Origin of the sequence: Candidatus Bartonella washoeensis Sb944nv, from assembly GCF_000278135.1 — a bacterium.
GTDB classification, from domain to species: Bacteria; Pseudomonadota; Alphaproteobacteria; order Rhizobiales; family Rhizobiaceae; genus Bartonella; species Bartonella washoeensis.
Map to the genome: position 1 here is coordinate 1,012 of NZ_JH725026.1, position 57,671 is coordinate 58,682.

41 protein-coding genes, 2 tRNA genes and 2 pseudogenes (1 of these 45 running past the window's edge) are annotated in these 57,671 nt (G+C 38.4%); 26 read left to right on the forward strand and 19 right to left on the reverse strand.

All coding sequences use genetic code 11. The features are described 5' to 3' along the window. From MCQ_RS07685 to MCQ_RS07700, 4 genes are all read right to left on the reverse strand, one after another. Window positions 1-350: SMI1/KNR4 family protein (locus tag MCQ_RS07685; RefSeq protein WP_006924607.1), on the reverse strand; the 350-nt coding region annotated here is incomplete at its 3' end. Between the two features lie 20 nt (window positions 351-370). After that, on the reverse strand, window positions 371-8,116 hold the full coding sequence (locus tag MCQ_RS07690) for a two-partner secretion domain-containing protein (protein WP_006924608.1): 7,746 nt from the start codon (window positions 8,114-8,116) through the stop codon (window positions 371-373). A 91-nt stretch (window positions 8,117-8,207) separates the two neighbouring features. Continuing rightward, on the reverse strand, window positions 8,208-9,971 hold the full coding sequence (locus MCQ_RS07695; protein ID WP_006924609.1) for a ShlB/FhaC/HecB family hemolysin secretion/activation protein: 1,764 nt from the start codon (window positions 9,969-9,971) through the stop codon (window positions 8,208-8,210). Then, a complete protein-coding gene (locus tag MCQ_RS07700) occupies window positions 9,971-10,153 on the reverse strand; it encodes a hypothetical protein (RefSeq protein WP_006924610.1) in 183 nt (60 codons plus the stop codon). Before MCQ_RS07700 ends, MCQ_RS07695 begins: the two co-directional genes overlap by 1 nt. A gap of 234 nt (window positions 10,154-10,387) precedes the next feature. Between MCQ_RS07700 and MCQ_RS09240 the strand changes: the two are divergent. From MCQ_RS09240 to MCQ_RS07720, 5 genes and pseudogenes are all read left to right on the forward strand, one after another. Beyond that, window positions 10,388-11,063, forward strand: a pseudogene (locus tag MCQ_RS09240) (type ISP restriction/modification enzyme); the annotation flags it as partial. 1,003 nt (window positions 11,064-12,066) lie between these two features. Continuing rightward, entirely contained in the window at window positions 12,067-12,702 is a 636-nt protein-coding gene (locus tag MCQ_RS07710) for an LbetaH domain-containing protein (protein WP_006924612.1), read from the forward strand. A gap of 81 nt (window positions 12,703-12,783) precedes the next feature. Next, entirely contained in the window at window positions 12,784-12,960 is a 177-nt protein-coding gene (locus tag MCQ_RS09245) for a hypothetical protein (RefSeq protein ID WP_006924613.1), read from the forward strand. A gap of 609 nt (window positions 12,961-13,569) precedes the next feature. Next, window positions 13,570-13,881, forward strand: coding sequence for a type II toxin-antitoxin system RelE/ParE family toxin (locus MCQ_RS07715; protein ID WP_006924614.1), 312 nt, complete (start codon window positions 13,570-13,572; stop codon window positions 13,879-13,881). After that, window positions 13,862-14,143, forward strand: coding sequence for an addiction module antidote protein (locus MCQ_RS07720; RefSeq protein WP_006924615.1), 282 nt, complete (start codon window positions 13,862-13,864; stop codon window positions 14,141-14,143). Before MCQ_RS07715 ends, MCQ_RS07720 begins: the two co-directional genes overlap by 20 nt. Here MCQ_RS07720 and MCQ_RS07725 read toward each other — a convergent pair whose 3' ends face one another. Beyond that, the gene (locus MCQ_RS07725; protein WP_181461094.1) at window positions 14,144-14,482 is read right to left on the reverse strand and encodes a hypothetical protein; all 339 of its coding nucleotides are present in this window, start codon (window positions 14,480-14,482) and stop codon (window positions 14,144-14,146) included. Window positions 14,483-14,601: 119 nt separating this feature from the next. Here MCQ_RS07725 and MCQ_RS07730 point away from each other — a divergent pair, with 119 nt between their 5' ends. The 4 genes and pseudogenes from MCQ_RS07730 (at window position 14,602) to MCQ_RS07750 (ending at window position 17,413) form a co-directional block, all read left to right on the forward strand. Then, a complete protein-coding gene (locus MCQ_RS07730) occupies window positions 14,602-14,985 on the forward strand; it encodes an LbetaH domain-containing protein (RefSeq protein ID WP_006924617.1) in 384 nt (127 codons plus the stop codon). A gap of 120 nt (window positions 14,986-15,105) precedes the next feature. After that, a pseudogene (gene bet / locus MCQ_RS07735) lies at window positions 15,106-15,863 on the forward strand (phage recombination protein Bet); the annotation flags it as partial. Window positions 15,864-16,143: 280 nt separating this feature from the next. Beyond that, complete coding sequence (locus MCQ_RS07745) at window positions 16,144-16,362, forward strand: hypothetical protein (protein ID WP_006924621.1); 219 nt, start codon at window positions 16,144-16,146, stop codon at window positions 16,360-16,362. A 7-nt stretch (window positions 16,363-16,369) separates the two neighbouring features. Next, entirely contained in the window at window positions 16,370-17,413 is a 1,044-nt protein-coding gene (locus tag MCQ_RS07750; protein ID WP_035008283.1) for a tyrosine-type recombinase/integrase, read from the forward strand. A gap of 76 nt (window positions 17,414-17,489) precedes the next feature. Here MCQ_RS07750 and MCQ_RS07755 read toward each other — a convergent pair. The 5 genes from MCQ_RS07755 to MCQ_RS07775 all read right to left on the reverse strand — a co-directional run bounded on the left by MCQ_RS07755 (window position 17,490) and on the right by MCQ_RS07775 (window position 20,805). Continuing rightward, a tRNA-Arg gene (locus MCQ_RS07755) sits at window positions 17,490-17,566 on the reverse strand. Window positions 17,567-17,603: 37 nt separating this feature from the next. Next, window positions 17,604-17,909: an ETC complex I subunit gene (locus MCQ_RS07760; protein ID WP_006924623.1), complete on the reverse strand. Its 306-nt coding sequence runs from the start codon at window positions 17,907-17,909 to the stop codon at window positions 17,604-17,606. A gap of 89 nt (window positions 17,910-17,998) precedes the next feature. Continuing rightward, a tRNA-Pro gene (locus tag MCQ_RS07765) sits at window positions 17,999-18,075 on the reverse strand. 829 nt (window positions 18,076-18,904) lie between these two features. After that, complete coding sequence (gene hdaA, locus MCQ_RS07770; protein WP_006924625.1) at window positions 18,905-19,594, reverse strand: DnaA regulatory inactivator HdaA; 690 nt, start codon at window positions 19,592-19,594, stop codon at window positions 18,905-18,907. Beyond that, the gene (locus MCQ_RS07775; protein WP_006924626.1) at window positions 19,591-20,805 is read right to left on the reverse strand and encodes an AI-2E family transporter; all 1,215 of its coding nucleotides are present in this window, start codon (window positions 20,803-20,805) and stop codon (window positions 19,591-19,593) included. Before MCQ_RS07775 ends, hdaA begins: the two co-directional genes overlap by 4 nt. Before the next feature lie 163 nt (window positions 20,806-20,968). On the opposite strand from MCQ_RS07775, the gene purM reads away from it, so the two are divergent. Both purM and purN read left to right on the forward strand, forming a co-directional pair. Further along, window positions 20,969-22,060 (forward strand): phosphoribosylformylglycinamidine cyclo-ligase, encoded by a 1,092-nt coding sequence (purM, locus tag MCQ_RS07780; protein WP_006924627.1) that lies wholly within the window; start codon window positions 20,969-20,971, stop codon window positions 22,058-22,060. Next, a complete protein-coding gene (purN, locus tag MCQ_RS07785) occupies window positions 22,057-22,668 on the forward strand; it encodes a phosphoribosylglycinamide formyltransferase (protein WP_006924628.1) in 612 nt (203 codons plus the stop codon). Before purM ends, purN begins: the two co-directional genes overlap by 4 nt. Before the next feature lie 255 nt (window positions 22,669-22,923). Here the strand turns inward: purN and MCQ_RS07790 are convergent, their stop codons facing one another. After that, entirely contained in the window at window positions 22,924-25,467 is a 2,544-nt protein-coding gene (locus MCQ_RS07790; protein ID WP_006924629.1) for an ATP-binding protein, read from the reverse strand. Window positions 25,468-25,677: 210 nt separating this feature from the next. On the opposite strand from MCQ_RS07790, the gene MCQ_RS07795 reads away from it, so the two are divergent. Continuing rightward, entirely contained in the window at window positions 25,678-26,220 is a 543-nt protein-coding gene (locus tag MCQ_RS07795; RefSeq protein ID WP_006924630.1) for a flagellar biosynthetic protein FliO, read from the forward strand. 48 nt (window positions 26,221-26,268) lie between these two features. Here MCQ_RS07795 and dksA read toward each other — a convergent pair whose 3' ends face one another. Next, window positions 26,269-26,685 carry an RNA polymerase-binding protein DksA gene (gene dksA / locus MCQ_RS07800; protein WP_006924631.1) on the reverse strand — a complete coding sequence of 139 codons (417 nt, stop codon included), beginning with the start codon at window positions 26,683-26,685 and terminating at the stop codon, window positions 26,269-26,271. 330 nt (window positions 26,686-27,015) lie between these two features. Continuing rightward, window positions 27,016-27,549: a flavin reductase gene (locus MCQ_RS07805; RefSeq protein WP_006924632.1), complete on the reverse strand. Its 534-nt coding sequence runs from the start codon at window positions 27,547-27,549 to the stop codon at window positions 27,016-27,018. A gap of 145 nt (window positions 27,550-27,694) precedes the next feature. Between MCQ_RS07805 and rpe the strand changes: the two genes are divergently transcribed. From rpe to MCQ_RS07855, 10 genes are all read left to right on the forward strand, one after another. Then, window positions 27,695-28,369, forward strand: a complete 675-nt coding sequence (rpe, locus tag MCQ_RS07810) for a ribulose-phosphate 3-epimerase (protein WP_006924633.1) — start codon at window positions 27,695-27,697, stop codon at window positions 28,367-28,369. 9 nt (window positions 28,370-28,378) lie between these two features. Further along, window positions 28,379-29,680: an adenylosuccinate lyase gene (gene purB, locus MCQ_RS07815; RefSeq protein WP_006924634.1), complete on the forward strand. Its 1,302-nt coding sequence runs from the start codon at window positions 28,379-28,381 to the stop codon at window positions 29,678-29,680. Window positions 29,681-29,760: 80 nt separating this feature from the next. Further along, window positions 29,761-30,309: an RBBP9/YdeN family alpha/beta hydrolase gene (locus tag MCQ_RS07820; RefSeq protein WP_006924635.1), complete on the forward strand. Its 549-nt coding sequence runs from the start codon at window positions 29,761-29,763 to the stop codon at window positions 30,307-30,309. Between the two features lie 170 nt (window positions 30,310-30,479). Next, complete coding sequence (gene purC / locus MCQ_RS07825; RefSeq protein WP_006924636.1) at window positions 30,480-31,244, forward strand: phosphoribosylaminoimidazolesuccinocarboxamide synthase; 765 nt, start codon at window positions 30,480-30,482, stop codon at window positions 31,242-31,244. A gap of 87 nt (window positions 31,245-31,331) precedes the next feature. Further along, window positions 31,332-31,571: a phosphoribosylformylglycinamidine synthase subunit PurS gene (purS, locus tag MCQ_RS07830; protein ID WP_006924637.1), complete on the forward strand. Its 240-nt coding sequence runs from the start codon at window positions 31,332-31,334 to the stop codon at window positions 31,569-31,571. Between the two features lie 12 nt (window positions 31,572-31,583). Next, window positions 31,584-32,252: a phosphoribosylformylglycinamidine synthase subunit PurQ gene (purQ, locus tag MCQ_RS07835; RefSeq protein ID WP_006924638.1), complete on the forward strand. Its 669-nt coding sequence runs from the start codon at window positions 31,584-31,586 to the stop codon at window positions 32,250-32,252. A gap of 289 nt (window positions 32,253-32,541) precedes the next feature. Beyond that, entirely contained in the window at window positions 32,542-34,752 is a 2,211-nt protein-coding gene (purL, locus tag MCQ_RS07840; protein ID WP_006924639.1) for a phosphoribosylformylglycinamidine synthase subunit PurL, read from the forward strand. Between the two features lie 68 nt (window positions 34,753-34,820). After that, on the forward strand, window positions 34,821-35,060 hold the full coding sequence (locus tag MCQ_RS07845) for a BolA/IbaG family iron-sulfur metabolism protein (protein ID WP_006924640.1): 240 nt from the start codon (window positions 34,821-34,823) through the stop codon (window positions 35,058-35,060). 94 nt (window positions 35,061-35,154) lie between these two features. Then, on the forward strand, window positions 35,155-35,487 hold the full coding sequence (grxD, locus tag MCQ_RS07850) for a Grx4 family monothiol glutaredoxin (protein ID WP_006924641.1): 333 nt from the start codon (window positions 35,155-35,157) through the stop codon (window positions 35,485-35,487). 68 nt (window positions 35,488-35,555) lie between these two features. Beyond that, window positions 35,556-36,809: a multidrug effflux MFS transporter gene (locus tag MCQ_RS07855; RefSeq protein WP_006924642.1), complete on the forward strand. Its 1,254-nt coding sequence runs from the start codon at window positions 35,556-35,558 to the stop codon at window positions 36,807-36,809. A gap of 967 nt (window positions 36,810-37,776) precedes the next feature. On the opposite strand, the gene parC is transcribed toward MCQ_RS07855, so the two are convergent. Both parC and aspS read right to left on the reverse strand, forming a co-directional pair. Next, on the reverse strand, window positions 37,777-40,026 hold the full coding sequence (parC, locus tag MCQ_RS07860) for a DNA topoisomerase IV subunit A (protein WP_006924643.1): 2,250 nt from the start codon (window positions 40,024-40,026) through the stop codon (window positions 37,777-37,779). 746 nt (window positions 40,027-40,772) lie between these two features. Then, window positions 40,773-42,566, reverse strand: a complete 1,794-nt coding sequence (gene aspS / locus MCQ_RS07865; protein WP_006924644.1) for an aspartate--tRNA ligase — start codon at window positions 42,564-42,566, stop codon at window positions 40,773-40,775. Window positions 42,567-42,704: 138 nt separating this feature from the next. Here aspS and rnd point away from each other — a divergent pair, with 138 nt between their 5' ends. Then, entirely contained in the window at window positions 42,705-43,859 is a 1,155-nt protein-coding gene (gene rnd / locus MCQ_RS07870) for a ribonuclease D (protein ID WP_006924645.1), read from the forward strand. A 643-nt stretch (window positions 43,860-44,502) separates the two neighbouring features. On the opposite strand, the gene ppx is transcribed toward rnd, so the two are convergent. Both ppx and MCQ_RS07880 read right to left on the reverse strand, forming a co-directional pair. Further along, on the reverse strand, window positions 44,503-46,014 hold the full coding sequence (ppx, locus tag MCQ_RS07875) for an exopolyphosphatase (protein WP_006924646.1): 1,512 nt from the start codon (window positions 46,012-46,014) through the stop codon (window positions 44,503-44,505). A gap of 6 nt (window positions 46,015-46,020) precedes the next feature. After that, window positions 46,021-48,198 carry an RNA degradosome polyphosphate kinase gene (locus tag MCQ_RS07880; protein ID WP_035008247.1) on the reverse strand — a complete coding sequence of 726 codons (2,178 nt, stop codon included), beginning with the start codon at window positions 48,196-48,198 and terminating at the stop codon, window positions 46,021-46,023. Between the two features lie 277 nt (window positions 48,199-48,475). Here MCQ_RS07880 and MCQ_RS07885 point away from each other — a divergent pair, with 277 nt between their 5' ends. Both MCQ_RS07885 and MCQ_RS07890 read left to right on the forward strand, forming a co-directional pair. Beyond that, complete coding sequence (locus MCQ_RS07885; protein ID WP_006924648.1) at window positions 48,476-48,721, forward strand: zinc-finger domain-containing protein; 246 nt, start codon at window positions 48,476-48,478, stop codon at window positions 48,719-48,721. 25 nt (window positions 48,722-48,746) lie between these two features. Next, the gene (locus tag MCQ_RS07890; protein ID WP_006924649.1) at window positions 48,747-50,024 is read left to right on the forward strand and encodes an FAD-binding protein; all 1,278 of its coding nucleotides are present in this window, start codon (window positions 48,747-48,749) and stop codon (window positions 50,022-50,024) included. A gap of 193 nt (window positions 50,025-50,217) precedes the next feature. Here the strand turns inward: MCQ_RS07890 and dnaE are convergent, their stop codons facing one another. Beyond that, the gene (gene dnaE / locus MCQ_RS07895) at window positions 50,218-53,706 is read right to left on the reverse strand and encodes a DNA polymerase III subunit alpha (RefSeq protein WP_006924650.1); all 3,489 of its coding nucleotides are present in this window, start codon (window positions 53,704-53,706) and stop codon (window positions 50,218-50,220) included. Window positions 53,707-54,121: 415 nt separating this feature from the next. Between dnaE and recG the strand changes: the two genes are divergently transcribed. Continuing rightward, the gene (gene recG, locus MCQ_RS07900) at window positions 54,122-56,230 is read left to right on the forward strand and encodes an ATP-dependent DNA helicase RecG (RefSeq protein ID WP_006924651.1); all 2,109 of its coding nucleotides are present in this window, start codon (window positions 54,122-54,124) and stop codon (window positions 56,228-56,230) included. Between the two features lie 105 nt (window positions 56,231-56,335). On the opposite strand, the gene glmS is transcribed toward recG, so the two are convergent. Next, window positions 56,336-57,671, reverse strand: partial view of a glutamine--fructose-6-phosphate transaminase (isomerizing) gene (gene glmS / locus MCQ_RS07905; protein ID WP_006924652.1) — the 3' portion only. It continues 488 nt past the right edge of the window; only the last 1,336 of its 1,824 coding nucleotides appear in the window; its start codon lies off the right edge, out of view; its stop codon occupies window positions 56,336-56,338.

Consider the following 57,671-nt stretch of genomic DNA (forward strand, 5'->3'; position numbering starts at 1 on the left):
TGCGTATAATCAAAGTAAAAGGTTTCACCAAAATCAGTTCTGCTAACAACAAGTTGCTGTGGTTTTGCTAAACCATTTTTTATATCTGTTAAGTGATAATAAACAATATCACCAGCAGGATTATCTTCAAAACTTGCCTTATAAATGCTAAAAATTTCCTCATAACCAATTTCTCCTCCTTTATAATTTTTTAAAAAACCTTTATAAGAAATTGTAAACTGCAAGCCGAGAATTTCTTCAGCCTCTTTAATCCGTACATCGCTAACTGCATCCTCTGCAGTACCGAAATTTATGATATCACTATATTTATCCACTAATTGTGCAACATCAGTTAAAGTATAAGTCTTCATAATTTGTTCTCCATAAATTGTTATTTTTTAGCTTCTATATTTTTCTTTTCATAACCTTTAGCACGTTCTTTCCAGTACTCCATCCTCCATCTATCGAAAATATCTCTATCAATAGCTGATCCCATTGTATTAGGATTAATATGAATAGCAGCAGTATTTTTTTTATGAAACTTATTGGTAACCTCTGCTATGGGACCATCATGTGTTTGCAGCATATGATGCAATTCAATGGGTCTATTATCAGCATCAAGAGGAGCTCTTCCTGTTTTCATCCTCTCAATATTTGTACCTTTTACTTCTTTGCCGTTTACTGTCCAAGTAACAATTTTGTTAGGATCGAACAGATCTTCTCTCTGATAGACTTTGTTTTTCTGAGTAATTTTTTCTCCCTTGTTCGTTATTTCAAACTCAACCTCAATGGGATCTGTTGACCAGAATTTTCTTTCCTGCCCAAAATATTGAGTTGCAACAACTTCATCGCTCATCTTTCCTAGCGATTGAGCAACTTCCTTTCCTGCTTTTGCAATGTTTTTTTCAGCCTTAACAGAAAGTTTAGCAAGAGTTTTTTCGGTAAGCTTGCCAATAAGCTTCGCACCACCCTTAGCTACACCAGCACCTCCCGCCACTAGGGATGCTGCATCGGTTAATAATTTTCCAAGTTCAAGTCCAGCATGAAACGATCCGCTAATTCCCGCTCTTTGATATTCCTCCTCTAGATAATTAATACGCTCTAGATAAGACTGCTTTATTGTTTCTGTAACATTTCCACTCGTCACTAACTCTTTAAGCGCTTCCAATGTCTCTATGGGATGGCGCACCATTTGCCAAAAATCTTTACCCGTATCGTATAATGCAGCTGGTATACCAGCGATCACACCTATCGAAAAAAACGTATCTTGTTGATCACCAATCTCGAGCCATTTTTCGTTAACATCTCTTCGACACCACTTATCAGAACATTCCTCTAACTCTTTCTTCTTCTGAGCTTGTTGAGCGCTGCTGAGGTAGTTGTTTTCCGCAGCATTTCCAGCGGCATCCGCGCCAGCATTGACATCACCCCCAGCAAGGGCAGTGGCAAGGCCGCCAGCAGCCCGTGCAACATTAATGGTGTGTTCTCTAAAGTCCGCAAACTGAGCATCAATTCTTGCCGTGATGCGGGCTTGCTCTTCCGGAGTGGGTGTGCGACCGTTTAGATCCCCCATTTCCTCTTTCACAATGCCTTGCACCCACAATTGAAACTGGAGCATAGCTGTGGCTTCGCCCACAGCCCCGCCGATAGCACCGGCAGAACAAGCGCCGCTCGCAACAGCACCTTTTAAGCAGCCAAGACCAGCATGGGCAACGATTTGTGTGACCGTGTCTATTTTGCCTTCAGCCTTGGCGGTACCGATTTCTTCCGCCAATGATTTGCCAACCGTATCAGACAGGGCGATGCGCAGATTGGTAATAAAGTTTTTATCAAGAGAGCCGCCCTCAAGAGCCGTTTGCACGCCTGTGCTAATGGCGGCTTTGATCAGGTTCTTTTCCGCTTCACGGGCGATACGATCAACAAAAGGAGCGGTTTTTGGCAAAGATTGTCCAACACCAGCCATTTCTGTTATTTGACTGGTCAGACCTGCTGTTAACATCGACGAAACAATGCTGAGAACAGTCTTGGAAGAGCCAAGCTCATGCAATGCCGCAGCAATATCACCACGATTATTGATAAGCGCCACAGCGCTTTTGTTAATCAGTGCTTGGACACCTGCCTGTATCGCCGCATTCATGGCTGTGCTCGAGCCAACCCCTAAAGCACCGGTAATAGCACCGGCAGCTGTGGAAGCTGCTCCGCCCGTGGCGGCTGTGACAGCCAATGCCACGAGAGCCGCACCGGCTTCTGTTAATCCTTGGGCTTTATAATTCCAGTCTTTAAACTCAGCTCGAACTGCTTGCCAATCCACTTGCTTGGATAGTTCTGGATCATCACGCAATTGCTTAATCCATGACAATCCTGGAGAGTGTGACAATTGCTCAAGAGATTGGTCTAAATCACCGGTTGCCTCATATTCAACAACAATGCCATTGCCCGCATCAATTTTCATGCCACCCTTAGCATCTATGGTCACATGCTCGATGGTCTCCTTAAGGTAACCTTTGTCGCTCTCACTCCACCACACAAGGTTTTCGTTACGCTGATAAGTGTCCTTAAAATCTTGATCCTTGTTGGTGAAGAGCTGGACCTTCCCCTCATCTGACGCAAGATGCATCTGACCACCACTTGAGAGCCCTGCCGCACCAAGGATGAGATCCCCTTTTTGCGCATGCATGGAGAGATCTTTGCTAAAATCCACCGTGCTTTTGTTTGTGGTGACTTCATTTGATTGTTGACGAAACTTATTCTTTTGCTTCGATTTGTCGCCTTCTTTGCCCCTAAGATCCAAATCAGAACTGCTAAAGCTTTGCACCGAAGTCAGCGTGAGAGCACCACCACTGATGAGATTCCCATCGCCCTTTCCTTTAACCTTAGCCCCATCCATGGTGAGAGTGCCATTCGTAACAATGTTAAGATCATCCCCACTGTTAACTTCACTCAAACGGTGCTCACGGCTTTGGGCGTTATAATGCCCTTTTTCCAATGTCTGCGCATGTTCACTCTCTAGCTCTAACGCGCTAAAGTTAGCAGAACCATCGACAATCATCGTCATTGGACCGTCGCTGGTGAATTCCCCACCCTCTGCACCAAGATCACCAAGGGAGTGAATGTTTAATTCATGATCAGAGAGAATTTGTCCCTTCTGCACAGCCCGATCAGCAAAACCATATTCATTTGTCTCACGGATTTTTGCCGTGCTATTGACAATAGTATTACCCGTCATGGTAACCGTATCACCATGAATAACACCGGAAGAATTGGCTAAAAGACCCCCACTGGTGAGCTCTACAGCTCCGGTAGCATCCAAAAAACCACCGTTATTGAACAAAGTTTGTGTGGTCGTCACCTGCAGTGCAACCTCACTCAACACAGCACCGCTATTGGTCAGACGGTCCGCATTTAAGCTGATCCCATTCCCTTTCAAACGCGCACTGGCTAAATCCCCTTGCGATCCTTGTGCATTGTTTATCCCTTGTTCTGAAGAGGACGTTTGCGCTAAATAAACGTGGGGTACCAAGACCTCTTGTCCGTCGACAAGGTGTATCTCAAGCCAGATCATATCCTTTTTGATCCCAGCAATCTGCTGAGGCGTTAAGGGCTTGCCTAGCTCTAATCCCAAAGGACCTTGCTGCTCCACAGCATTGTCGTAGAGCCTTTGCATTTGAGCGTTAGGATCTTCACCATCAAGAAGAGTGCGATTGCCCGTCAGTTCAAAGATTTGCTCCCCGACCAGACGATATTCAAAATAAGCATCCCCCAACCTTTTGAACACTTGCTCAGGCTTATAATTGCCAATCTTTTTTAAGTAATAGTCCGAACCTAAAAATTTACTTGGATTGATAAAATCTGGACGCGTCTCAATGAAAAACGGCACATCCGGTGATTGTGTACCTGCCAATTCTGTCTTAACAGAGCCAAGCCCATCTTGCGTTGGCAGCTGTATAGATTCTGGTGTTGGTGTTTTTGTGCTTGGTGCAAAAAGTGCTTTGTGCTCCGTCAAACCATTGATAATGCCGTCTAATCGATCATTGCTGATCAACGGTTTAAAGCCATCAACGTCGGTATTTTTAACGCCAGTCAAGCTTTTATTGCCAGAGCTTAAGCCAATTTGACCGGCTCCCTCACGCACCGCATGATTGTCTAGAATTTCTGTAACCTTGACATCAAGAGTGCCACCCGCTTCAATCGTGCCATAAACCGCATCATAGGTACGTGTGATTTTATCGAAAAAGGTAGGACCATCCCATTCTGCATCTGCACCGTTTATACATGCTGGATTTGTGAGACTACATTGCTTATGTCTGTAGCGTGTTTCAGTTACAATCTTGGTTGTTTCGATTAAATCGCGCCCCTCATTGAGCAGCGTATCGCACTGCATCTCAATATTGCCATTGGCAGCAATCAAGCTATAGCTGTTACGGATATCGCCAGCATGAACCGTGAGATGGCGCCCTGCCAAAATCTGTGCTGCGTTATTGGTAAAATGAGGCTGCTGACGAATGATCGCGGTGTCGATATTTTTCTTTATCTTTTGGTGATCAACGTTGGTTTTTTCCCAATCCCCTCGCACGTAACTGTGACCAACCACCTTATCAGTCACTTCAACCCCACCTTCACGCATATTGGTGAGTGAAGAGACATCGAAGATCATATCACCGGAGACAGCTTCTAAAAGACCCGAACTGTTGATGACATGACCAGCCCGCTCTCCACTAAACCCGTGAATGGTTAAATTGTCTTCAGCAATGACATCGCCATGCTGATTAAGAAAAGAGCCATCTAAGGAGAGTGTTGCGGATTTCTGAGCATAAATCAGTCCGCTATTGCTCATATCCCCCGTTACATTGAGTGCAACCCCATCATCACTCGAACCAATACTACCGGCATTGTCCAAAACATCCGCGGTTAAAACAAAAGCGCCACCACTTTTGATAACCCCACCTTGTGCATTGAAAACCAAAGCAACTTGCTCCAGCAACGGATCATGATTTGCTGCTACAAGTGTAAAACTGTCACTGGCTAAAAGCTGTCCAAAATTTGCTAAAGAACCAAGATCCGCATCAACAACACTGCCCACTATGGTGCCGTGATTGCTTAAAACACCATGGCTATTGAGAGTAAGTTCTCCGCCTTGTGCTTCTATAAGCCCAGCTTGGTTAAGAGTGCCTGCCTTCAATGCCACATCATAAGCAGCAACCTCGCTTGTCTCACCCAGCGTCAAGGTACCATCGGTTGAAAGCTCTATCCGCTTTTGCGAAACAATACGCCCTGTTTGGTTCAAAGTGTTTTGCGCACGCAAAGCAATAGTGCCATTGCTTGCTATCGTACCGCTATTGGTTATATCACCGTGGCTTTCGAGAGTAAGTTCCTCACCTTGCGCTTCTATAAGCCCAGCTTGGTTAAGAGTACCTGCCTTCAATGCCACATCATAGCCGCCAACTTGGCTTGTCTCACCCAGCGTCAAGGTACCATCGGTTGAAAGCTCTATCCGCTTTTGCGAAACAATACGCCCTGTTTGGTTTAGAGTGTTTTGTGCACTTACAGTGATTGCACTATTGCTTGCAAGCATACCGCTATTGGTTAAATCACCATGGCTGGTCAGTTGAAGATCACCACTGTCGCTCTCAATATATCCAGCCTGATGAATACTGTCCGCAACAACATTGACTACTCCTTGCGTAGAGAGCAAACTGTCGATATTCTCAAAAGCGCCAACATCTATCAGCAAGCCACCACGTGCTAAAATGTAAGCTGTCCCCTCATGGAGTGTGGCATCCTGTTGTTCCTGCAACGATGTGTCTTGTTGTCCTGTATCTGTTGTCTCTGCGCCTTTATTGGTTAAAGACGCTGCTACAAGCTTCATCTCGCCGGTAAGACTCTTCAAAACACCCGCTTCATTGAGCACATGCCCAGCACGTTCCCTCTTCAGCCCACCTATAGTCAAATTCTCTTCGGCAATAATCTCGCCATGTTTATTGCTCAGAGCACCATCTAAGGACAATGCCATAGATTTTTTGGCGTAAATCAGCCCGCTATTGTTGACATCTCCTGCCACATTGAGAGCAACGCTCTCACCACTAGAACCAAGGGCACCGGCATTGTCTAATTGTCCTACTGACAAGACAAAAATGCCGCCACTTTGAAGTACCCCTTCGGATGTATTCTCAAGAAAGGCTTGTTGTGGATCGGCGCCTTTTTGTGCACTTACCATCAGATGCAAATCACCGGTTGCAATAAACATACCTTGATTTGTAAATGCACCAGCATGAGCATTGATGCTTTCACCACGCATTGTGCCGCTATTTATGACCCCATTACGCACCTGAAAGGTTAATGCTCCTTCTTGTGCTTCCACAGTCCCCGCTTGGGTTAAAGCATCAGCACTCAAAACTAAGTCATGACCTAAAAGCATACTGTCTGTGCTGGTTATAAGCATGCCCCCGGCTGTCAACGCAGCCTTCTGCACACTGACAATCTCACCTTTGTGACTCAATGCACCATGAGCATTCAGTGTGATCTCTCCATTGGAAAAAACACTGCCTTCTTGAACAAGATCACCGCTATGAGCATAAAGGTCAATTTTTTGCTCTGCCACTAAGTCGGCACGCGATGATACCTCTGCTGCTTCCACCAAAAGAAAGCCGCCGGCGCTATAATGGCCTGCACCTACAGTAAGCGCATCATCGGCTTTTAGAACAATATTCCCCTTGGCACCAATATGGTTGTTTAAAGCGCTGATTTGGTTGGTGTCAATTATCAAATCGCCAAGAGAAGAGACCCCTGTTTGATCATTGTCTTGCATACGGCTTAGAACAATTTTTGCTGCTTGGATCTCTAAAAGATCACCAGCTGCTATCCGCCCATCCCCCGCCTCAAGCTTCGCTACCTGTAAATGCAAAGAACCCGTCGCTGACTGTTGACCATCACTCCCAATACCGCTTGCTAAAAGAGCATGAGACTGGAGCTTGATCACATCGGCGCGCACATTAACAGTACCGCTTGCCGCAACGCGAGCATGCTCAGCCAATTCAACATGCTTCAAAGCCTTCAGTTCAACCGCTTCTTCTGAAAAAAGCAGATCTTTCACATGCACACTGTCGTGATGAGAATGAGCCTTCACTACTCCTTTGGCACGTGCTTTGGCAAGCACCAGCTTGCCATCACTTGTCAACCTCATGGCGCCTGCATTGGCAACCATGTTGCCAAGCATCTTAACGCCAGCGCCTTTATCATTGGCAAGCACGCGGATCTGCCCTGCATACATTCCACCAAACTCACTGGAATCAATCGCCAATTCCGGCTCTTTGCCATCAGAACCAAGAGAAGTTGCTTCCCGCTTGTGATAATTAAAATGATTATGACCAGCAACAACAGCCAATTCCCCTTTGACTTGAATGGGACCTGCCACACTGATCTTGCGCGAAATAAGATCAAAAATATCCACTGTGCGCCCATCAGCCCCACGAACACCTATGGTGATGTTGCCGCCTTCAACGCGTAAACCACTCAAAGCACCATCGGATCCAATGATCGGCTGTCCGGTTGATAAAGTCACCCGTGGTGTATTGATAAAACCACAACCGTTACACGTGATCCCATTGGGATTGGCGATAATAACATCAGCCATATGCCCATGTACTTCGCTCACGCCTTCAAGACGCGAGCGATTGGCACTCACCACTTCATTAAGAATAACCTTTGCTGCACCGGTATTACGTAAATTGCCATTTCCAGGCACCAATCCCCCAAGCTGTGAACGCGAAACCTCCTGGGTCGAATTGTTCAAAATCACACCATGGATATCAACATTGAAATTGTCATATTTGTTATGAGAAAGACCTTGTCCATTGGGGCGAACAATATCAATCAGCGGCACACCATTGCCTACTGCTCCCACCGTTGGACGGAAAACAGAGCCAACCCCATCAGCTGCTTTAATCCCTTGAGACACTTGTGTAACAGGACTTTGCGCTCCAAGCGCTTGCGCTTGCAATAACAAAGGCTGAAAGGCCAAGCAAAAACTTAAAACTAGCGAAAGCCCCTTCTGTGCCCCTCGCTGCAAAAGTCCCATGGCGCGCCATCCTGATTTGCGTCCATATCCCAATTTATGCTTTTGATCTCTCAATCCCCGCATCTTTTACTCCTCAAAAATCTTCTATCTCTTTGTAAAAAATGACCCTCAATGGGTATAAACAGCGAAGCGATATTTTTACCGCCTCTTTACCCTAAAACCTTAACAGAGCCCGCATTTGAAAAACCCCTGTTGCGTTGTCCTTCTCTCTTGGTGTCGATTGGATCAAAATATTTGAATAGGACAGATCCATATCCAAAATCTCTCCAGTTGCATGAAAACCTAGAGTTGCCCCAACGAGGCTACCGCCAAAACTGTTTTTACTTGCATCATTGGCGGCGCTGCCTAAATCAAGCGCTACATAAGGGGCAAATTGTCTCATAAATTTACGTCCCCTTTGCGAAGAAAAACCCGGCAATAACAGCGACAATTCATTGCGCCAAAACATGGCATTATTGCCATAATAAATCGCCTCACGCACCCCGCGCACAGATGAACTACCACCAAGCGACATTTGCTCTGAACTAAACAACGTATCGGGTGATAATTGTCCTGAAAACAGCGTGTTATAGCGGAAATTAAACTGATGTAGAGAAAAGGGACGCACATAGCCTAGGGAAAAAGACAATTTAGAAAATTGCCCTTTGGGTGCATTTTTTGTTGAAGTTTCTTGAGCTTTATCATCATAAGCACCCAAAATTGCCAATCCCTTATGAAACCCTATATGAGCACTTAATTCTCCTCCCAGCCACTTGCGCGAATGATCAAGCTCAAAGGTGGCAATAGCAAGTTTACGACTGGTGACATCAACCTTGCTGCCCATAATAAAATTATCAGAATATTTCCATGTTAACCGTCCTGTAAGCCATGTCTTCCCCTCTTGATCACGGTCGATAACCCGTGAAATCCATGGTGTAAGCGATAAAGACTTGCCCGATGTTAAAATGTCAGAAAATATTCCCTTAATACTCGAATGATATTGGCTCCATGTGCCATCAAAACCCGTTGTCCAAGTGCCATAGGGAAGAGAAAAAGAGCCCGTTACCGTACCACTATTGGGACGATTTTGGGAGAAGTGATATGGTCCACCATCCATGGAACGCTGATAGCTGAAGGACCATTGATCATTGGAACCTAACAGATCATCAAAAGAAAGGCTCACGCGCGTTTGGTAAAGTCCTGTCGCTTTAGCGCCAAGATTATCACTGGAAAAACTGAGAAGCCAAGGTTTTTGTTTTTCAATATGAACATCGAGTATGGAACCACCCGAATTGCCACCAGCACCAAGATTTATGGTGGCTTGGCGTGAAAAAAGCCGATTGATTTGATCAAGACCTTGCTCTATCGAGCGTAGATTGACCGGTTTCCCAATAAGATTTGGAAAAGCCGTGATGATTTCTTCTTGAAATCTCCTCTCAACTTTATGCCCATCAAGGATAATATCTTCTATCACACCTTCAACGACAACAATCTTGAGATGACCGCCGCTTAAATCTTGCTCGGGTAAATAAGCCCGCACCGCAATATAGCCACGCTTCATATAAAGCTTAGTCACTGCTTTGAGCACTTTGTTGATTTCGGCAATACCAAGACACCGCCCTTCCCAAAGAGAAATGGCATCATGAAGGTCAGCGTGAGAAATTAACTGAGCGCCAACAAATTCAATGCTTTTGATCAGCAAACAGGTTTTTCCTGTTGAAGTACCATAGAGAGCTGTGGAGTCATCATCCGGCAAAGATATCCCAGGCATTTCTTTCCTACGGTGTAATTGCTGAAAACGTTGTTGTTGTGTTTGTTGTCGTTGGATGCTCTCTGATTGATTAATTGCTTTCTCACGAATGTTTTGTGCAAAAAGCGGTAAAGAAAAAAAGCACAAAAAAGCCGTGACAAGCACAAAAGAAAATGAAGAACAACGCATTAATTTCTGCTCTCAAAATGAGAAGCAAAACAAAACGCCTTATCATCTCCAAAAGGAAAATAACGAACCGCGTAACAATCTTTTAATTTTTTGATGAGAGCATTGTTTTTAGAACCGACGTAAAGAGCATAAAACGCATTGACCGCACCATATATACCCGCTTTATTGGTTGCGTAAGTCATAATATCCCCCCCCACTTCTGAAGATGCTCATTCACCTGTTAAAGTGTAATCTTATACACTGCGCACTCTTTATCCGAGGCGCAGCATATAAAGCTATTTTGAGAATAAAGAAAGACTTTAATGCACAGAATATACCAAATTTATTGGAACTGTTACATATTAGAAACAATAAGAAGCTATCCATTTTTACTATAATCTGATAAGAAAAACCATCACAACTATCGTCTATTTACGACAGAAGCAAAAAAGCAAGTTCGTGATGGTATTACTGATGCGGAGTTAAATAAATTACAGTCTGCTTATCTTGATAAGAACATAATTAAAGAAGATATCTTTTATTATGTTTACGGGCTTTTGCATTTGGAAGATTATCGTGCGCGTTATGCTGATAAACTCTCTAAAGAGCTCCCTCGCATCCCTTGCGTAAAGAGTGCTGAGAATTTTTGGATATTTGTTACTGCGGAACGTGAATTGGGCAATTTGCACGTCAATTATGAAACTGTAGAGCCTTATCCTGTTACCTTTAAAAAAGGTAATCCTAAACTTACAGATATCTCTAATCCTGAGAAATTCTATTATGTTACAGAAATGAAATTTGCTGGGAATAGTAAGAAAAAAGATAAATCTACTGTTATTTACAACCGTAATATCACAATGACAGATATACCTAAGGAAGCTTATAACTATATCGTCAATGGTAAACCCGCTCTTGAATGGGTTATGGGGCGTCAATGTGTAAAGACTGATAAAAAGAGTGGCATTGTTAATGATGCCAATTGCTATGCTGTTGAAACTATTGGCAACCCTGCTTATCCATTGGAATTGTTTCAAAGGGTTTATTACCGTAAGTTTAGAAATAATGAAGATTGTTAAGAACCTCCCAAAATTGGAAATAAGAGAAACTGAATAGACTTAAGAAAGCATGCTCACATTTCACATGATGGATATGCACATCTTACAAGGGGTATAGACATATAACTGTAATCTATACCTCTCTTGTTAAGTTGATTATGTACAATCTTAAAAGGAACCATTTACCATGCGCTATTCTAAAAAAGAGGCTTTGCACCTTTAACACACTCATTTGGATTGCTTTAAGACTTTTAAGAAACCCCATCTTAAACAGAATGAGATTTTTTACATTGCCTTTAAAAGCTTAACTCGCAATCTAAAATGATAGCATTATACTTTTCAAAAACTCTCTTTAAAGAGAATTGTGAATACTTATATTACTTTACGCTTTTAATTCCCTAATTTTTGAAAAAAATATAAACACCCCCCTACAAAACATATATTACATGTTGTATTTATAGGGTGCATTTAATATAGGTTGTTTACATTAGAGACCCTTAATAAACAAAATTCACAAAAAAATTAAAATTCATTTAGTAAAAAAACTGATAGGTTATAAAGATAAAAATACGCATTATGAGAGCGTTTTTAAATATCATAAATGTTATAGATTCAAAACATAACGTAATCGTTTTATAAAGCCTATAATATAGATTTAAAATCATATAAATATAAAAGAATAAATTGATAAGAATAAGATATTATCTATACATAATGTATTAAAAAATATCAAAAAAATAAAATAATAATTGATAATAAATACGTATTTTATTATATAAATGATCAAGTACTGAAAACACTTAAACATCAAGCGGGTAGATTACGAAACAATCTTTCCCATATCAAAAAACTGACTATCTTTTATGCTGTGATTAGCATATATGGAAATTTTGTCGGGTGTGGTCATGCTATACAAAACCCTATGGGGAAGGCGTGCCGACGGACTTGATGCCGTGTTTTCAACACCCGGCGCCTTTATAGGTTGTCAATTGAAAACAATATTAACATCAAGGTTTTAATTATGAAAAATACAGTAAAAAACACCCCCGTTATCTCTTCCATTGCAAATAAAACCGCCCCTGTTAATCAACAAGAGCCTGCAAAAATACGAATTTACCAATGAAAGATTCACTTTTGATGGTCTTACTTTACACCGTATACGTGCTCTAAGAGATTTTGATGATGTTAAGGCGGGGGACCTCGATGGTTTTATTCAATATGAAAGTAACTTATCCCATGATGGCAATTGCTGGGTCTATGATAATGCCGCGGTTCTTTTCAATGCAACTGTTTATGAAAATGCTAAAATCTATAATGATGCGAAAATCTTTAGAGGTGCCAAGGTATATGGCAATGCTATCGTTAATGGCAAGGCATTGGTTTTTGATACAACCGCTCATATTTATAATAATGCAAAAATTCATGATAACGCTAGGGTTTGTGGGCATGTTTATGGTAATGCCCATGTTTTTTGTAATGCCTGGATTAAGGATTATGCAAGTATCTATGGGAATGCCAAGGTTTCTGGCTCGGCTCGTGTTGGTTGCTTTGTAAGGATTTATGATCATGCCCATGTCTATGGCAAATCAAATATTGATCATCATGTGCAAATTTATGGCAATGCTGTTGTGAATAGCCGTGCAAAAATTCGTGATGATATTTGTGGTAATAACCAGTCACTAAAAGACGCTGCTTAAATAACGCGTGGGCGCCGCGGGGGCGCCCTTTTTTAAACATCTCATTTAAAAATTTAAATCTCTTTATAAAGAAATTGTGCTATGCAAAAGAAGTTTGCACTCACAAATGAAACGCGTGTATTTGGTAATCATACCCTTTATCGCATCCAAGCATTAAAAGATTTTGCTGATATCAAAGCAGGTACCTTAGGCGGCTTTATTGAAAAGGAAGATAACCTCTCTCATAAAACAATAAACAACCGATTTTATCAAACGTAAGGCTTTAAAAACTGTTATAAACATCAGTTTCAAACGTTTAAACGTGCATTTAGAAAATGCTTTCATAAGCGTATTTTCATTAATTTTATGTTTTTATCATGTGATAACAATCCAATCTTTAAAACAAGATGTGATCTTTAAACGTATGTTATCGATAATTCCAAACAATTAAATTTTAAAACAATGTAATTTGTGCTGTGATAAAAACGTATCATAAATTTATAAACTGTTATGAATGATATCTGCTTTTCATTTTATTTGAATGCTCCCATACGTTATAATATTCGCATCATGATTTGCTTTTTATGATCTGTTTATAGATAGCAATTGTTTATAAAAAATAGTCAAATAAATCATGCATAAAAATGTGGATTCTTATAAAATAATTCCACTCAACTCATTGATTTTATTGTATTTTTTAGTATTATATCTTATATAACCGACACAAGGTGGGCAAATGTTCCTCTGTGGCGAAAAACATCTTGGCGATCTCGTGTCGGTCCTCCCGTCTTTATTGTGATATAATGACGCGACATCCTAAAGCCTTTCCGTGATACAAAAATTATAAACTAACTTGACATTACACATCATGTGCACTATAGTACTCAGATGGTAACGATAATAAAAACAACAGATGAATTCGATGAATGGTTAGAAAAGCTTAAAGACAGAAAAGCTGCCAATATAATTCTTACAAGACTTCATAGAATTCGTTCAGGGCTTTTGGGTGATGCGAAGTTTTTTAATGGTATAGGTGAATTGCGTATCCACTATGGTGCTGGATATCGAGTTTATTTCACAAAAAAAGGCAATAAAATCATTATATTGCTTTGTGGTGGTGACAAATCCACACAATCCAAAGATATTCAAAAAGCCTTATCTCTTTTGGAGGACCTTAAAAATGAAATTGAAAACCTTTAATTTTGAAAAACACCTCACAACACCAGAATCTCAAGAAATCTTTTTAAATGAAGCCTTCAAAACTGGTGATGCTGCACATATAGCTGATGCCCTTGGGATCGTTGCTAGAGCCCAAAATATGAGTGCTTTAGCAAAAAAAACGAACCGTGAACGCAGCGGTTTATATCGCTCCTTAAGCAAGACTGGTGACCCTAGACTTTCTACTTTAGTCGCTGTGCTCTCTGCTCTTAATCTGCAATTAAGCGTACAATCTTCTTCTTGATCAGTGATTAGTCACAAACTCAACAATCACCGTTGCCTGACCAGAAGCGACCTGTTTATCTAATTTTGCATAAAGAGTAAGCTCTTCATCATAAGGGACAAATTCTTTCTGATTGCTTATCGTGAGAGATTTTATGCCCTGTGTCCCAATATCTGCTTCACTAAAGTCTTGCACTTCAGTAGTGCTACCAAACTTTAACTTAGCTCCTGTAAAAGCTGTCTTAACGTACACTTTAATCGAAGTAATCAGTGCTGCGCAAGGCAAGGTTCCTATAGAGCAACTGTTGGGTTTATGATGATGCCATGGTTTTTGGCTATGCAAAAGTTTGTTATTTTGCAAATAGTTATGAAAATGCAAGTGTTCATTGTAATGCAGAAGTGTATGGTAACGCAATGATTTACGGAGCTTCAGAGGTTCGCGGAAACAGTATTATCACAACCGGCGAGAGGCGATAAATCATGGAAAAGAAATACGAGTTTACTGATGAAAAAATTGAAGTGGATGGTCGTACTCTGTACCGCATTCGTGCATTGAGAGACTTTGGAGATGTAAATGCGGGTGATTTGGGTGGTTTTATAGATCATGAGGGCAAATTAAGTCATAAAGGCAATTGTTGGGTTGGAGATCTTGCTGCTGTTTATGAGAATACGCAAGTTTATGATGATGCCAACATTTTCGGCGCAGCACATGTTTACGGAGATGCATGTATTTATGGCAGTGCAAGAGTTTACAATAATGCCGAAATTTATGACAAGGCGCGTATTTGTGGCAATGCACAAATTTACAAACATGCGTTTGTAGGCGGCAATCACATCATGTCAACTGGAGAAAAAACCAGATGAAAAATACGCATTACTAATCTTATAGTATCTCTATAAGCCGTTTCTAAACACACAAACAATCCTTTTAACACAAGCGTGATTCACGCCACGGGTGAATTGCGCGCAATGGAGGAAATCAAGATGACAAATTCCACCTTAACAAGAATGGCTAGTAAATACGGGTTCTCACATGAAGAATTTCGAAAAACAATTATCAAAACTTGTATTGGTTGCAACTTTTCTGATGAAGAGTTCGCTGCTTTTCTTTCTGTTGCCAACACTTATGGACTTAATCCTCTAACAAAAGAAATTTATGTATTTCCTAAAAAAGGCGGTGACATGATCCCTGTTGTTTCTATCGACGGTTGGATAAAGATTATCAAATCAAATCCTGACTTTGATGGCATGACCTTTCAAGATCAACTCGATAAGGATGGTAATCTCATTGCTATCAAATGTGCTATTCGTTTGAAAAACATTAAAGACCCGATAGAGGTTACTGAATATTTAGAAGAATGTAAGCAAGAAAAAGTGAACCTTGGAGCAAATATCCAGCACGCATGCTACGTCACAAAGCTACAATACAATGTGCTCGCTATGCTTTCAGGTTTTCAGGAATTTATGAAGAAGATGAAGCAGCACATATCAATGAGATAAGCCATAACACGCAAGAGCAAATGGTATCTCATGACATGATTATACAAATCAGACAATTAATAGAACAAACCCAAACTGAAGAAGCAAACGTTCTCTCTTTTGTTCAAGTTAAAAACCTCACAGACATGTCTCATAAGCAAGCACAAAGAGTTTTGGAGGTATTGGAAAAAAAGCAAAACATTCAAAGAGAAAACGCACAACAATCCTTACCATCACAAGAGAAAACAGATGTTTCGATACAAATAGACAGATTATATCAAATTTTCTTAGACAAAAAACGCATTGCAATCACCTGTTTTGAGGCTGATGTATGCATGTGTCATAGAGGAAGAATAGTAAACGCTCTTACAAAATTACAAGATTGGAAATACGAAATTCAGCACCTCTAAAAAATGGACCAGAAAATTTATTAAAACGTGAGATGTTTTCTTAACCCCTCCCAATTCCTCCCTCTCTAAAATTTTCAACACAAGCGCGATTCACGCCACGCGTAAATTGCATCTGAATGTAAGGAGAAAAGATATGGCACCTCGCCCTGCTACCATCACGCAACCAGCTATTGCTCGCGCTTTAAGAGAAGCAAAAAAACAAAGATGCGAATTAATAGAAATTAAGCCTACGGGCGAGCTCCTTATTTATCTCAAATCAGATATTCCAATACCAAATTCAATAGCGCATCCAGACAAATTATTCGATTTGTCAAAGAATGAATACTACGAAGATGCGCTCTCTAAGATGTGAAATTGCTATGCCTAAACCACGCCCCCCTCATCTTGTTAAACAAATTACCCAACATGGCAAAATTGTATGGTATGTACGCATTGGTCATGGGAAACGTATTAGAGTGCGTGGAACCTATGGAACGCAAGAGTTTGTTGACAACTACAAAAGTGCGCTTGCCGAATTACAAGGGATCATCCCTCCTAAACCTAAAGCAGGAAAATTTGTTGAAGGTTCGTTTGCATGGCTACTTAAACAGTATTTTAACAGCGTTCATTGGTATAATCTGGCTAAAAGTACGAAAAGACAAAGAGAACTCATCCTTATGAAGGTATGTGATACCATAGGAAACATCCCTTATAGAGAAATAAAGAAATCCCATATTACAGCGGGTGTTGAACGCCGCAAAGAAACGCCAACAGCTGCTCACAATTTTCTAAAAGCCCTTAATGGTCTTTTTAATTGGGCAATTGACCAAGGTCTTTTGGAAAGTAATCCAACAGTAGGAGTAAGAAGACCAACTTACAACAACAAAGATGGATTTGCTGTTTGGACAGAAGAAGATGTTGAAAAATATTATCAAAAATGGGCTATCAGAACACATGAACGCGTCTGGATTGATGTTCTTCTGTATACAGGCTTGCGTCGTGGTGATGCTGTCCGCATTGGTTGGAAAGATGTGAAAGATAATATCATTCATCTCAAAACAGAGAAAAGCAAATTTCAAACAGATGTTTTTCTGCCTATTTTACCAGAACTAGCAGAAACTCTGAAAATTGGTCCTATTGGAAATGAAACATTCATTTGCGGGAAAAACGGAAATAAGCTCGTTAAAGAAAGTTTTGGCAATCTATTTCGTGAAGCATGTAATGCAGCTGGAATAAAAAAATCGGCACACGGCTTAAGAAAATTAGCAGCAACGCGCGCTGCTAACTCAGGTGCAACGGTGTCACAACTCAAAGCAATTTTTGGTTGGACAGAAGATAAAATGGCATCTCTGTATACAAAGAGCGCAGACCGTAAAAGGCTAGCTCTTGAAGCTATAAAAAAGCTCCAAAAAAATGAGGGATAGACAAGAAAAAAATTAAAAGAATCAATGGAATCAAAATTCCTGAACTTTTATATAACCTATTGATTTTACTTAAACATGGTGATCCCGACAGGATTCGAACCTGTGACCCACGGCTTAGAAGGCCGTTGCTCTATCCAGCTGAGCTACGGGACCAACTGATCATTTTCTCATTCAAAACAGCACACTTAATTCAATGCGTCCAAGGCTGCTGCCTATCATTGCGAAAATTATCAGAATAAGAAACTGTACGCCGAATCGATCTATGTGTTTTTTCTACACGATAAGGAATAGCATTCCTACATGCGAAAGCAACTGCCTCTTCCTTCCTATTAAACCGGATTCTTACCTGATTATTCATATCCGACGTTGCCGTATACCCCATAAGAGGCTCAAGCATTTTTGCTTGTTTAGGCTCATACTGCAGAATCCAAAAACCAGTATTCCGCTTACCTGACTGCATAGCTGTCTTCGCAGGACTATAAATACGTGCGATCATGGTTCTTTTCCTTCAGACTACACAACGCTTGAATGATAATTTCTCGTCACACGCACCCAATTGGGTTACCTTCTACATATAACCAAAGATGGTCGGAGCGATAGGATTCGAACCTACGACCCCCTGATCCCAAATCAGGTGCGCTACCAGGCTGCGCTACGCTCCGCCATTTTGATTTAGTTGACATATATTTCCTAAAATTTTCACAACAGAAGTGCAAGAGAAAAAGACATTTTTTTTCAATTTTGTTGCATTTCTTTACAAGAAAGAGCTTTTTTAAATTTTTTCCGCTCAGCAACAAATTAATTGATAGAAACAAAAAATAATCTTCTTCAAAAAGGAAAATCCAATCCAAATAAACAAACAACCAACTTCTAGATAAAAATTCGCGATTGCTCACATTGCATCGAGAGAACTTAAATGATATAAGGCAACATTTAGTCGATATAATTTTAGCAACAAAAATGGCTTAATCATCACGAAAGATTCCCCAGTAGTAAAGCGCAAAAATCCCCACTTTACTCATATAAAATCCAGCATAATTATAAGGAAAACTGTTCATCCCCTGCTCCTGCACTCGCTCAATCGCTCTTTATTTTTTTAAATTCTACACTCTCCTACAAATGCAATGAAGCAATTAAAAACGTTTTCACACTCAAGTTAAAAAGTTTCATTATAAAAAAACAAAAAGGGAATCTCTTCTCCCGAGAATCGCTCTAAAGTACTTGATAAGATTTTACAAAATATGGAAAGAGCACAATGTCATAAGCTGAAAAGCTCACAGTCATTCGAACAATAATATTATGCACATAAAAAAAGGGAAAAATTTTAGTATACAAAAAAAGCAAATGAAAATATTGTATTTTGTTCATCCTCTAACAAGTATGGCAAAAGCAGAAAACTTAAATAACATCATTTCTATCCACACACTGAACCGATAACAGAGCAAAAGTGCTTTCTATTGAAAAATTCTGAACCATGCTAGAAAGCATTTTTTAGTAGCTTTGCATGTTAAGAACTTCACCAATGACAGCACGCGTTATTTTACTTTTCCTTTGTAATGCCAACCGATCAACAGAATCAATTACACTCTTCAAAGAAAATAAAGAACGCTCACAACGATTTACAAGATAATGAATAGTATCCGGATGAACGATAATCTGCCTATCAGAAAAAAGTTTAAAAGCGACAGCTGTTAACAATGCATCATCAGGCTGATTAATCGCAACTAACATAACCGAATTAAGACGACTCTTTAGATCATTTAATTTTAAATTCCATGCTGAAGGTACTGTACGTGCAGTTATCAACAAAGTAGATTGACGCTTATCAAGGTTTGCTTGCTTAACGCTGTTAATGAAGTGGAAAAGTCCTGTCTCACTAATTTCACCTGCATCAATATCCTCAATTACAAATGATCTACCTGAAGAAGCAACAGCAACAGCCTGATCAATTTCATTGCGATGAAGTCTTAAAGCATCAGCTTTCTGCGCCCATACACTAGAAAAGTGGGTTTTTCCAGATCCTTCTTTTCCAACCAAAACCGCAATAGGTAAGATCCAATTAGGCCAATGATCAATAAGCTGAAAAGCCATACGATTGCTTTCCGTAACCACCAAATCATCAAATTGGAAAATCGGATTATAAGAAAAATTTAAAGGCAATTGTGTTTCACGTGCATTCATTCTAGCGGCTCCGAATTTCCACTTCGCGAATACATCTGAGAACGAAGATAAGTATGAAGAGCAAAACGAACCAGAACACCAACAGCCGCTGCCGCAGGAACAGCAACAAGCATACCAGTGAAACCAAAGAGTGAAGAAAAAGCAAAAAGTGCAAACATCAACCACACTGGATGTAGCCCCACTGATGAACCTACAAGTTTTGGTTGAAGAATATAGCCTTCAATAAATTGACCAATTAAAAAGATAACCATAACAACAACGATCCAACCCCAATTATTGGGATAAAATTGAACCCATGCAATGCCAACAGAGAGTACAAAACCACTCATTGTGCCAATATAAGGAATAAAGCTGATAAGGCCAATAAACATACCAATTAAAAGACCAAAATTGAGTCCTGTTATGGTCAAACCAATAGCATAATACCCTCCCAATATTAAACAAGCTGTTCCTTGCCCTCGAACAAAGCCGGCGATAGCTCTATCCATTTCATGAAAAATACTGCGAACAGTTTCAAGATGATCTCGTGGTATCAACGAATCAACTGCCGTAACCATACGTGGCCAATCTAACAACATGTAAAACGCCACCACTGGAGCTACAACAAATAAGCTGATAATATTAACAATAGATTTTCCTGACTTCAAAAGCGAATTCAAGAGAGATGTAATAAAATCGGAACTTTTTCCTAAAAGCCCTTTAATATTGCTCTGTAATTCATTTGGATCACTACCAAAATAGCGCCTTACCCATTCAAAATCATGTTCAACAAAAAAAGTTTGAATACGATTAATATAAATGGGTAAACCATTACTCATAAATTGCTGTATTTGCCAACTGATAATAGGAATCAAAATTATTAAAGAAGCGACAAAAATAACAATGATAAATAAAGTAATCAGGATAGTGCCAAAAACACGACGAATACCGAATTTTTCCAGCAATTGAACAACCGGATTAAGAAAGTAAGCCAATACAATCCCTGCCACAAAAGGAAGCAAAACTGATCCAAAAACAAACATAAAAAGAATGAAAAAAAACAATGCACCGAGCCAGAAAAAAATTTGCTTTTTCATATTGTTCGGTAATGGCACTTGAGCATAAGCAGGCACATAAGCCGCCGTATAATGACCACCCGCCCCACCCTCACTAATTTTCTTTTTCATTAGCGGTAAAGCAGAATTATCTTGATTATCTGATATCTTAGTCATAAATATCCTTAAAAAATCCTCACAAAGATTATAAATTTCTTCGACATGGGTCAAGCAAAGTCAATTATTTCTTAAATGCTAAACTTCAATAACCTCTTGCAGAGATGACTCTATCATGGCATTGCATAACATCAAAACCTGATTTTCCATAAGGAAAGCTCCAATGAGCAAACAAAATCTAATAAATAAAAAATCCAACTGTGGACTTACCTACGCAAAAGCCGGCGTAAATATCGACATGGGTAATGCCATGATAGAGAAAATCAAGCCCTATATACGCTCAACAAAACGAAGAGGCACAGATGCAGAAATTGGCGGTTTTGGCGGACTATTTGATTTAAAAGCAGCAGGATTTAAAGACCCTATCCTTGTAGCGGCTAATGATGGAGTAGGTACAAAATTAAAAATTGCCATTGAAGTCGGTATCCATAACACTGTTGGTATTGATCTCGTAGCCATGTGCGTTAATGATTTACTCGTACAAGGAGCTGAACCTCTCTTTTTTCTCGATTATTTTGCAACTGGGAAACTTGACCCTGAACAAGGTGCCGCAATCGTTTCTGGTATTGCAGCAGGGTGTCGGCAAGCAGGTGCAGCCCTGATTGGAGGAGAAACTGCAGAAATGCCTGATATGTATGCGAAAGACGATTATGACTTAGCAGGATTTGCTGTAGGAGCTACTGAACGTAGCACATTACTCCCTTCAAAAGATCTTACAGAAGGCGACATTATTTTAGGACTTAGCTCATCTGGAGTTCATTCCAATGGCTTTTCTCTTGTTAGAAGAATCGTCCAACAAAGTGATCTAAAATGGAATGATCCTGCCCCTTTTAATTCGACAATTAGTCTCGGCACAGCACTTCTTACACCGACACGCATTTATGTAAAATCTCTCCTGCCCATCATCCGAAATTACGAAGGAATAAAAGCCCTTGCTCATATCACAGGTGGGGGTTTCCCTGAAAATATTCCGCGTGTACTTCCCTCCTCTCTTTGCGCTGAACTTAATCTTTCTGCCATTGATGTTCCATCAGTCTTTTCATGGATTGCCAAACAAGGTAGAATAGAAGAAATAGAAATGTTACGAACATTTAATTGTGGTATTGGTATGGTTATTATCGTAGCGCAAAACGCGGTTGAAACAATTAAAAAAGCACTTGAAATGCAAGGTGAAACCGTTACTATGCTCGGCATTTTAACAAAACGCCAAGATCAAAATAAAGGAATTATCTATAGAGGTCTACTTCATTTATGAAAAAACAAATCGTTGTTTTTATTTCTGGCAACGGATCCAATATGGTTGCCCTCGCTAAAGCAAGCAAACAGGAAGGATATCCTGCTGAAATTGTCGCAGTTATTTGTGATAATCCTCATGCTGCCGGAATCGAAAAAGCACGTAACAATAATTTGCCTATTCACGTTGTTGATCGTAAAGATTACCCAAATAAAGAAGCACATGAACAATCTATCTTCACGATTTTAGCTAAATATCAACCAGATCTGATCTGCTTTGCTGGCTATATGCGCCTTATCTCACCGCATTTCGTGAAACTTTATGAAGGGCGAATTTTGAACATTCACCCTTCTCTTTTACCTTCATTTAAAGGTTTAAATACGCATGAAAGAGTTTTACAAGCAGGCGTTAAAATTACTGGTTGTACTGTTCACCTTGTTACAAACGACATGGATGCAGGAAAAATTCTCGCTCAAGCTGCTGTTCCAGTATGTCCGAATGATACCACTGATATTTTAGCGCAGAGAGTCCTTAAGGCTGAACATAAACTGTATCCGGAAGCCTTAAAAATATTTATTGAAAAAAACAACAAAATGATGGATGCTCAACAGCAACTTTTATCTTTCTGATTATACCAACCTGCACGCTCCAATGTTACCGTTAATTTATTCCTCACCTCTTACATTTTTAAAACTGTAAGAATTTTGATGAGATAGAATCTAATATTTTATGAATATTTTTGTGCACAATCTGTGCAGGAGGTTTCTTTAAATTTCTAATTGTAAGTATCTAAATTAATTTTTAAGTAATTTTTTTCTAAGAAATATTACAATTATACTGTCAAAATATTCTGGATTTTCATCTAAAAACACAATTTCTCTCTTTCATTGTGCAAGTGTTTCTTTAACTGCTAGAGTTAACTGTTTAAGTGTAAATGGCTTAGATAAAAAACTAAAAACAGCATCTTGTGGAAGATTTTTAGTAAAAGCATCTTTCGCATAGCCAGAAACAAAAATAAATTTGATATCAGGATATTTTTTACGCGACTCTTTGAGCAAAGTCGGGCCATCCATTTCTGGCATTACAACATCGGAAACAATGATATCAACAGCACCCTTATTTTCTTCAAGAATAGAAAGCGCTTCCACTCCACTTGCTGCTTCCAAAACAGTATATCCTCTCATTTGGAGTGCTCTTACCCCACCCATTCTGACAGAATCTTCATCTTCAACCAATAAAACAGTCGCAGATCCTGTTAAATCTGTATTTTTTTCCTGCTCTTCCACTTTTTCATTCCGCTGGGAAATTTCACCGTAAATATCAGGAATATAACGGGGAAGAAAAATATGAAATGTTGCTCCTTCGCCTTCTCGGCTATCACAGTAAATATAACCACCTGTCTGTTTAATAATTCCATAAACCATTGATAAACCAAGCCCGGTTCCTTTTCCAACTTCTTTTGTTGTAAAAAATGGTTCAAATATTTTTTCTTGTATAGCAGCTGATATACCAGTTCCTGTATCCGAAATGGTCAACTGCACATACTCACCAATTGCAAAACCAACATGATCAAATTCAGCACTCTGTTGTTTTGTAATATTGTTTGTTGCAATCGTGACAATACCTCCATCTGGCATGGCATCACGTGCATTAATAACCAAATTCATAATAACACGCTGGAAAGATGCTTGATCGACTTTAACACTCCACAAATCTCTTCCATGAATAATTTTCAACTGAATATTATTACCTAAAAGAGGTACAATAAGATTGCGCATATCTGATAAAAATTCTGTAAAATCAATTTTTTCAGGTCGCAGCGTTTGCTTTCTAGAAAAAGCCAATAATTGCTGCACAAGAGCAGCCGCACGATTAGCATTGTTCTTAATATTGATAAGATCAGCATGAGCTGGATCAGAACTGCGATACGTATTTAAAAGAAGATCACAAGACATCAAAATTGCTGTTAAAACGTTATTAAAATCATGCGCAATACCACCAGCCAATTGCCCAACAGCTTGCATCTTCTGATTTTGTATCATTTTATCTTCAAGCGTTTTTTGTTCTGTTATTTCTATGACAGACACAATTACCAAATCTCGTAATGCATCACCATAATATGGTGTTACAGGCATAACATGGAGACGCACATGGCGTTCCTGATTCTTTTCTAAAACTGTCTCTATCAAAATTGAATAATTTTTATTTAACGTAATTTTCTGAAATGCACGCTCTAGCTGTTCATGATCACGGCGAGATATAACATCATAAAGTCTAATATTTTTACGCGTACAACCCATTAATGATGAAAAAGAATCATTTATGTAAACCAGTTGTCCTTTCTGATCTACCACTGCTATTGCAAAAGGACTTGCATCAAAATACTCTACCAATAGACTTGGGAATTTTGATTGATAATCGTCCTCTTCTTTTTGTATCTGCTGTGGCATCATCACAATACGATAAATTGCTTCATCTTCTAAGAAAGAAGAAGCACACATAAAGCAATTGAATTTTTTATTGTTACTAGTCTCTGAATTTAAATATAATGAAAACGTATAAGGCGTAGAATAACCTAAGCTTTGATGTTTATTGTTTTGCAAACAAATATCACTCCATGCGTTATTGGTTTCAACGCCATCAAATAGCTTATCAAAATTATATTGACCAACAGTAAAATTCGCTAAATCAATTGAAAACCACTCAGCAAAAACTGCATTTGCATAAAGAATCGTCCCTTGTGTATTAACAGAAAAAAAACCAACAGGAGCCTGATCTAAGTGATTGATTGCTTCTTGAAGATTCGAGAAAAAAGCCTCACGAAACTCCTGCAAATGCGAAATATCGGTAATACGCCAAAATAAAAGCCTTTTTTCCCCCTTTTTTATTGGCTGAACAGAAATATTGTACCAAACAGAATTTTTCTCGGGAGAATGGGAAAAAATTGGCCGTTCTATCCTAAATTCTTCCTGCGCTGCAAGATTATTACATGCAGCAACTTTTAAGCGATATGAAAGCGCACCAGCTCCTGGAAGATCAGCAATCACCGCATAACAAGAGGACTCACGCTTATAGGTAAAAATTTTTCGATAATTTTGATTAGAATAATAAACAAAACCGGACAGATCAGATATTATAATTACATCATCCATACTATTAAAAATGCTGAGATCAAAATCTCGATACAACGGCGTTGCATTATATCTCAAAACCCCCATCCCTATCAAAAACAATGCAGCAACACCTATAACTGCTAATGCTAAAAAAGAAACCAACATAGCCTTTTGAAAATAGCTATGTGGATTAAAAAAACCTAAAACACCTACAATGACTAGAAAAATGATAACAAAAACAATAGTAAAAATCATGCCCCCACAGTGAATAGAAGTAGACGATGATTTTTCACTATTCTCAAAACCCTTACCCATTTCTCTTTGCCTCGATTATGGTCATTTCTGATACACTAAATTACCTCCATAATCGTTTTTTATGAAGTATACACCATGATAATATCTACCCAATAAAAATCACTCAATATCTAAAAGATCATCTTTCATATTATAAGCCAACCTTTTAAAGTATGTTTACAAACTTATATTATATTTACAAACTTATATAACATAAATCGGAGAAGCACCATGCATGTGTGGTTATCAAGCCAAATAGGTACATCCGCAGCAAACATAACCATAAGCCTTGTGCTTTTCATAATGATAGCTACAACTATTACTGCAATCATTACGTTTTTACGCCGTTTAAAGACAAGAGGATTCAACACACATAGAAAAAAACATCCGCCGCGATTGACCATATGCGATACAATTGCTATCGACCGTACGCGACGTCTTATGCTGATACGTCGTGATAATACAGAACACCTTATTCTTATCGGCGGGCTAAAAGATATTGTTATAGAATCAAATATTATAGATAAACGTATCACACACAAAAGCGCTGATAAACAAAAGCAGGATACACAACAAGCATTAACAATACCAAAGACAAACTCAAATCCTAATCTTATAGAAAAAATACCTTGTCCCGTCAGTGAAATAGAGCATCCCCAAGACAATATTTCTAAGCCTTTGAATCAATATTTGGAAGATTCAGCAATCACCGCTGAAATTGAAGGACGACAAGAACCATCCTTATTTATTCCTGCCCAAAAAAAAGTAAAATAAGCAATTCTAGCTGCGAGTATTTCATTTACTTATCATTACAATCGATTTTCAATCGTCACGATACACTCTTTCTCTTCGCTCATGGCGTTCCTGTGCCTCCAACGACAAAACTGCAATTGGTCGAGCCTCAAGACGCTTTATACTAATAGGCTCGCCAGTTTCCTCACAAAACCCATAAGTACCATTATCAATGCGCTCCAAAGCTGCATCTATCTTTGAAATAAGCTTTCTCTGACGATCACGAGCACGCAATTCGATTGTACGATCAGTTTCGCAAGATGCTCTATCAGTCAAATCGGGCTGAACAGCATTCTCCTCCTGCAAATTTTCCAAAGTCTCACGGGCTTCTCTTAATATATCATTTTTCCAAGAAACCAACTTTGCACGAAAATATGCCTTTTGCCGCTCATTCATAAAAGGCTCATCTTCACTAGGACGATATTGACCATCAACCTTTTCGCTCATGCCATAAACCTCCACATATGGTATGTGCGGTCTATATATTGTGCAAAACTGATCAACACAAGAGTAAAATGCTTTTTTATAATAACATACCAATATGTTTAAAGCCATTATGTTGAGATCATCGCCATCTTCCCACATAGCATGTACTATATTGTGATAATTATGAACGGTGTATCCCTATAATAATATAGCCATTCTAGTTATGCCTACAAGCAAGTTTACAAAAAACACAACCATTCAGAGCGATACGAAATAAGCTTATTCGATTATTGAGCAAAAACTTAAACACACCCACAAAAAATTAGTCAGATTAGAAAGAAACAAAAACATTTACAAAGGCAGAGTACGATATCCACGATTTAAATATATCAAAGCCTCTTTTTCTTTATTACAATTTATTGCAACTACTTCACCAATTAAAACGTAATGGGTTGCATGTTCATGCCAACAAATCAAACGACAGTCAAGTGATGCTAAAGCATCAGAAAGACTAGGTGCACCCGTCTGCAAAGTACTCCATTGAGCTCTATCAAAACATTCATTTTGTGCGAAATTGCAACGCCTAGAAAAAATATCCGCTAATGAACGATGTTTTCCTGCCAAACTATTAACACAAAAATTTCCATTTTCCATAAACAGATTATTCTTCAAATTATGGCGCCTTAAACAAACAAGGAGTGTTGGAGGATCATCTGATAAGGAACAACACGCTGAAACCGTTACTCCACGCTTTCCCTTAACGCCATTTGTTGTCACAATATGCACAGCTCCTGCAAAATGACTCATAGTGTCTCGATATTCTTGCGGAGAAACAGGAAAAATATCTTGAGACTTCGGCATTAAATGTGTTGTATGATTTGGCATATTTTTCACTTATAAAGCTTTTAAAATTTTAAAAAACATTTCAATAAAAGATCTATGATACATGGTTATTCTTTTACATTATAATGTAAATGTTATTTTAACACACAGAACTACATGCTAAAAAGAGCCAACCAAGGAGATCTTAATGCCTCGTTCTCACCTCATCTCACCTTCACTTTTAGCTTCTGACTTTTCCAAACTTGGTCAAGAAGTATTAGATGTTGTTGATTCTGGGGCAGACTGGCTCCATCTTGATATTATGGATGGCCACTTTGTTCCTAATATCACGTTTGGACCCGATGTCGTCAAGGCACTACGACCATTAACCAAAGCAATATTCGACGTTCATTTGATGATCGCACCTGTAGATCCTTATCTTGAAGCCTTCGCAAAAGCAGGTTCAGATATTATAACTATTCATGCAGAATCGGGTCCTCATATTCACCGTTCACTACAAATTATCAAGGCAATGGGGAAAAAAGCTGGAATTTCAATCAATCCAGCGACACCAGAACATGTGCTTGAATATTTGCTTGATCAATTAGATCTTATCCTGATCATGACAGTTAATCCTGGTTTTGGTGGGCAAAATTTCATTCCAGAAATGCAAGATAAAATCAAACGCGTTAAAAGTATGATTGCTCATCGACCTATTGATCTTGAAGTTGATGGTGGTATCACTGTTGATACAATCGGAATAGCTGCAAAAGCTGGTGCAAATGTATTTGTCGCAGGTTCTGCGATTTATAAAGATGGAAACAAAGAACTTTACAAAACACGTATTCATGCATTGCGCCAAGCTGCAACCCTCTCACAATAAGGAAAAATTATGATCGACCGTTATTCCCGCTCTGAAATGGTAACAATTTGGTCACCAAAAACAAAATATCGTATTTGGTTTGAAATTGAAGCACATGCCTGTGATGCACTCGCTCAATTAGGTATTATTCCCAAAGAAGCAGCAAAAGTTATTTGGGAAAAAGGGAAAGCTGCCGAATTTGATATAAATCGCATTAATGAGATTGAGGCAATTACCAAGCATGATGTTATAGCGTTTCTAACTCACTTAGCTGAATTTATTGGACCAGAAGCTCGTTTTATCCACCAAGGTATGACATCATCAGATGTTTTAGATACAACGCTTAACATTCAACTAATGCGTGCGAGTGATATTTTGCTAAAAGATATCGACCAACTTCTTGAAGCATTAAAAAAACGCGCTTTTGAACATAAAGAAACGATCACTATTGGGCGTAGTCACGGTATTCATGCAGAACCGACAACATTTGGAATCAAATTCGCTCTTGCATATGCTGAGTTTTCTCGTTGTCGTAAACGCCTTGTCGCAGCACGTGAAGAAATTTCTACTTGTGCTATCTCAGGAGCTATAGGAACATTTGCTAATATTGATCCGCGCGTTGAAGAACATGTAGCAAAAGCATTGGGGATGCGTGCTGAACCCGTTTCCACCCAAGTTATACCACGTGATCGTCACGCTATGTTTTTTGCAACGCTCGGCGTTATTGCTTCATCCATTGAAAGACTAGCTATAGAAATACGCCATCTGCAACGAACAGAAGTACTTGAAGCAGAAGAGCATTTCTCACCTGGACAAAAGGGGTCATCTGCTATGCCCCACAAACGCAACCCAGTTTTAACAGAAAATTTAACTGGATTAGCGCGTATGGTGCGTACATTTGCAATACCTGCTATGGAAAATGTAGCTCTTTGGCATGAACGTGATATTTCTCATTCATCTGTTGAACGGTATATTGGCCCTGATGCAACCATTACACTTGATTTTGCTCTTGCTCGACTGACATCCGTAATTGAAAATTTAATTGTATACCCAGAGAATATGCAAAAAAATCTCAATAAGTTTCGTGGTCTTGTTCATTCACAGCGGGTACTTTTAGCGCTCACGCAAGCTGGCATCAGTCGGGAAGATTCTTATCGTATTGTACAACGAAATGCGATGAAGGTTTGGGAACAAGGAAAAGATTTTTTAGAAGAATTACTCAATGATAAAGATGTTACAAAAGTATTAAGTGAGGAAGAACTTCGTGAAAAATTTGACCTTTCTTACCATACAAAACATATCAACACGATTTTTAAACGCGTCTTTGGATAATGATAAAAATTGCATACAAAGAATAAATATTTTGCTTTCTGCCTATGAGGCAAAACCCATTATAATGAAGGAAACAATTCATGAAAGCAAATCAACTCGATATTCTTATTGTTCCCGGCTACAAAGGCTCAGGTCCTGATCATTGGCAAACACGTTGGGAACAAAAATTGTCTACAGCTCGTCGTGTTAAACAAACCGATTGGTCAAAACCTGTTTGTAACGAATGGGTTAATGAGGTTAAGGTTGCCATTGCACAAGCCCAAAAACCTGTTGTTATTATTGCCCATTCACTAGGAGTTCCAACAGCTGTTCATGCAACTCTGCAGAATGCAGAAAAAGTTTGTGGTGCTTTCTTTGTTGCGCCCCCAGATGTAGCCAATGAAAAAATACGTCCCAAACACTTAAAAACATTTGGACCATACCGCCGCGAAAAATTGCCTTTCCCCTCAGTAGTCATAGCCAGCCGCAATGATGAATTTTGCCAATTCTCGGTAGCAGAAAGTCTTGCCAATGATTGGGGAGCATTTTTTGTTGATGCTGGACAGTCTGGCCATATCAATGTAGAATCGGGCCATGGTCCTTGGCCTGAAGGGCTTATGGTTCTCTCCCATTTTCTTGCAAAAATTTAATTTATGAGATAGCCTTTCTCACATTGTCTAGGTACTAAATTCCTTATTGATAAAATCTATATGATAAAAATTGTAAGAAGCACCATAGCAGTCATTGAGAATTTCTACCAACTAGGATAGTATTGCCCATCAATGCTATTTAAAACCTCTCAGAGAAATAGAGAATTACAATGAATCGTCGCCACCGTATTTATGAAGGCAAGGCCAAAATTTTATATGAAGGACCTGAACCAGGCACCTATATTCAATTTTTTAAAGATGACGCAACTGCTTTTAATGCAAAAAAACATGAAATTATCGACGGAAAAGGGGTTTTAAATAACCGTATTTCAGAACATATCTTTAGCCATCTTGGCCGTTTGGGCATCCCAACACACTTTATCAGGCGTATAAATATGCGCGAACAGCTCATTAAAGCGGTTGAAATAATTCCATTGGAAGTTGTTGTTCGTAATGTTGCTGCTGGGTCTCTTTCTAAACGTTTGGGGTTGGAAGAAGGAACGGCTCTTTCGCAACCTATCATTGAATTTTATTATAAAAACGATTCTCTTGATGACCCAATGGTAACTGAAGAACATATCACTGCTTTTGGCTGGGCTGTCCCACAAGAAATAGAAGACATTATGCAACTTTCAATTCGTATTAATGATTTTCTTTCTGGACTTTTTGCAGGTGTTAATATTCAATTAATTGATTTTAAAATGGAATTCGGCCGTTTATGGGAAGATGAAGCGATGCGCATTGTTCTTGCTGATGAGATATCGCCTGATTCTGCTCGTTTGTGGGATATGCAAACACGAGAGAAAATGGATAAAGACCGTTTTCGGCGTGATATGGGAGGGCTTATTAACGCTTATCAAGAAGTCGCAAAACGTCTTGGTATCATTAATGAAAATGAATCTCCACGACCAAGTGGTCCAGTCTTAGTAAAATAAAAAATAAGGTGACATTATGTCACCTCCCTTTAATATCGTAATTACACCTCTTCAAAAAGTGGTACTGCTAAAAACAGGAAATAAAAAATGAAAGCACGCGTTACAGTTACTCTCAAAAGCAGTGTTCTTGATCCGCAAGGAGAAGCGATTGTCAATGCTTTAAAGAGTTTAGCTTTCAAAGGCATTCACTCTATTCGCCAAGGGAAAGTTTTTGATGTTGTGCTTGATGATCAGCCTGCTGAAACAGCAAAGCAAAACCTCGAAAAAATGTGTGAACAGTTGCTCGCAAATACTGTCATTGAAAATTACACTATAGAACTTCTTTAAGTGGAACTCTCCATGAAAACTGCCATCATTCAATTACCTGGATTAAATCGCGATCGGGACATGGTTGCAGCATTACACCACATCACGGGAGTGAAACCATTAACAATTTGGCAAACAGAATCAACAATTCCAGATGTAGATGTCATTGTTATTCCTGGTGGTTTTTCTTATGGTGACTACTTAAGATGTGGCGCTATTGGTGCACGAACACCCGTTTTTCAAGCTATCCGTGAAAAAGCACAAAAAGGTATTACAATAATAGGCATATGTAATGGATTTCAAATTTTATTGGAATCTGGATTATTACCTGGTGCCTTAATGCGTAATGCTTCATTAAAATTTGTCTGTCGTGAAGTAAAACTTGAAATCGTAAACGCTAACACTAAATTTTCTCGATATTATTCCAAAGGACAAATCATTCGTTGTCCTGTTGCTCATCACGATGGAAACTACTTTGTTGACAGTGAGACATTAGAACAAATGGAAGACAATGAACAAATTGTTTTCCGTTATGCAGAAAATACAAATCCTAATGGTTCAATCAATGATATTGCTGGTATTATCAATAAAGCTGGTAATATTCTTGGTATGATGCCTCATCCTGAAAATTTTATTGAAATAGCACATGGTGGTACTGATGGCCGTTTACTCTTCCAAAGTGCTTTAGAATTGACAAATTAATGATCATAAACAAAAGCTATTCTGTTTTTTAGCAAATTTTATCAACTACTTATTCCAAGCATACTAGAATATATGAAGTGAATAATCTTACTAAAAAAATTCTTTATCTAAAAGAACACATTATTTCGAATATCAAAAACAAATTTTTTTCTTCAAGCTTAAAGAACAAGCGGATAAAATTAAGGCTTAGAGTTCATTAATGGTCTCGTCATAAAACAACTGAACTGAAAAGCTGTATCAGAAGTAACAAAAAGCTAAATTTTGATTATTTTAATGGATGAAAAAACGCATGAATCTTTGCAATAATATTGTCATAACACCAGAATTAGTTGCACGTCATGGTCTAAAAGCTAACGAGTATCAGCATATTTTGAAACTCATTGGTAGAACACCAACATTTACCGAGCTTGGAATTTTCTCTGCAATGTGGAATGAACATTGTTCTTATAAATCATCTAAAAAATGGCTAAGAACTCTCCCAACAAAAAGCAAATATGTCATTCAAGGTCCTGGTGAAAATGCTGGTGTTGTTGATATTGGTGAAGGTCAATGTGTAGTTTTTAAAATGGAAAGCCATAACCATCCCTCTTACATCGAACCTTATCAAGGTGCAGCAACAGGCGTTGGTGGCATTTTGCGGGATGTTTTTACCATGGGCGCTCGTCCTGTTGCGGCCATGAATGCATTGCGATTTGGTTCTCCTAATCATCCTCGAACACGCCATCTTGTTTCTGGCGTCGTTTCCGGAATCGGTGGCTATGGAAATTCTTTTGGTGTTCCAACTGTTGGAGGAGAAGTCAATTTTGATAAGCGCTATAATGGTAATATTCTTGTCAACGCTTTTGCCGCTGGGATTGCAAAAACAGACTCTCTTTTTTACTCCAAAGCACAAGGAGTAGGACTTCCTGTTGTTTATTTGGGAGCAAAAACAGGGCGTGATGGTGTTGGAGGAGCAACAATGGCTTCTGCCGAGTTTGATGATTCAATCAATGAAAAACGTCCAACCGTTCAAGTGGGGGATCCTTTCACCGAAAAATGTCTTCTTGAAGCTTGTTTAGAACTGATGAAATTAGAAGCTGTCATTGCCATTCAAGATATGGGTGCTGCAGGGTTAACATCCTCTGCTGTTGAAATGGGAGCAAAAGGAAATCTAGGTATAGAGCTTAATCTCGATAAAGTTCCTGTTCGTGAAGAAAACATGACAGCCTACGAAATGATGCTCTCTGAAAGCCAAGAGCGTATGCTGATGATTCTTAAACCAGAAATGGAACAAAAAGCAGCTGAAATTTTTCATAAATGGGGACTTCATTTCTCCATTATTGGAAAAACAACAGACGATTTACGTTTCCGGGTCTTCCATCAAGGAGAAGAAGTCGTCAACCTTCCAATCAAAGAACTCGGTGATGAAGCACCGGTTTATGATCGTCCGTGGAATGAGCCTACCCCCAAACCTATCCTTAAAGTGGAAGAAGTCAAAAAAGTTGAAAATCTTGCCAATGTACTCCTAAGATTATTAAATTCTGCCAATCAAAGTTCACGGCGTTGGGTTTATGAGCAATATGATACACTTATCCAAGGAAATACGCTTGTTCGCCCAGGAAGTGATGCAGGAGTCATCCGTGTAAGCAATAACGACAAACGTGCCCTTGCCTTTTCTTCTGATGTAACGCCTCGCTATTGTGAAGCTGACCCTTATGAAGGAGGAAAACAAGCCGTTGCAGAATGCTGGCGCAACATTAGTACAACAGGCGCAATACCACTGGCAGCTACAGATAACCTCAATTTTGGTAATCCTGAAAAACCTGAAATTATGGGGCAATTGGTTTTTGCCATTAAAGGAATAGGTGAAGCTTGTAAAGTTCTCGACTTTCCTATCGTTTCAGGGAATGTTTCTCTTTATAATGAAACCAATGGAGAAGCAATTCCTCCTAGCCCCACGATTGCTGGTGTTGGACTTCTTGACGATTGGTCTAAAATGACAACAATCAATGGTATGCAAAATGGAGACAGTATTGTTTTGGTTGGACCTTGCGGCTCACATTTAGGACAATCAATTTATGCAAGGGACATTTTAAATATTGATGCTGGTGCACCACCTCACGTCGATTTACAACTTGAAAAAAAGCATGGTCAATTTGTTCGAAATGTTATTCATCGCGGTTTTATTCATGCCGCGCATGATCTTTCTGATGGAGGATTAGCTATTGCACTTGCAGAAATGGTCATTAAAGCAGGTAAAGGGATCAAAGCCAAATTAAGCAACAAATCACCAGAGCACGCAGAACTTTTTGGAGAAGACCAAGGACGTTATCTTTTAGCAGTCAAACCTGAAGCGCTCAATAGCCTTAAAGAACAGGCAAAAAAAAGCGTAGTTTCTTTAATAGAGCTTGGTATAGTTACAGGTACTTCACTTGATATAGATGGCATATTAAAACTTTCCGTAGATGAGCTCACACAAGCCTATGAAAGCTGGTTTCCCAAATTCATGGGCGAAGAATAAAGAATTTTTGTTTTTCGTGACTATAATTGCTACTCTTATAAAAAATTAACAAACAGAGGAGAATAATCATGGCAATGCGTGCCAGTGCAATTGAAGCACTTATTCGCGAAGGCATTCCCGATGCAACTGTTATAATCCGTGATCTCGCTGGAGATGGGGAACACTATGCTGCAGAAGTTATTTCCGAAAGCTTTCGCGGTAAAAGCCGTGTTCAGCAACACAAAATGGTCTATGATGCTCTCAAAGGCAATATGGGAAACGAACTTCACGCTCTAGCACTGCAGACAAGTACACCCAAAATAATTTAAAAATTTCTTCTTGCATTCATTCGCGCAATACGATTAGAAAATAATAAGAGCGTAAATGCACACTTCCAAAAATTTGCACTATTGAGGAATAGAGATGACTAATGTTCATAATTTTATTGACAACGAAATTAAAACAAATGACGTCATTTTATTCATGAAAGGAACACCTGACGCTCCACAATGTGGATTTTCTGGCCAGGTCGTTCAAATTCTTGATTATTTAGGGTTAAATTATAAAGGAATTAATATCTTAACTTCTAATGAATTGCGTCAAGGAATCAAAGACTACTCAAATTGGCCAACAATTCCTCAACTCTATATTAAAGGTGAATTTGTTGGCGGCTGTGATATTGTTAAAGAAATGTTTCAAAATAATGAATTGCAAGAACTGCTAAAGGAAAAAGGCATTCCTTGCAATAAATCGTAGATATCTTTCATTGTATTCAGCTTCTTATAAAGCCGTGTTCAGTCGAAACTTTTATTTAAAGGATTCATATGCCATATTCAGTCGACGAACAGAAGCACAGCGATGCGATTAGAAAAAAAATTGGCTATAAAGAATTTGTTATTCTCATTGCTTCACTCATGGCCATCAATTCTATAGCTGTTGATATTATGCTACCAGCTATGCCTAACATCTTAAACAGTTTAAATGTTATCAATGAAAATGATCAACATTATATCATTTCTAGTTATCTTATCAGCTATGGCATCACACAGATATTTTTTGGTCCAATAAGCGATCGTTATGGGCGACGTAAACTTATTCTTATTGGTCTTGCTTTTTATTCATTTACAGCGATTGGCTGTGCGTTTGTATCCAATTTCTCTCTCTTGCTTATTTTGCGTATCCTGCAAGGAATGGGAGGAGCTGCTATGCGTGTGCTCACGGTTTCCATTGTACGTGATCTCTATAGTGGTCGAAAAATGGCAGAAGTGATGTCTATCGTGATGATGGTTTTCCTTATTGCACCGATGATTGGACCAGCAACAGGACAGATCATTTTACTGTTTGGAAACTGGCAATTTATTTTCATATTCATGGCAATTATTGGTTTTGGACTGATGCTTTGGATTCAATTACGCTTGCCTGAAACTCTTTATGCACAACGTTCTCTTTCCTTTTCTTCAGTCAAACATAATTTATGGATTGTGATAACCAATCGCATAACACTTTGCTATACACTAGCCACTTCCATTATTTTAGGTTGTATCTTTACCGCCGTTAATACATCACAACAAACATATGAAGGGATTTATAATCTAGGACTTTGGTTTCCTATTGCCTTCGCAGTTGGTGCTGCATTTCAAGCACTATCATCATTCTTTAACTCTCAACTGGTTGGACGCCTTGGAATGCGGCGTATCGCTCACACAATGCTTTTACTCTTTTGTATCACTTCATGTATATGGTTTGTTGGCTCCCTCTTAACAGATGGTATTCTTCCTTTTGCTTTTTACATGCTGTTATTCTGTATACTCATGTTTGCCTGCGGTGGTATTATGGCAAACTTCAATACACTTGCTCTTGAACCTGTAGGAGAAATAGCTGGAACGGCGTCATCTATATCTGGTTTTTTGCAAACATCTATTGGCACAGGTCTCAGTTTTTTTATTGCACAACAATTTAATGAAACAACTATTCCTAATTCAGCAGGATTTTTCTTTCTTAGTCTCATTGCCATATTGCTTGTCTTATGGGCTGAAAGTGGACATCTTTTTAGGCAATATCATAATAAAACTGAATAAACATAACTTTAAAAACGGTTGAAATATCTCTATAGGGCTACAGCAAAACCAAACCACATAGGGTTTCTTTTTCACGCTTTTATAATTAAATTCTGTGTAGCTAATTCCCAACCCAGAGGGCGATTGAAACATAGATCAAAAATATATCAAAGAAAAAGATTTCTTATCCAATAGCGAGAAGAGACCTCTAAAGTAGTTGTTTCTATTGAAAATAGCTTTTGATAAAGTAGTGTTCTCTAAAAAGGTGTTCATTATCATTCTGCAGTATTTTCTTATTCGTGCGGAAAAAAAGACAAAGATATAATTTTGCTTTCTCTCCCCTTCTCGTCATCCATATGAACATAACTTTATTAGCAATACCTTGTGTATTTGTGTCCCCTTTAACAAGCTAAGGAGCTTAAATCATAGCACTCCACTTCTCTACAATGGGAAGAAAACATAAAGACAGGGCTTTAAGGAATATCCACCACAGCAAAACTCTTCCTCATAAATCTTCTCTGCTTCCTCTCCATGTCTCTATTTCATGCCGACCTCTCCTCTCTAAACTTGGCACAAAAAAGAGCTAGGACCAATGGTGGTATCAATCCCCATAAGCTTCTCCATCATAAACTATACTTTTTGGTAAGCTCTTGAAAACAGACGAAAGATCCCCTTCTGATACAAAGATATAAAGTTAGGAATACTAGATTCACTTGCCTGAAGATAAGGGGAAGCTTTCACCACTTTAAAACACTCTAAACGCTTTCAACAAAACGATGAGAATGGTTTTAATTCCTCATACGTATTGCAGAAATTTATCCTCAGAAGGAGAAATCTTTTACAAATCCGTATACTTATTTTTTATACTGCTCCATGATAGCACATCCGTTCTTTACAGAGGCAATGATCTCACCACTCCACCTTTTATTTCAAATGTTACTAAAGGGTACACAACCTAAGAATTAAATATGCTATACAATTCAATTAGTTAATTGTTAAATTTTCCTGATTTTGGAAATCCCCTTGGAACTAAACGCCCTACCCCAGCACGCGTTCCCATCCACTCAATGAGATCATCAGCTTGGCGATTAAAACTCCTTTCAGCTGTATCTTGCCAAGTTAATCCCTCTGATAAATTAAAGGTTTTGGCATCAACAACACCACCCTCTTTATAACGTTGTAAACGAACACCTTTACCACGACTCATTTCTGGTATTTGTTCAATAGAAAAAATCAGCATTTTGCGATTTTCGCCAACCACTGAAACATGATCACCGTTTACCGGAACACAAAGTTTTACTTTATCAGGAAACTTTACATTCATAACTTGCTTTCCTTTTCGTGTATTGGCAATGACTTCGGCTGCAGGAACAATAAAACCATTGCCATAAGACGAAATTAAAAGCAGTTTTTCCTGTGCATTATGCACAAAGGCAGTAAGGATATTATGCTCATCATCCATATCGACTAAAATACGAATTGGTTCGCCATGCCCTCGCCCTCCTGGCAAACTATTTGCACTAATAGAAAAAAACTTTCCACCGGTACTTATCACTGTAATCTTATCTGTAGTGAACGCCGGAAATGCTAACTTTAAGCAATCACCTTCTTTGAAAGAAAGCGCTTTGTAATCACTCAAATGCCCCTTCAAAGCGCGCATCCATCCCTTTTCAGAAATAACAATAGTTACCGGCTCTTTTTCGATCATTGCCTGATGAATATCGTCAATGTCATGTCTTGGCGCTTCTTCAAATGTTGTACGCCTTTTCCCTAAGAGAGTTTCAGGACCAAAAATTTTACGAACTCTTATGATTTCCTCGGAAATCATTTTCCATTGCTTTGTACTCGAAGCTAATAAATTTTGCAGTTTTTCTTTTTCAGCCTTTAGAGCCTCAAATTCCTTACGAATTTCAAATTCTTCAAGCTTACGGAGAGAACGCAACCGCATATTAAGAATAGCTTCAGCTTGATTTTCTGTTAATTCAAAACGATCGATCAATTCCTTTTTGGGCTCATCCTCTTCACGTATAATTTGGATCACCTCATCAAGATTTAAATATGCGATAAGATAGCCATGGAGAATTTCTAATCGACGATCAATTTCATTAAGACGATAATGAGAGCGTCGAATAAGGACTTGTTGACGATGCTCAAGCCATTGCTGCAAGCTTTCGCGCAAAGAAAGAACATTTGGCACTTTTCCTAAAGACAAAACATTCAGATTCAAAGGAAATCTTACTTCAAAATCCGTTAATTTAAAAAGAGACTCCATGAGAAGTTCAGGATCAACTGTACGATTTTTAGGAACCAATACAATGCGGATATCTTCTGCCGATTCATCACGAATGTCCTCAAGCATTGGTAGCCGCCTTGCAAGAAGTAACTCTGCTGTTTTCTCAATAAGACGTGACTTTTGAACTTGATAGGGAATTTCAGTAACAATAATCACATAAGAACCACGGCTACCAATTTCTTGATGCCAACGTGAACGCAACCGAAAGAACCCACGCCCTATACGATAAGATTCCTCAATACTTTTTTTAGGCTCGACCAAAATACCGCCTGTTGGAAAATCAGGCCCAAGCACAAACTGATTTAATTCCTCATCATTTGCATCAGGATAAGCAATCAAATGCAACGCCGCATCACATAATTCAGCAGCATTATGCGGTGGAATAGACGTTGCCATACCAACAGCAATACCTGATGAACCATTCGCTAAAAGATTAGGAAAAGCTCCTGGTAAAACAACCGGCTCTTCATCTTCTTCATTATAGGTTAAACGAAAATCAATGGCATTTTCATTAATCCCCTCAAGCAGCAACGCCGCTACTTCAGTCATGCGTGCTTCCGTATAACGCATAGCAGCAGCATTATCACCATCAATATTACCAAAATTACCTTGCCCATCAACCAATGGATAACGAACAGCAAAACTTTGAGCCAAGCGCACTAATGCATCATAAATAGAGGCATCACCATGAGGATGAAACTTTCCCATCACATCACCAACAATCCGTGCACATTTAGCATAGGACTGTTCAGGATTAAGTTTAAGCAAGCGCATTGCATGAACAATACGCCGATGCACAGGTTTCAATCCATCACGTACATCAGGCAACGCACGGTGCGTAATGGTAGAAAGAGCGTATGCCAAATAGCGTTCTTGTAAAGCAGAACGTAATTCTATTGGCTCAATATGTTCTTTATCAAAAGGTAAAATCATTTTATCAGGCATAATATTAGAATAAAAACTCCCCAAATAACGAGCAATTATTCTATAAGATTTATTAAACGTAATATTTTATAAGTCGAATATTTTTATTAAAAATCGAATATATAAAAATAAGCATTACAATTTAAACATGAATGAAAAATTATAGCAATTTGAAAAATTCATGTGCGTGCTTTACATTCCATCTCAAGCGACATACAGGAATGCATACCTTAAAATAGAAGTCTTTTTTTAAAAAATAATAAAAATATTGTATTTAAGAAATTAATATAAAAAATGTTAGAAAGTAAAAAATATCTTATATTAAATTTATTGATTGCCATTTTATGATATAAAAAAATTTAAAAATATATTTTATCAATTTAAAATTTATAAATTAAAAATCTTATAAATATTTACATATATTAAATTGAAAATTGTAAAAATTATAAATAAAATAATTTTAAATATAATATAATTAATAAATTCAATAAAATATATAATTAATGAAATAAATAATATATATTTGATAAATAATTATATATAAATTATTATTATAAATCTCAGACCATCGTACAATAAAATATTCAATAAAAATAAATTTTTATTATAAATTACAGATATTTATAAATTCTTTTACGATATTAAAGATTTTAAACAAAGCATATATCTGAATTCATTATAAATAATACATACATTCATGGCATTTAAAGGTATAAAAATTTATCATACGTAGAAAAAATGACACTACTCTCCAACCACAATCAAGTTTATGAACCTTTTTGAACAGCAGGAGCAATTCGGATCCCTAAATCACGTAATTGTGCAGCAGAAACATCAGATGGAGCACTCATCAAAAGATCAAGCGCTTGCTGATTCATAGGAAACAAAGCAACCTCACGTAAATTTTTTACGCCTTGCAAAAGCATAATAATACGGTCAACACCCGCTGCCATACCACCATGCGGTGGAGCTCCATAATGAAATGCCCGATAAAGACCACCAAAACGATCTTCAACCACTTCTTTAGAAAGACCAGCAAGATTAAAAACTTTAAGCATCATTTCTGGTGAATGATTACGGATTCCACCTGATGCAATCTCATAGCCATTACAAACAAGATCGTACTGAAAAGCTTTAAGAGTAAGAAGATCTTGGCACTCAAGAGCATTTTCTCCTCCTTGAGGCATAGAAAAAGGATTATGTGCAAAATCAATCTTTTTTTCATCTTCATTCCATTCAAAAAATGGAAAATCAACAATCCACGCTAAAGAGAAACACTCCCGATCGACCAGATCTAATTCTTCCCCTACCCTCGTGCGCGCTGCCCCGGCAAAAGATGCAAATTTCTTTGGGTCTCCTGCAACAAAAAAACAGGCATCACCACTTTCAAGTCCAAGCTGTGTACGAAGTGCTTCACTCCTTTCCTCGCCAATGTTTTTAGCGATAGGTCCTGCTCCTTCAAACTTTCCCTGCTCTTTACGCCAAAAAATATAACCAAGCCCTGGTTGTCCCTGACCTTGTGCCCATACATTCATACGATCACAAAAAGCACGGCTTCCACCCGTTTTAGCCGGAATAGCCCATACTTGCGCATTTTTATCATTAACCAAAATTTGAGAAAAAACTTTAAAACCAGAATCATAAAAATGCTGAGAAACATCTTCCATAATGATTGGGTTACGCAAATCAGGCTTATCAGAACCATATTTCTGCATTGCTTCATCGTAGGAAATACGAGGAAAGCTTCGTGTTACAGGCTTTCCATTGGCAAATTCTTCAAAAAGAGAACGTATAATGGGTTCCATTGTTGCTAAAACATCTTCCTGCTCAACAAAACTCATTTCAACATCTAATTGATAAAATTCACCTGGTAAACGATCTGCCCGCGGATCTTCATCTCTAAAACATGGAGCGATTTGAAAATAACGATCAAAACCTGACATCATCAACAACTGTTTGTATTGTTGAGGTGCTTGCGGCAATGCATAAAACTTTCCTTGATGAATACGACTTGGAACTAAAAAATCGCGAGCGCCTTCTGGGGATGACGCAGTTAAAAGTGGTGTCGTAAATTCCGTAAAACCATTATCCTGCATAGAGCGCCTGATAGCAGTAATAATTTCAGTGCGACGCATTATATTTTTGTGCATAGTTTCACGACGTAAATCAAGAAAACGATACTTTAATCGAATATCTTCTGGATAATCAGGTTCACCAAAAACAGGGAGAGGAAGTTCATCAGATTTTGAAAGAATTTCCACCTCTTGCGCAAAAATTTCAATCTCTCCTGTTGGAAGAGATGTGTTAATCACTTCATCAGAACGTGCACACACTTCCCCATCTACGCGAATGACCCATTCAGAACGCACCTTCTCGATAATTTCAAAAGCCGGTGAATCTGGATTAGCAACGATTTGCGTGATTCCAAAATGATCCCGCAAGTCTACAAAGAGAATTCCGCCATGATCTCGAACACGATGAACCCATCCCGAAAGACGAACCTGTGTTCCTACATCGCATTTACGAAGAGCCGCGCAATTATGACTGCGATAACGGTGCATAGTTTTTTTTGCCTTTGATTATAAAGTTTCAGATGCGTTACAAATGCTTTTTAGCAACCATTTGTCAAGATGTGACGACAAAGACACAAAAAAAAGTCAATAAAAGACAAATTTAATTTATCTGGCTATAATAATAAAATGATGAAACTTATTACTCAAACAAAAGATCTTGAAACTGCACTTGCTGCTTTACGTACGTCTGATTTTGTAACAGTAGACACAGAATTCATCCGCGAAACAACTTTTTGGCCTCAACTCTGTTTAATTCAGCTTGCATCACCAGATACTACAATGCTCATTGATCCAATAGCACCAGATATTGATCTAAAACCATTTTTTGACCTCATGGCAGATAAAAAAATTGTTAAAGTTTTTCACGCTGCACGCCAAGATATCGAAACTATCTATCATCTTGGAGGTATCGTTCCTTATCCCCTTTTCGATACGCAAATAGCAGGATCAATCTGCGGATTTGGTGATTCTATCTCCTACGATCAAATTGTACAACGCTGCACGGGTCATCACATTGATAAATCATCCCGTTTTACAGACTGGAGCTGTCGCCCTCTTTCCGAAAAACAACTACTCTATGCACTTGCCGATGTAACCTATCTAAGAGACATTTACCTCTTATTAAAAAAGCAGTTAGAAAAAAACAAACGTACGCACTGGATGGATGATGAAATAGCGATTCTATTAAATCCCAAAACCTATGATATGCCTGAAGATGAGGCATGGAAAAAAGTAAAAGGCAAAGTGAAAAAACTGCGTGAGCTTGCCATATTACAAAAAATAGCAGCTTGGCGTGAACGCGAAGCACGAAAACACAATGTTCCACGCCGTCATATTATGAAAGATGAACACCTTATTGAGATCGCAATCCAACAACCCACAGATGAATCTGCTTTGAACCGTTTGCGCAATCTTAACAAAAACTGGAATAAACTCTCAATCGCACAGACATTAATTCAAGCTATCCACGAGGGCTTCGAAGTCGATCTTGCTACTTTACCCCCCCTTCCTAAACATAATCCACCCAATGATGCAACAACTGCTGTAATCGATCTTCTTAAAGTACTCTTAAAACTCGTTGCGAACGAAAATGGCATTGCACCTAAAATCATTGCAACTTCCAACGATTTAGAAAAAATCGCAAATGGATGTGTCAAGAAAAATATTCCTGCTATGAATGGTTGGCGCTATGAAATATTTGGTCAAAAAGCTGAAGAAATGTTAAAAAGTAAAATAGGTTTTTATTTCAGCAATGGAAAAATAAACATCAAAGAGCTTTAATTTATAAAGGAAATTTCAACTATTTGTATTCTAATTACTGACACAATAAAATATTATAAGGAGGATTATCCATTTTTGTTTAATACAAATTAATACAAAATTGCGTAAAATTCAAAACAGAAAAATTTTGCAACCTGATCTGTAAGGTCAATTAATTGTATTAAAAAAAACCTTGAGCATACGCATTGCAGAAAAATTGTTATGCTATTTATCTTTTCATATTCATTGTAAGAAAATGCGCTTCATAGCTAATACAAATGTGGTAAAAGAAATATGCTAAAATCTAAAAGTTTAATATTTGATCAATAGTCGTTTGAGAACCACTTCTGAATCTTAGTCAAAGCCAATCAGATACCAACCTTAATATAGAAGAAAAATTTAGAAAAAATAGAAAGCTTTCAATTCTAAAATATAAATAGAAAAAACTTTTTATAACAATGGTTTGGCATATTACAAAAAAGAGCAGTTTAGCTTGAATACAAAGTAGGAAGGTATAATGCCTTTACATCGTCATATCATGAAAGATGAAGCCTTTATCAAAATGCAGCCCAATAACCGAAAAATGAATTTGCATAGCAGCAAAATACGCAAATAAGCATATCATAATATAGGAATGAACTCCTATAACTTAATAAGGGAAGAATCAGAAAGTTTCAAAAGCAAGAGGCAGTTTTATTATTTTTGACAATTTCTTCAAACGTCCGAGGGGACGTTCTCCTAATAAATCAGCGTAACGTCTTGGGATGTATAATACAATATGATCTGTTTTTTTATGCCACGTTAAGTGAGGTAAAATTCCTGCAGTAGAAGCGCTAAAAAGATTAGCGATACGCATAGTTTCACCAAGAATACGTGCTTTCTCAATTATATTTTTGGTTGCTAATTGAAAAATGGGGAGAGACTCTTCTTCAATAAGTGCTCCAGTATTGCGAAAAAAAACAGCGAGCGCAGCATAAAGGCGCCCTTCATGAGAAATCCCCGAATAAGATCCTAATGCTATCTGATTCGCCGCTTCATTACCTCGATAATCTGGATGTATACGCCAACCAATATCTGCCAGAAGACAAGCAGCTTTACGGTAACGATATTCACATTCAGTTTCCGAAATACCAAAAGCTTCAAAGGCATTAGACGTGAAATCAATGAGTTCTTCTGCCTGCTTTGGTGACCGCGCCCGTAGGATAGCCATTTCAGTGCATGCCGCAATTAAAGGATCTGAACGACGAATCTCTTGCGGCAGTCGTGAATAAAGAAAACCCTCACGGACTCCAGCCCCAGAAAAGATTATCTTTTCAAATCCCATAGACTGAATAAGCTCAATAAGAACAATTGCCCCATAAGACAAAAGTTGACGACGATTCTGAGAAATAGATGAAATCCCTTGCATATTATCAATACTGCCACTTACTACAAGACGCAAAAACTCTTCCATCTCAGCGGCATCAACTTCGTAGCCATGCATAACAGGGAGTTGATAATGTTTGGTTGCCATATGGAGTTTTGCCAAATTACGCCATGTTCCTCCTACTGCATAAAAACAACGCGCCATACCTTTATAAACGATAGCAGATTTACAAAACTGCTCATGGACAATTTTTGCAGCCATAGCAATATCATTATTTGACATATACTGTAACCGTAAACTACCTAACGACAGAGTTATCCCTTTACCTACATCAAAATCATCAACATCAATAAGTTCGAGACTTCCACCCCCAAGATCACCAGAAATACCCTTTGGCTGATAAAAAGTAGAAATAACCCCATAGGCTGAATAAACAGCCTCTTCACCTCCCGAAAGAAGGTTTATTTTATTTTGTAAGACATTCTCAGCGTTTTGAATAAATGCTAACCCATTTTTTGCTTCTCGCGCTGCTGCTGTTGCTAAAGTGTAGACCTCATCTGCACCAATTTGTCGACAAAGGGCACGAAACCGTTTCAGTGTTCGCAATGCCATGTCTATTGATTTTTCTTCTAAAAATCCAGTTTTTGCTACACCTTGACCAAGACCACAGAGAATCTTTTCATTAAATAAAACCGTTGGTGAACGAACAAGACCTTCATAAACAACAAGCCGAACAGAATTTGAGCCAATATCAATAACAGCAACAGGCTTACACCCTTTTAGCCGACCCTGAGCATTTATATATGTCATAGGATTTCAGTCTTCACGCACTTCAGCACGCCGCCTATGCAACGCAACCAAATGTGAAGCGGAAGGCCCAAAAGATTTTTTCCACCCCAAAAGACCTGCATTGCTCATAAAATACTCCTGCGCATTAAATGGACTCTCACCTCTTTGCGGTGTTATATGTTTTGATGTTCCATCACTTAGTATATCAAAGCTTTGTTGATTATCAATAATATTAGCCAACATAACTTGTAAAAGAATCTGCTGACGAACAGTTTTATTAAAAACTGGAACTAATATTTCAACACGATGGTCAAGGTTACGAGGCATCATATCAGCAGATCCCAAATAAACAAGCGCATCTTCACTCGGTAAATCTCTTCCATTACCAAAACAAAAGATACGGCTATGTTCCAGAAAACGCCCTACAATTGATTTGACACGAATATTATCCGAGATCCCTGGAACACCAGGGCGCAAACAACATATACCGCGCACGACCAGATCGATCTGCACCCCTACTTGACTGGCACAGTATAAAGCATCAATAATTTCAGGATCAACCAATGCATTAACTTTCATCCAAATAGCAGCAACCCGCCCCTGTTGCGCATTGGTAATTTCTCCTTTGATATGCTTAAGAATACAACTGCGTAATGTTAAAGGCGAAAAAGCAATCTTCATTGCTTCATTTGGGCGCGTATATTCAGCGATATAATCGAACAATAATGCAACATCATGGCCTATATCATCATCAGTGGTAAAGAAAGAAAGATCAGTATAAACTTTAGCATTAATGGGATGATAATTTCCAGTTCCAAGATGAACATAAGAACGGTAGCGTTTTCCTTCACGCCTCACAACGAGTGACATCTTAGCATGTGTTTTTAATTCAATAAAACCAAAAACAACTTGAACGCCAGCACGTTCAAGATCACGCGCCCAACGAATATTAGCTTCCTCATCAAAACGTGCTTTAAGTTCTACCAAAGCGGTTACCGACTTACCCTGTTCAGCAGCATCAATCAAAGCTCTAACAATTGGGCTATCATTCGATGTACGATAAAGAGTTTGTTTGATTTCAACAACATTAGGATCGCTAGCAGCCTGACATAAAAATTGTACAACAACATCAAATGATTCATAAGGATGATGAATGACAACATCATTTTCACGAATAGCGGCAAAACAATCACCATTATGCTTACGAATACATTCAGGGAAACGAGGATTATAAGGAATAAATTTTAAGTCATCGCGCGGAATAGAAACAATCTCTGAGACCATATTAAGCGCTAAAAATCCATCGAGAACATTTATACAAGCATCAGGGACAGCAAGACCATTCATTATAAATTGACATAAATTCTCTGGCATTTTTGCATCAAATTCAATTCGAATAACCTGCCCCCGACGACGCCTTTTAAGCGCAGTTTCAAAAAAATGAACAAGATCTTCAGCTTCTTCTACTTCAATATCACTATTACGAATCACCCTAAATGTACCAATTCCCTCAACTTCATAATCAGGAAATACATGATTGATAAAAAAACTAATAACATCCTCAGACGCAATAAAACGAAAATTCTTGCCCTCTCGAGGAAGGAGAATAAAACGTCTCAAAGCAGTTGGGATAGGCAACAACACTATGCGTGAATGTTGACCAGCACATTGAGAAAATTGAAGAGCAAGTGAAAGCCCTAAATTAGGAATAAATGGAAAAGAGCAAATATGATCAACAGACAAAGGTTTTAAAATAGGAAAAATCGTATCAAGAAAATATTTTTCGAGCCATGATTTTTCAATTTCCAAAAGCTCATTAGGATAAATAATTTCAATATCATTCTGTTTTAATTCATGACGTAAAACACTCAATTCTCGCAATTGATTAACCTGCAAATGCGCAGTCTCAGCTAACACAAAATCGAGTTGCTCCTGCGGAGTGCGCCCATCTGCACTACACGCTGTAACTTTGGCACGAATCTGCGCAGCAAGGCCGGCAACACGAACCATAAAAAACTCATCAAGATTTGTTGCTGAAATCGAAAGAAATTGTAGCCTTTCTAATAAAGGATGCTTCGGATTAGCAGCCTCCATCAATACACGATTATTAAATTGTAGCCATGAAAATTCTCGGTTAATAAACCGCGCCGGATTTTGCATGGTTATATCCGACATAAAAATCTGATCCGCCACCCTCTGTTCCATATATTCTAGCTAATCTTCCTTTATATTTTCAAAAATCCTTATGATTCAATATCTCACATAACACTTTACGATATGTTACCGTAAGCATAACATATCAATGACCCGCTTTTTTCATGGAATTTATATTGAATATTTTAAAACACTTAGAGCCATCCCTATACGCAAATTGTCTCAAAAAGCACCTTGCATTATTATAAGCTTTATTACAAACTAATGCATATAGAATAGACGGTTCCAATCATGTCTAATCAGGCAATTTATCTGGAGTTTTTACATCATGGCTGATCACAATATTCCCCATTTCCAAAATGACCTCGGATGTAAAATAATCGAAATTGGTGTAAAAGAATTTATGTGTGTAGGTGCAACACAACCCTTCGACCATCCCCACATCTTTATCGATATGGGATCAGCTGATGAGAAAATTTGCCCTTATTGTTCAACACTTTATCGCTATAATCCCTCTTTAGCGTACAATCAAACAAAGCCAACAGGATGTCTCTATCATCCAAACAATTTATAATGCATTCTCTGCTTTTCAATACGAAATGACCAATAAACAATCGCCAATCATCGTCGGAGCTGGTATTGCTGGTTTAAGCTCCGCTTTAGCGCTCGCCTATAAAGGAATTGCAAGCACCATTATCGAAAAGTGTCAACAGCTAGAGAATGTAGGCGCTGGTATCCAACTCACTCCAAATGCAACACGTATTTTTGCTCGTTGGGGAATTCTTAGCAAACTAACCGAACTGGGTACAACTCCACAATTTCTTCAGTTAAAAGATGGAATATCTTTAAAAACGCTTTTGCACGCTGATCTTATTAATTTATCAGAAAAAAATTGGCAGGCTCCTTATATTACGATTCATCGAGCCGACTTACAAAAAGTTTTACAAAACGCTGTTATTGAAAATCCTCTTATCAAATACAAAAAAGGTGAAGCTGTTGTCTCGTCTACCCAAATAAAAACCCGCAGTATTAAACTCAAAACAATAAAAACCGATGCACCAACCGAAACAGAACAACAGCAATTTTATTCAACCCCTCTCCTTATCGTATGCGATGGAGTTTGGTCAACATTAAGGCAATTGGCTCCTTTTCATGAAAAAGCAGAGTTTAGTGGCTTTATTGCTTGGCGTGCAACAACAGAACTTGAAAATCTTCCTAAAAGTTTTTGTTCTTTATTACGAAATATAAAAACAATTACTGCTTGGATGGGGCCCAAAAATCATCTTGTTGTCTATCCGATTCAATCATCAGAAAAAGTTTTTAATTTTGTAGCTATTACGCATGGAGAAAATTCAGAAAAAGGATGGGCTCAGAAAGGAAACAAAGAAAAGCTTAAATCTTTCTTTAAAGATTGGAATCTCCAAATCTTGCAAATCTTTGACTATATTGATGAATGGAACTATTGGCCGCTCTTTGAAATGAAACACAACCGTTTTTTAGGCTTAGAACGACAAGTGTTTGTTGGTGATTGTGCACATGCCGCCTTGCCTTTTGCAGCGCAAGGTTCCGCTATGGCAATAGAAGACGCAGCTACATTAGCAGAAGCGCTTTCTACGAAAGATCTTTCATTGATAAAAGCCCTTTCACTTTATGAAAAAATACGAAAGCCCCGCATTGCAGCGGTAAAAAAACGCGGAGATTTTAACAGAATAGCTTATCATGCAACTGGTCCGATTGCAATTGCACGTAATCTCATTATGAAAATTCGTACTCCAGAAAGTATTATGTCTAGCCTTGATTGGCTTTATATGTATGATACTATGAACATAACAAAAAATGAAATAAAGAAATATATGGTCAAAACTTATAAAATTTAAAAACCTCAACTTGTTTTGAACACTATAAATGAAATGGGCTATTTTTTGAATATTATAGATTAGAAATTCATTATAACCTATCTAAAAAAAAGAAAAATTTTAAAAAATACAATCTGATTCAACGGCAAAATTTCAATTCCCAATAAAAATAATGATGCAACTCAAAATAAGCCACCATCTCACAATTGCTGATTTAAGTTAATTCCACATCGACAATACCATGAATCGATTTCATAGCACTTACCACGCGTGAATTTATTTTATATCGCTTTGGAAGCGTAATTTCCACTTCCCGCAATCCTTCCTCTTGAATCAAAATAAGCCCTACCTCTCCAGTCCCACTAGGATTTAGATTCTGTTCAATTTGTGGAAGCATATCAACAGTTTTTATAAAGAGGCGCATCATTTTATGATTCTGTAACGCTTCCTTTTCTAAAGATTGGACTGTCTCAAGTCGTAAACTAACCCCTTCAGAACGATTTTCTGCACTCACCATAACAATAAAGGACTTTCCGGGCTCTAGCATATCTTCATAAGTCAAAAGCCCTTCGGAAAATAGAACTGCTTCATACTGTCCACTCGTATCAGAAAATTGAATAATTCCCATTTTCTTACCAGATTTTGTTTTGCGAATTTGTTTTGCTACAACAGTTCCAGCAAGCCTAGCAGCAGTTGCTCCTCTCTTAACAGCATTGGAAAAATTAATCCAAGTCTGAATGCGTTTTTTAGCAAGAACAGCTTGATACTCATCTAAAGGATGGGCAGAAAAATAAAAACCTATAACTTGAAATTCCCGATACAGTTTTTCAGCTGGTAACCACGGAGCTGTATGCGATAGAAGTAAAGGCTCTTTTAGCCCATCCGTCATTCCAAATATATCAGTCTGACCACTAGAATTGTTATCGAGAATACGCAGTGCACGCGCATGAAGAGTTCCAAGGCTCGCCAATAAAACCTCACGTGCAATATTAAAACAATCAAAAGCGCCAGCACAAATCAAACTTTCCATCGCACGCTTATTAACAATACGAGGATCAACACGTTCACAAAAATCTTCCAGATCCTTAAAAATTTTATTTCCACGACAAGATACGATGTGATCAACGACTGCTTCCCCCACACCTTTAATGGCAGCAAGAGAATAATAAATGCAATTTTCACCAACTTCAAAAACGCGGTGTGATGTTTGCACCGAAGGCGCAATAACCTTAATACCCAGTCTTAACGCTTCACGTCGGAAGTCATTTAACTTATCCGTATTCGTCATATCATATGTCATGGAAGCAGCTAAAAACTCAACGGGATGATGTGCCTTCATATAAGCTGTTTGATAAGAGACAATTGCATAAGCAGCAGCGTGCGATTTATTAAAACCGTAATCTGCAAATTTTGCTAAAAGATCAAAAATAATATCAGCCTGATCTTTATCGATACCACCCGCAACAGCCCCACTCACAAAACGCGTACGCTGTTGTTGCATTTCTTTATGAATCTTTTTGCCCATAGCTCTACGCAATAAATCCGCTTCCCCAAGCGAATAACCAGCAAGCTCTTGCGCAATTTGCATTACTTGTTCTTGATAAACAATAACACCTTGTGTTTCTTTAACCAGATGATCTATTTTAGGATGAATAGAGGCAATTTCTTCTTCCCCATGTTTGCGTGCATTATACGTTGGGATATTCTCCATCGGACCAGGGCGATAAAGTGCAACAAGTGCAATAATATCTTCAATGCGATCTGGCTTCATCCCAATCAGCGCCTTACGCATACCAGAACTTTCAACTTGGAATACACCAACCGTTTCACCACGCGCCATCATGGCATAAGTCATTTCATCATCAAGAGGGATATGTGATAAATCTATTTTTATACCCTTTCTTACAACAAAATCCGCAGCCATTTTCAAAATAGTAAGCGTTTTTAATCCAAGAAAATCAAACTTCACCAACCCAGCCTGTTCAACACACTTCATGTTAAATTGCGTGACTGGCATATCAGAACGCGGATCACGATACATTGGAACAAGCTCTGATAAGGGACGGTCACCAATAACAATCCCTGCAGCATGGGTGGAAGCATGACGGTAAAGCCCCTCAAGCTGCAGTGCAATATCCAACATGCGCCCAACAACAGGATCTTTTTTCTTTTCTTCCTTAAATTTTTGTTCATCCCTGATAGCATCAGCTAATTCAACCTGACTACCAGGCGTAGCAGGAATTAATTTTGTAAGATAATCCACTTGACGATAAGGCATTTCTAAAACACGCCCAACATCACGCAACACTGCACGTGCTTGCAATTTACCAAAGGTAATAATTTGGGCTACTTGATCACGTCCATATTTTTTTTGAACATAACGAATAACCTCCTCGCGCCGTTCTTGACAAAAATCAATATCAAAATCTGGCATAGAAACACGATCTGGGTTGAGAAAACGCTCAAACAAAAGAGAAAAACGCAATGGATCAACGTCGGTAATAGTCAACGCATAAGCAACAAGTGAACCAGCACCAGAACCACGTCCCGGTCCAACAGGAATATCATGAGCTTTCGCCCACTTTATAAAATCTGAAACAATAAGAAAATAGCCTGAAAAATGCATACGGGTAATAACTGAAATTTCATAATCAAGGCGCTGCTCATAATCTTCTATAGAATAACCTGTCGCTAAACCAATTGTTTCAATTCGCATTTTTAAACCAGATTTAGCCTGATTTAACAATTCATTATCTTCTGATTCTAAAGTAGAAGTTGAAGTGACAGATTGCTCTATAAAACGAGGCAAAATCGGTTTTCGAATTGGTGTAGCAGTATGACAGCGTAGCGCAATTTCAACACTATTTTCCAAAGCTTCTGGAAGATCAGAAAACAATACAACCATTTCATCTTGTGATTTTAAATAATGATCCGGCGTCACACGTTTACGCTCTGGATTAGAAACGATTTGTCCTTCTGCAACTGCCATCAGTGCATCATGAGCTTCATATCCTTGCCTATCTAGAAAAAAAGCTTCATTCGTTGCAACGAGAGGAATATCATGTGCATAAGCCAATTCAACAAGCATAGCCTCTACTTTTCGATCATAAGAGCCATGCCGTTGTAATTCGACATAAAGACGATCATCAAAAATTTTTTTCAAATAAGTTAAACGTTCAATAGCGCGTGCTTTTTTATCTTCTGCCAAAGCCAAATTAACAGGACCACCTCTGCCACCAGTCAAAGCGATCAATCCTTCACTGTGCGACAATAACCAATCTGCTTTAATATGAGGAGGTTCAGTATCACGCTTATCAAGATAAGCACGACTAACCAATCGCACCAAATGCGCATAACCACTCTCGCTAGCAGCCAGCAATACAATAGAGCAAAGATCAGAAGGATGGCGCCATTTAACTAAACGCGGATGATGATTTTCATCATCAAAATCGATCGTGAGCTGACAACCAATAATAGGTTGAATACCATGAGCAAAACAATATTGAGAAAATTCCAAAGCACCAAACAAATTATTCGTGTCTGTAATAGCTACTGCTGGCATATCATCAGAAATGGCGTGCTGAATAATTTTTTGAATTTTCAAAGCCCCTTCAAGCAATGAATAAGCTGAATGCACCCTTAAATGAATAAAGCGAGGGAAGGATTTTATACCGTCTCGTGTTTTGCTTTTATCTTCTAACACTCTCACAATTTCCCATCACAAAATAAATCCCAGATTACAAACTTATTATCTGTCTGGTAATAGATGGCATTTTAATCCATCATGTTAAAAATTTATAACTTTAAAACTCTTGTATACCCAGAAAACATTCTAAATTTATTTATACTTCACCTTATAAAGTGCCATCAGAAAAAACGCCTGTAGAGATAAAAAACAAACTCTCAAAAACAAAAGACAGCGTATCATAATAAACAGCGTATCATAATAATATGAGTTTTTTTTTGTAATGTTTAGATTATATTGCTTCTTTAAATATTCGTTTTTCGTCTTAAAACTCAAAGTGTAAATAAAGCCGGCTTCTTCTTCTATGATTTATCCCCAAAAAGCTCTTTTAAAACACTAGAAAAAAACAAAAGAGCAAGCTACAAATTTCCTTATGCGTCCCAGCCTTATTAGTCCTCTTTTTAACTCTATTCATACCATTTCGGGAATCAGCCCCAAAGTATGTACTTTACTATCGAAAGTCTTGAACGTTCATTCTATACAACGTGACCCTACGCTTATTGATCTTCTCCGATTGATGCCCCACTCCGTTATAGACCGCAGAATGCGACCTGATATTGCTTTCGCCCCGAAAGGGGTTACCGTTACTCTTGAAATTATTATCGATCAGCATCAACCACCACCAACTGGCCGTAACCGTCTCCCTTATCGCGTTATCGCTCATGATCAAACCGGAATAATCAATTTAGTATTTTTTCATGCCCAACCTTCTTGGCTAAAAAAACAGCTCCAGAAAGGAAAAAAGGTTATTGTATCGGGTAAAGTTGAACGGTTTAATGGTCAACTGTCAATGATTCATCCAGATCATATTGCACCAAGCGAGCAACTAAATCAGATTCCATTAATTGAACCTATATACCCCTCTACCGCCGGATTATCAGTAAAAACGCTGAGACATGCAATAAAAAATTCCCTCGAACATATTCCTTTGTTGCCAGAATGGATAGAGGAAAGCGTCAAAAAGCAGCAAAACTTTTCTTCTTTCTCCGTTGCACTACACCGCATCCATTCTCCCATAGATCCCGATGATTTATCCTTACAAAGTACAGCACGCAGACGTCTTGCTTATGATGAGTTACTCGCTTGTCAATTGGCTCTTGGTCTCGTGCGTTTGAAAACCAAATCTCTTGTCGGAACCTCTCGCCCTTCAAATGGCACCTATACTGCAAAACTACTGAAAGCCTTGCCCTTCCAGCTAACAAAAGGACAAAGCGAAGCAATAAAAGATATTGAAAAAGATTTAGCATCACCCGAGCCCATGTTAAGGCTTCTCCAAGGCGATGTGGGAGCAGGAAAAACCGTTGTTGCACTGATGGCAAGTGCACAGATTGCTGAAAATTCTGGACAATCAGCTTTAATGGCACCAACAGAAGTTCTCGCTAGGCAACACTTTGCTACAATCGCTCCTCTTGCCGAAAAAATCGGTTTACAAGCAGCTCTTTTAACTGGACGAGAAAAAGGAAAATTGCGCACAAATATTCTGAACGATATTCTATCAGGAAAAATCTCTATCATCATTGGTACGCACGCTCTCATACAACAAAGCGTTACATACAATAATCTTGCATTAGCCATTATTGATGAGCAGCATCGTTTTGGAGTACATCAACGCCTTGCTCTTACAGCAAAAGGCTATAAACCTGACATGCTCGTAATGACCGCTACCCCTATTCCACGCACGCTGGTACTAACAGCTTTTGGTGATATGGATGTCTCTAAAATTACAGAAAAACCAATTGGACGACAGCCAATTACTACCGCAACAATTCCTTTAAAACGGATCAATGAACTGATAGAACGTATTACATCTGCATTAGAAAAAGGAGAAAAACTTTATTGGATTTGTCCTCTTGTCGAAGAATCAACAACTCTTGAACTCACTTCAATTGAAAGCCGCTTTGCTATTCTCCATCAACGATTTGGCTCCTGTGTTGGTATGATCCATGGAAAAATGTCTACAGATGAAAAAGAGGCAACAATGGCATCTTTTAAATGTGGAGATATACGCATTTTAGTTGCAACGACGGTTATTGAAGTAGGAGTCGATATTCCTGACGCTTCAATTATTGTTATAGAACATGCAGAACATTTTGGTCTTTCACAATTGCACCAATTGCGTGGCCGTGTTGGACGAGGAGAAAAAAAATCCTCCTGTATTTTACTGTACAAAGATCCACTTACAAAAATGGCCGCAGAACGCCTTAATATTATACGCAATACAGAAGATGGCTTTAAAATTGCTGAAGAAGACTGGCGTTTACGAGGAGAAGGTGAGCTTTTAGGAACACGACAATCAGGTATGCCTGAATTCCATATAGCAAACCTTGCAGCACATAGCGATCTTCTGTTAATGGCAAGAAGAGATGCACGTTTATTTTTGCAACGTGATGCCAATCTTTCCTCAGAACGAGGACAAGCTTTACGCTTGCTGCTTTACCTTTTTGAGCGTGACGATGCTACTCGGCTCTTACGCGCAGGCTAACCGTTTAAAAAAAAGAGAAGCATTTATATAATTTGTTGCAAACGATTTTTTATAATTTGTACATTTAATCATCTTTCACACACTCAAAAGATAAAAAATTATTTTTTACTCAACCGTTACCGATTTCGCCAAATTACGTGGTTGATCAACATCTGTTCCCAATAAAACAGCTGTATGGTATGCGATTAATTGAATGGGTAAAGCATAAATAATAGGGGCAATAAATTCTGGAACATCTGGCAAAATAATAGTCGAAAATGTATTAAGGCAAGCTGCTTCTGCTCCTCTTCTATCTGTTATCAAGATAATACGACCATTGCGTGCAGCCACTTCTTGCATATTAGAAGAAGTTTTTTCAAACCACTTATCATAGGGTGCAACAACAATAATGGGGATTGTCTCATCAACCAGCGCAATCGGTCCATGTTTTAACTCACCCGCAGCATAACCTTCAGCATGAATATAAGAAAGCTCCTTCAATTTGAGTGCGCCCTCCAAAGCAATTGGATAAGAAGTACCACGTCCAAGATAAAGAACCCCTTTTACGTTCACCAGATCACGACAAATAGTTTCAATTCTATCCTCTAGCTTTAAAACCTCATTTAAAATCCGTGGCACTTCTGCCAATTGTCGAACCAACTGCTGCTCTGTCTTCTCTAATAAGCATCCACGTTGCTTAGCTGCACCAAGCGCCATTGAAGCAAGAGTTGATAACTGACATGTAAAAGCTTTTGTTGAAGCCACACCAATTTCTGGACCAGCTAATGTTGGTAAAACAAAATCAGCTTCCCTTGCCATTGTTGATTGCTCGACATTGACAATTGTCGCTGTTTTCACACCACGTTCCCCACAATAACGTAAAGATGCCAATGTATCAGCTGTTTCACCAGATTGAGAAACAAATATTGGTAATACATCAGGTGTTATAGGCGGCTCACGATAACGAAATTCTGAAGCCACATCATTATCAACACTTAAACCAGCAAAATTCTCAAACCAATAGCGTGCAACTAAAGTTGAATAATAAGCCGTTCCACAGCTTGCAAAGAGTAATCGGTTAATATTTTTCCAATCAATAAAATCTTCAAATAAGCGAACTGTATAATTCCCAAGATCAAGATAACGTGCCAAATTATGAGAAATAACGTCAGGTTGCTCAAACATTTCCTTGTGCATAAAATGGCGGTGATTTCCTTTAGAAACTAATAAATTTTCATCAAACAATGTTGTAATAGGACGTTCTACTGGCTGATTATCTACATTATAAATCTTTACTCCCTCACGCGTGAGAACAGCCAAATCTCCATCTTCCATATAGCAGATACGGTCTGTAAATGAAGCTAAAGCAATTGCATCTGACCCTACAAAAAATTCATCTTTTCCATACCCAATCACCAAAGGTGGACCAGAACGAACAGCAATCATAAGGTTATCTTCACCT

Excerpts from the sequence above, each read along its gene's own strand:
- MCQ_RS07690 (WP_006924608.1), bottom strand. The coding sequence starts at position 8,116 with ATGCGGGGATTGAGAGATCAAAAGCATAAATTGGGATATGGACGCAAA.
- MCQ_RS07695 (WP_006924609.1), bottom strand. The coding sequence starts at position 9,971 with ATGCGTTGTTCTTCATTTTCTTTTGTGCTTGTCACGGCTTTTTTGTGC.
- MCQ_RS07700 (WP_006924610.1), bottom strand. The coding sequence starts at position 10,153 with ATGACTTACGCAACCAATAAAGCGGGTATATATGGTGCGGTCAATGCG.
- MCQ_RS09245 (WP_006924613.1), top strand. The coding sequence starts at position 12,784 with ATGCAAAAGAAGTTTGCACTCACAAATGAAACGCGTGTATTTGGTAAT.
- MCQ_RS07715 (WP_006924614.1), top strand. The coding sequence starts at position 13,570 with ATGGTAACGATAATAAAAACAACAGATGAATTCGATGAATGGTTAGAA.
- MCQ_RS07720 (WP_006924615.1), top strand. The coding sequence starts at position 13,862 with ATGAAATTGAAAACCTTTAATTTTGAAAAACACCTCACAACACCAGAA.
- MCQ_RS07730 (WP_006924617.1), top strand. The coding sequence starts at position 14,602 with ATGGAAAAGAAATACGAGTTTACTGATGAAAAAATTGAAGTGGATGGT.
- MCQ_RS07745 (WP_006924621.1), top strand. The coding sequence starts at position 16,144 with ATGGCACCTCGCCCTGCTACCATCACGCAACCAGCTATTGCTCGCGCT.
- MCQ_RS07750 (WP_035008283.1), top strand. The coding sequence starts at position 16,370 with ATGCCTAAACCACGCCCCCCTCATCTTGTTAAACAAATTACCCAACAT.
- MCQ_RS07760 (WP_006924623.1), bottom strand. The coding sequence starts at position 17,909 with ATGATCGCACGTATTTATAGTCCTGCGAAGACAGCTATGCAGTCAGGT.
- hdaA (WP_006924625.1), bottom strand. The coding sequence starts at position 19,594 with ATGAATGCACGTGAAACACAATTGCCTTTAAATTTTTCTTATAATCCG.
- MCQ_RS07775 (WP_006924626.1), bottom strand. The coding sequence starts at position 20,805 with ATGACTAAGATATCAGATAATCAAGATAATTCTGCTTTACCGCTAATG.
- purM (WP_006924627.1), top strand. The coding sequence starts at position 20,969 with ATGAGCAAACAAAATCTAATAAATAAAAAATCCAACTGTGGACTTACC.
- purN (WP_006924628.1), top strand. The coding sequence starts at position 22,057 with ATGAAAAAACAAATCGTTGTTTTTATTTCTGGCAACGGATCCAATATG.
- MCQ_RS07790 (WP_006924629.1), bottom strand. The coding sequence starts at position 25,467 with ATGGGTAAGGGTTTTGAGAATAGTGAAAAATCATCGTCTACTTCTATT.
- MCQ_RS07795 (WP_006924630.1), top strand. The coding sequence starts at position 25,678 with ATGCATGTGTGGTTATCAAGCCAAATAGGTACATCCGCAGCAAACATA.
- dksA (WP_006924631.1), bottom strand. The coding sequence starts at position 26,685 with ATGAGCGAAAAGGTTGATGGTCAATATCGTCCTAGTGAAGATGAGCCT.
- MCQ_RS07805 (WP_006924632.1), bottom strand. The coding sequence starts at position 27,549 with ATGCCAAATCATACAACACATTTAATGCCGAAGTCTCAAGATATTTTT.
- rpe (WP_006924633.1), top strand. The coding sequence starts at position 27,695 with ATGCCTCGTTCTCACCTCATCTCACCTTCACTTTTAGCTTCTGACTTT.
- purB (WP_006924634.1), top strand. The coding sequence starts at position 28,379 with ATGATCGACCGTTATTCCCGCTCTGAAATGGTAACAATTTGGTCACCA.
- MCQ_RS07820 (WP_006924635.1), top strand. The coding sequence starts at position 29,761 with ATGAAAGCAAATCAACTCGATATTCTTATTGTTCCCGGCTACAAAGGC.
- purC (WP_006924636.1), top strand. The coding sequence starts at position 30,480 with ATGAATCGTCGCCACCGTATTTATGAAGGCAAGGCCAAAATTTTATAT.
- purS (WP_006924637.1), top strand. The coding sequence starts at position 31,332 with ATGAAAGCACGCGTTACAGTTACTCTCAAAAGCAGTGTTCTTGATCCG.
- purQ (WP_006924638.1), top strand. The coding sequence starts at position 31,584 with ATGAAAACTGCCATCATTCAATTACCTGGATTAAATCGCGATCGGGAC.
- purL (WP_006924639.1), top strand. The coding sequence starts at position 32,542 with ATGAATCTTTGCAATAATATTGTCATAACACCAGAATTAGTTGCACGT.
- MCQ_RS07845 (WP_006924640.1), top strand. The coding sequence starts at position 34,821 with ATGGCAATGCGTGCCAGTGCAATTGAAGCACTTATTCGCGAAGGCATT.
- grxD (WP_006924641.1), top strand. The coding sequence starts at position 35,155 with ATGACTAATGTTCATAATTTTATTGACAACGAAATTAAAACAAATGAC.
- MCQ_RS07855 (WP_006924642.1), top strand. The coding sequence starts at position 35,556 with ATGCCATATTCAGTCGACGAACAGAAGCACAGCGATGCGATTAGAAAA.
- parC (WP_006924643.1), bottom strand. The coding sequence starts at position 40,026 with ATGCCTGATAAAATGATTTTACCTTTTGATAAAGAACATATTGAGCCA.
- aspS (WP_006924644.1), bottom strand. The coding sequence starts at position 42,566 with ATGCACCGTTATCGCAGTCATAATTGCGCGGCTCTTCGTAAATGCGAT.
- rnd (WP_006924645.1), top strand. The coding sequence starts at position 42,705 with ATGATGAAACTTATTACTCAAACAAAAGATCTTGAAACTGCACTTGCT.
- ppx (WP_006924646.1), bottom strand. The coding sequence starts at position 46,014 with ATGACATATATAAATGCTCAGGGTCGGCTAAAAGGGTGTAAGCCTGTT.
- MCQ_RS07880 (WP_035008247.1), bottom strand. The coding sequence starts at position 48,198 with ATGGAACAGAGGGTGGCGGATCAGATTTTTATGTCGGATATAACCATG.
- MCQ_RS07885 (WP_006924648.1), top strand. The coding sequence starts at position 48,476 with ATGGCTGATCACAATATTCCCCATTTCCAAAATGACCTCGGATGTAAA.
- MCQ_RS07890 (WP_006924649.1), top strand. The coding sequence starts at position 48,747 with ATGACCAATAAACAATCGCCAATCATCGTCGGAGCTGGTATTGCTGGT.
- recG (WP_006924651.1), top strand. The coding sequence starts at position 54,122 with ATGCGTCCCAGCCTTATTAGTCCTCTTTTTAACTCTATTCATACCATT.